The sequence below is a fragment of the Bacillus sp. REN3 genome (genome assembly GCF_017912555.1).
GTDB lineage: Bacteria > Bacillota > Bacilli > Bacillales > Cytobacillaceae > Mesobacillus.
This window is the reverse complement of the sequence record NZ_JAERSD010000003.1, coordinates 57672-115342: the sequence shown is the minus strand read 5'-3', so window position 1 is coordinate 115342 and position 57671 is coordinate 57672. Positions and strand designations below refer to the sequence as shown.

Below are 57671 nucleotides of genomic sequence, written 5' to 3'. Positions count from 1 at the left end.
TTTGAAAATATTCCGTAAGGATGGCGGCAGTTTGACGCCTGGCTTGACGGAAAAGCTTAAGCCATGCGCCTGTCCAGGTCCGTGATAGGGATCCTGCCCGAGAATGACGACTTTGACATCCTCATAATCCGTATAACGGAGCGCGTTAAAAATATCATCCTTTTCCGGATAAACGGTTGCTGCGGCATATTCTTCTTTCAGGAACTCGCGCAGCTCCCGGCAGTACGGTTTCCCGAATTCGTCTTCAAGTAGCAGCGACCAGCCATTTTCTAAAATTGCCATCATGACCAGACTCCTTTCCTTACCCCATTTTACCCGCTTTTTTCCGGGCGGCACCTTCTTTACACAGGCAAGGCCATGTTTAATCAAGTGGAGAACGGTTATATATACTTATAGAATACGGGAGGTTCATCCTTCCAGCTATCAATCTTAAGACCTAACAAGGAGGAAATGACTATGTTAAAAGTAGAAGTAGTTGAAAATGGCGTGCAAGCAACTGAAAAAATCAGCGCACTTGAAGCACAAGGATTCGCTAAGGAAAACATCTATATTTTCGCGCATGACGAAGATCGGAGCGAGCACTTGACTGATGCAACAGAAACAGGCGATATGGGCTTCAAGGAGCAAGGTTTCTTTGATTCCATCGGCAACATGTTCAAGTCACGGGGCGACGAGCTTCGTTCCAAGTTCGAATCACTTGGCCTTTCGAAGCAAGAGGCTGAGCAATATGAAGTCGAATTGGACAAAGGCCGACTGGTTCTTGTCGCTTCAGATGAAGCAAAATAAAAGTCCTTCATCCTATTAGCCAACCGGTCCATTCCGGATCGTTCATATAGAAACCCCCTGCCGGGCTTGGCAGGGGGTTTGCGCGTTCTTCAAGGCACCTGTTCTTCAGCCAAAGAAGCGCTGGTAGATGCTCCTTGCATGGGCCAGGTCCTTCGTGCCGTGGATCAATGCGCGGCCATCCTGGAAAATGACCATCCGATTTTCTTCCATTTCGGCAGAAACGAGATAGGGGTTCCCTTTCACCTGATAGCCAAGAGCCTGCAGCCGCTCAGCTGTCTCCTGCAAGTTCAGGCGCTGTTGGTGCGGCGGCCTGATTTGGACGGTATCCCTTCCGCACAGGACCGATGTCTTCGTCATATTCTCGACATCCAAATACGGATAGGTCCGATTTTCGCCGCACGACAGGCAGCCTGGATCCTTCGCTTTCGACATTTTCATGCTTGTATACTGGTTCCGCCATACATCGAAACTGACAAATGAGGTCCTGACGGCATCCCAATCCTCTACAAGGATTTTCAGCGCCTCTGCTCCCTGATGGGCAATGACCATCTGCGCTGCGGGACCGATGATGCCGCCAGTATCGCAGGTCATCCCCTGGAGAGGGAGTTTTTTTAGCAGACAGTTCAAGCAGGGTGTCTTTCCTGGAATGATGGAAAAACTCATCCCGAAGCTCCCGACACATCCACCATAAATCCATGGAATCCTGTACTTTTGCGAAATGTCGTTGATGGCCATCCTTGTTTCGAAATTATCGGTCGCATCAATGATCAAATCGACACCCTCCGCAAGCTCTTCCAGTTTTTCAGGAGTGGCATCGGCAATGAAGGCCTGGATTTCGACCTCCGAGTTGATTGCCCTCAGCCGCTTTTCTGCTGCTGCGGCCTTCGGGAGTTTGGCTGCGACATCTTCTTCTGTATATAACTGCTGGCGCTGCAGATTGCTCGCTTCAACATAATCACGATCGACAATCGTCAGGCGGCCTACGCCGGCCCTGACCAATATATCGGCATTTCCCGAACCGAGAGCACCTGCCCCGATCATGAGTACATGCTTGCTGCGGATTTTTTCCTGGCCTGCCTTGCCAATCGGAGGAAACAGCGTCTGGCGTGAATATCTTTCTGACATGTTCATACCTCCAAAAATTCCTTCTGCAAAAATACCCAGCGCCCCTTCCTCATGGAAGCGCGCTTGCATGCACGCTCTCCTGCCAAGAGGAAGAAGGCGCTGGGAATGCCGTTTGGATCAGCCGCCGCTCACCGGCGGAATGAAGGCGATTGTATCTCCTTCTTTGATCACTTCTTCATTTGATGCGAATTCTTCATTGATGGCCGTCATTGCTGTATCAAGTTTTTGGAGACCATATTGATCAGCGACGATTTTCTTCAGTTCAGCGACTGTTTTTCCTGCTGCTTCGATTTCGACTGATTCATGGCCTGCTTCATCACGCAAATTAGCAAAGAATAAAATGTTATTCATTAAGATCCCTCTCCTCCGGTTTTCCTGTCGGATATGAGACAGTTTCTAACTGGTTTCCAATCCATTCCTGGCCATCTTCCCAATGTTCTTTTTTCCATATCGGCACAATTTCCTTGATCCGTTCGATTGCATACCTGTTCGCTTCATAAGAATCGTTTCGATGAGGTGTCGAAACGGCAATCACCACTGCAATATCGGTGATGTCAAGCTTGCCGATCCGGTGGGTGATGGCGACCCGGGAGCCCTTCCAGCGCTCCTGGATTTCCGTCCCGATCTGTTCAAGCTTCTTGATTGCCATCGGCTCATACGCTTCATAAATCAGGTAGAGCGTCTTCTTGCCCTTTGTCATCTCGCGGACGGTCCCAATGAAGGTCGTAATGGCCCCGGCATCACGCTGGACCACCTTATCAATGACGGACTGAACGTTGATTGGTTCTTTTGCTATTTCATAATTCATCCTTTTTCACCTCAAAAAAATTGATCCGCCAGAACAAAAAGCGTAAGCACCTTGGTCAGCCCCGACAGGCGCCGGCCGGCCAGGATCGCCACCTCCTGTGGCAACGCCGGCACCAGGACGACCGTGTCCTTTGAAGGACTTGTTAGTGTAGCCATCCTTTGACACCGTTGGCAAGGCCAAACGTCTTGATGGGCTAGGGGGTGGACATTTCCTGGACTTATTTTATTGAAAGGCTGGGTTCATATCGATTGTTGACTTTCCGTATTCAGGCATTTGGCTTTCCGCTGGCGTGCCGAGGATCCCCTTTGCCCATACTCCCTGCCGGAGTCTTCGCGCCTTCCGCTCCAAACCATCAAGGAATCAAAAAATCAACATGTCCTTTTACATAGCGATTAAAAAAGAATGGGTTCCGGGTTTTCGACGACCGCATAACCGCCGATTTTGGCGACTTCTGCCTTGAAGGCTTCTGACTGGATCACCGACCTTAACCAAATACCCTTTTCACTGTCAAAGAATGCCCTTGTCATCAGCAAATCGTAATTCTCATCGGCAACCGGGATGAAATCAAGTCCCATCGCCCTGGCCGCTGGATGGATCCCGAGACCGGCTGCCTTTTCATTTCCTTTCACTTCTGCCGCAACGCTCAGATGCGAGAACATTTCACGGTCATAACCATTGATCTGGTCGGCTGAGACGCCTGCTTCCCTTAACAGCAGATCAAACAGGATCCTTGTACCGGCGCCTTTCTGCCTGTTGGCGAAATCCGCGCCCTTCGCCGCAAGGTCATTGACATTTTCTATTCCAAGCGGATTCCCTTTTGGGATCATCCACCCTTGCGTTCTTTTTAAAAATGGATAGAGGACTGCGTCTTGCCCGCCAAGCATTTTTTTCACATAGGAAATATTATATTCCTTTGTATCCGGGTCAAGCAAATGAATGCCCGCTACATGGGCCTCCCCTTTTCTGATTGCCATCAAACCGGCCATGCTGCCTACATGGGAAGAAACAATTTTCATATCCGTGCGCTGCTTTTTCAGCTGCGATGACAGCAAATCGATGGTCAGGTCATGGCTGCCGCTGAAGACAATCGCATTCTTGATTTCTTCGACTGGTCTTAACAGCTCGATCTCGACCTCATCGCCTTGCTCATAGCCAAGCTGGTCTGGCGGCACGACAAGTATCCCATCCGCCCTGACAAGCGACATGGTGACACCTGCTGCGCGAGTCAGCGGATTTGCGACAAATTGTCCATTCACATAGCCGATATTCATTCTGACAAAGTCCTCTGCTCCCATGGTGGAGACTACCCTGCGGCCGAGCTTCACTTTCAGTGCCGGCCTCTTGGGTTCTGGTGTGCCCAGATACTTGCAGACAAGCGGCCTCACGAACCATTCAAGCGCGAGATAAGCGGAGACAGGATATCCTGGCACTCCCACGACTACTCTATCCTTGATTTTGCCAAGGATGACTGGTTTCCCCGGCCTTGTCGCGACACCATGGGTGAAAACGGCGCCCAGTTCTTCGAGAATATGGACGGTATAGTCCTTCGAGCCTGCTGATGACCCGGCGTTGATGACGACGATATCTGACGTCTCGACGGCGTTCAGCAGCGCCTCGCGGATTTTTTCCGGTTCATCCTTCACGATCGGATGAAGATATGGCTGCCCTCCCCATTCCTCGACATAGGCGCTGAACACGGTGCCATTGAATTCGATGATGCTGCCGGAGGATAAGGAAGATTCGGCACTGATAAGTTCGTTCCCAGTCGGGATGATGGTCACGAGCGGCTTCTTCACGACGCTGATTTCTGTAACCTGGGCCGCAAGGAGCGCGCCAAGGTCCGCGGGACGAAGCTTGTGTCCCTGCGTGAACAGCATTTCCTCCTGGACAATGTCCTCCCCAATCGGGCGGATATGCTGCCATGGCGTTGCTGGTTCAATGATCTCGATTGTTTCCTCATCGATCACATGGATGTCCTCGACCATGATGACCGCGTTGAATTGAGCTGGTATCGCATTCCCGGTATCAACGTAGACGAACTGGCTGCCTGTTTTCAGCTGGAGCGGCCGCTGTTCGTGGGCTTCATATGTTTCTTCAGCATTCACGGCGATCCCATCCATTGCTGACGCATGGTAAAAGGGCATCGATACATTCGCGAATACAGGCTCCGCCGTAATTCGGCCCAGCGCGCGGGCGGCCGGAATCCGTTCTTTTTCCCGAGGCAAGTCAAAGGCGGCCAGTATTTCGTTCCTGGCTTCTTCCCGCGGCTTGTCCTCAAGGTAGATTTTTCGGTTGTATCGTATTCGGTCCATTTTGCGGCTCCCCCTATCGCGTCAGAATCACTGGAACGTATTCTCCCTGGGAAATTCCCTCTTTTTCGGAAACAATCTCAACGATCCCATCACTTTTCACCAATGTCGTAATCAGGCCGGATTTGCCGATGATCGGCTCGGCCCACCATTCTCCATCCTTCTCAAGCAGCCGGACCCTGATATAATCGGATCGGCCTGGAGAGGAAGGGATATTTTTCATGATCCTGGCAAAGATCCGTTCAGGCTTGCGCTCGATGTTTTCGCCTTTCAGCCTTTTGAAGACCTGTTCGCCAAACAGCTTGAAGATGATCATTGCCGAAGCGGGATGGCCCGGAAGTCCGATGACCGGCTTCCCATCCGCTACCGCAAGGATCGTCGGCTTGCCTGGCTTTATCGAGATGCCATGCACAAATACCCCTGGATCTCCAAGCGACTGGATGACCTCGGTCGTATAATCCTTCGCTCCGACCGAGCTTCCTCCGGATAGAATCAGGCAGTCTGCCTGTTCATACAATTCACGGGCCCTGGCGGAAAACTCATCGTAATCGTCACGGGTGATCCCGCCGTATATGACATCGATTCCCCACTCATTGGCAAGGCCCTTGACGGTTGGATAGTTGATATCACGGATTTGCCCTGTTTCAAGTTCCTTCGTTTCATAAGGGACGATTTCATCCCCTGAAGAAAGGTAAGCAGCTTTCAGCCTACGGTAGACTTTCACCTGGGAAATGCCAAGTGCCGCCAGGGCTCCAAGCTCCTGAGGCCGCAATTTCGTTCCTTCGGTAAGCAGCACTTCCCCAGCCCTGATATCTTCTCCGGCGCGGATGACATTCTCTCCTGGCGCTACCTGCTTATATGTGTTCAGCAGTCCGCCGATTTCCTCGCAATGTTCGATCATCAGTACGCTGTCGCTCCCGGGTGGCAGCATGCCTCCAGTCGGAACATAAATCGCTTCCCCTCTTCCCACTGGCTTCGACGCTTCTTCGCCCATATGGACTTCACCGGCGACATTCAGGAAGCCTGGCATCGATTCGGACGAACCGAACGTATCCCTTGCGATGACCGCATAGCCATCGACGGTCGAGCGGTCGAAAGCGGGAACATTCTCTGTTGCGGTCACATCCTCAGCAAGGATATAATGGAGCGCTTCATCGAGCGGTCGGACTTCCACTTCCCGGATTTTGCCGATTTTTTCATCGATTAATGCGAAGGTCTCCTCAACTGTTTTCACTTTGAAAAATTGCATGCTGCCTTACTTCCTTTCTGGCACCTGAAAACCTATCTTTCTTTTTCAGCCCATTCTTTCGCATGTTCATATTCTTCAGGATGGTTCATATTGAAGAATACAAGGTCAAGGCTACGCTCGCAATAAAGCTGCAAATCTTCTTCATCAAGGTACCTGACATCCAGCCCGCCAAGCATCTGCCTGATGCGCAGGTCTCCTTTTTCAATGCTCTCCTTTGCTGCCGAAGCGACCCTTTTTTGGTAAGCCGCGAACAGAGGATGCTGCCTTCCCTCCACAACTGGTATGACCGCATCATGGTGCTTAAGCGCTTTGACAAGGCTTTCAGCCAGCTCCGCGGACACAAAAGGCATGTCACAGGCCACGATGAAATTCTCCTCATAATCGGATGCTTCAAGACCGGCATGGATTCCAGCCAGCGGCCCTTCCCCGGGAAAATCATCCGTGACTGTCTTTATATTCAAAAACTGATAGATTTCAGGATCATTCGTTACTAGGATTATATCATCGAACACAAGTTTTAGCTCATCCTTGATTCTCTCAACATTCGTTTTTTCCGCAAATTTCAATAGAGCCTTATTCGTTCCCATCCTGCTGGATTTTCCGCCTGATAAGATGATTGCTCCAGCTTTCATCCCACAGCACCTTCTTTTCGTTTATCTGTTCACTTCGCATGATGGCCGATTGTCTTTTTACCTGATTCGCAACTTCTGCAGTGCGACTGTCATTCTTTTGTATCCTATTCTGCCCGCTAACACCCATTAGTTTGCCGGCTTCGTTTCTCCTGCAGCATGATAGCCATTTTCCTGGGCAACAAAGTCCAGGTGGATCGTATTCAAGTCAAGCATCGCAGGTGTCGGTTTCACGATATACTGTCTTGTATCGATGATTTTAGTATACCCTTTGCATTCTTCACAAACCTGGATTTGGGAAGCAGCATCTCCCTCGATCGTCAGGAACTGGATGGATTCATGGTCCTCGTTGCCGCAGTGCGCACATGTGATGCGTTTATCATGCCAGTGGGCAAGGCAGCGCGGGCAGTGGAGAACCTTTTTCCCGTTTTCTTCAAGCTGGGCAAGCCGGACTGGTTCCCCGCATACCGGGCAGCCTGTACCATGAACAGCGTAATGGATTTCCGGCTGGACTTTCTCTGCTGTCAGCTGCAGGTAAGGCCGCAGCACCGTTTCCGCGATGAATTGCGGAAGCCAGGGATCGATACCCTTTTCTTCTGCGAAACTCGCAAAATAAACATGGTTGAAAGCGAACGCCTCATCGATCCACCTTTTTGTCGTTTCCTCACTCAGGGATTGCCTGATCAAATCCAGCTGGTTTTCCAGCTCTGGTTGATACTTCGATAATAACCCGCCGATATCCTCTATCCACTGTAAAAATAGTGAAATATCAAAATCGATGGCCGCTAAAGCAATGACTGGCACCCCAGCCTCTATCGCTGCTTTGTCAAGCTTTGGCTGGACTCTTTCCGGATCCAGGTCTTGTTTCCATTGCTCCTGCAACCTGATAATATCCTTCTGCAATTTTTGGTACTCTTTTGAGACAACAGACTTTTTCATCCTGCCGCACCTCTTTCCTATAATTGTCCAAATCCAGCAATCCAAATTTTTGGCTATGATCAATTTGACTGTTGATTTTCGTTCCAGGCACTTCGCTTTGCTGGCAGTCCCTGAGCTCCTCGGCGCCTTTGGCGCCTGCGGGGTCTCCCGTTGACTTACTAGTCCCGCAGGAGTCTTCGCGCCTTCCACTACAATCAATAGTGTTCTCCAACATAGCCAATTTTTTAAGGGAATGGCTGCCCTGTTACAGACCGCCATTCCCTCTTAATGACTCTTTAAGCGCCTTTTTTCTTGTTTGTCTTATCAAGGTCAGGGAAATTCCCTTTCTTGACTTCCTCATCATACCAGTCTGCATAGTGGCTCTTCGCCCACCACGCAGGTACCTTTCCGGTAAGCACTCCGGTATAGCCCGGTCTTGAGTGCTTATGGATGACGCTCAGGTAGATGTGGCCGACAACAACGGCAATCGCCAATCCGAAGCCGACATTGTGCCCTACGTATGCCCACTGGACCAAACCCTTAGGGAATAAGTGAGGGAACCACATCGGGAAGCCGGAACCAATGATCAGGATAGCTGTGAAAATCTGGATGATCGAGTTGATTTTTTCACCGGCATTGAAGAACGTCTGCCTTACATGCTTGAACTTGAAGCCAAACAGTTCTTTGACGAATTCAGTGAAGAATTCAAGATCCCTCTTCTTCCATGTCACAAGCTCCTTGCCCCAGTTCAGCAGGCCTTTCGGATCCATGATCAGCCAGATGAAGGTCGGAGTGAGGAACGCGACAGCGAAGATCCTGTGGAGCAGGCGCGCTCCCTCAGGTCCGCCTAGAACCGGATACAGCCAGTCGAACCATTCTGTATACATCGGAAGTGCGGTGATGTAAAGCGCAAAGAATGAAATGGCGTTTACGGCATGTGCCCAGACAAAGCCTTTTGAGAACCGCTTAACCATAATTTCAGATTTTTGCTGTTTACTCATGGCTGCCACCTCCATCCTCATTGTGTTCCTTGTCCTCTTTTGAGAACAGTTTGCTGGAAACGAATGCTCCAACTAGCGCCATGCTTGTCGCTCCAAGCATCATCTTGCCGATTGGCTGCGCGTAATCCTTCCAGATTACTGCTGATGTTGGAACCTTCGGCTTTTCAGGCATACCATAGACGGATGGTTTCTCAGCAAGGACGTAGATGGTGTGTGTGCCGCCGACTCCCGGAGGGTTATAAATATTCGCGTTAGGGAATTTGTCCTTGATTTCAGCCAGGCGCTTTTCTGCTTTCTTGAGCATGGCATCCTTATCGCCGAATTCCATCGCTCCTGTATGGCAGGTAGTGACACATGCAGGCTGCATGCCTTCTTCAAGACGATCGACGCACATCGTGCATTTCTGTGCTTTCTTGTACTCTTTGCCATTCTTGTCTTTGTAAGTTGCCAGCTGGACAACATCGAATGGGCAGTTCTGGACACAGTAGCCGCAGCCGACACATTTATCGGCATCGACATCGACTGTCCCGAAATCCGTATAGTGCATCGCATCTTCCGGACATACCTTTACGCAGGCAGCCTCAGAGCAATGGTAGCAGGATGAATGGCGGAACAAGTATTCAAGGTTTCCTTTCCCATTTTCATGCTCTATGAAAGACAAAACGTTCCATGTATTGGCAGTCACGTTTGCATGGGATTGGACGCTTCCCTGGAAATCCTCAGGCTCAGCCGGAAGGTCGTTCCAGTTTTTGCAGGCGACCATACATGCACGGCAGCCATCGCATTTAGTGACATCGACAAATTTTACATATTCCGCCATCTTAAGCCCTCCTTACATCGCAGAGGAATGCCTTATATTCAGGAATCATCGTGTTTGCATCCCCGATATGAGGTGTTAAGCGGTTGGCTGTATCCCCTGTTGCATATCCTTTATAACCAAAGTGCCAAGGCATGCCGATCTGGTGGACTTTCTTGCCATTGACCGTATGCGGCTTGAAGCGCTTTGTGACCATCGCATGACACTTGACCTCGCCGCGGGCAGAAGTGACGATGACCTGATCCTTGTTCTTGATGCCTTTTTCCTTCGCGAGCTCTTCAGAAATTTCAATGTACATATGGCCGGCCAATTCAGACAGCCACTGCTGGTTGCGCGTCATCGAACCTGACTGCCAGTGCTCACTCACCCGGTACGTTGTCGCAACGATCGGGAACTGCTTCTTCGTGCCCTTCAAGTTGAAGTCACCATCCCAAACCTTGATGGTAGGGTTGAACTCCTGGCTTGAGAATGCATTCGGAACAGGGCTTTCGAATGGTTCGTAATGTTCAGGGAACGGGCCGTCGTTCAGCGTTGGCGCAAACATGCCCCCCACTCCATCCTTCATCATGATGAATGGCTTCGTGCCGCCTTCTTCTGTTGGCGCGACGACTGCCTTGAAGTCGGGAACGTCGTTTCCGGTCCATTTTTTCGCTGCTGCATCCCACCAGATTACGGCTTTATCCTTGTTCCATGGCTTGCCGCTTGGATCGGCGGAGGCGCGATTGTAAATGATGCGTCGGTTCATCGGCCAGGCGTAGGACCAGTTCAGGAAGTTGCCCATTCCTGTGTCTTTGTTGTCACGGCGTTTCGACAGGTTGCCTTCTTCAGGGTAGAAGCCTGAATAGATCCAGTTTCCGGAGCAGGTTGATCCATCGTCGGCAAGGCTGCCGAAGTTTTCAACCTGTTTGCCAGTTTTAATGTAATAGCCATTGATTTCCCTGGCAACAACGTCGAATTCCGGATGGTCATGCTCTCCGTAGTTCCAGTACAAAGCGTTGATCGCTTTCGCTGCTGGCGAACTTTCGTTTTTGTACAAAGCCTTCAGGCGGAGCATCAGCATATGGATGATTTCCATGTCTGCCTTTGACTCTCCTTTAGGCTCGATTGCCTGCCAGCGATACTGCATCCAGCGTCCGCTGTTTGAAACGGTTCCTTCTTTTTCATAGGAAGATGCTGCCGGAAGCAAGAATACTTCTGTATCGATCTTGGATGGATTGCTGCCCGCCTCTTTTTGCCAGAATGCGGATGTCTCTGTCTCCCAAAGGTCGATTGCCACAAGCCATTTTAAGTTGCTGAGCGCTTCTTTCTCCTTGCCGGCATTCGGTCCGCCGACGACAGGGTTCGTTCCGAACAGGAATGCCCCATCAAGCTCACCCTTATACATTGCGTTGAACAGGGCGATATGGGAATAGTTCTTGTTGCCTTTTGGAATGTATTGATAGCAGAACTCATTATCTTTTGTCGCGTTCGGGCCGTACCATGCCTTCAACAGACTGACGACGAACTTAGGCTTATTGCTCCAGTAGCCTGTCTTAGGTGTTTCTTTTTCCAGGTAGGCTGCCAGTGTGGCGTGCTCAGGAAGCTCTTTTGGCGCGCCAAGATACCCAGGTAGATCCTGGAACAGTAAACCGAAGTCAGTTGATCCCTGTACGTTCGACTCGCCGCGAAGGGCATTGACGCCGCCGCCAGGCATCCCGATGTTGCCAAGCAAGAGCTGGAGCATAGCGTATGAGCGGACGTTCTGCGTTCCAACCGTGTGCTGTGTTGTGCCCATCGCATATAAAATCGTTCCTGTTTTGCCAGGCTTTCCTGTCGTACAGAAAGCATCCGCTACCTTAAGGTAGTCTTCCTTCGGCGTACCTGTCACCGTTGCGACTGTGTCGACATCATAACGGGAATAGTGCTTTTTCATCAGCTGGAATACGGATCTTGGATGGGACAGTGTCTCATCTATTACCGGCTTTCCATCTTCTGTTGTTTCAAATGACCAGCTCGCCTTGTCGTAGGATCGTGTTGCTTCGTCATAGCCGCTGAACAAGCCGTCTTTGAAATCGAAGCCTTCCTTTACGATGAAGGAGGCATTTGTATATTTAGCAACATACTCTTTGTGGTAAAGATTGTTTTCAATTGCATAGTTAATCAAACCGCCAATGAATGGAATGTCTGTACCGGACCGAAGCGGCGCATAGATGTCTGCCTGTGATGAGGTTCTTGTGAAACGCGGGTCGACCGATACGATCTTTCCTCCGTTCTCCCTTGCCTTCAAGAGCCACCTGAAGCTGATTGGATGGTTCTCGGCAGGGTTTGCTCCGATGATCAACGCACAATCAGTATGCTGCAGATCATTCCAATGGTTAGTCATTGCTCCACGACCAAATGTAGGTGCCAGACCGGCAACCGTTGAACTATGTCATATTCGTGCCTGGTGCTCCAGGTAGGTGACACCAAGCCCTCTCATCATTTTCGCGAGCAAATACGTTTCTTCATTATCCAGAGCGGCACCGCCAAGGCTGGCGATTGCTTCTGTTTTATTGACGAACATTCCGTTTGCTTTTTCAACGAATGTCTTGTCCCGTGTTTCTTTCACGCGCTTGGCGATGGTATCAAGCATCCATCCCCAGTCTTTCTCTTCCCACTTATCGCTGCCTGGCGCGCGGTAACGCGGCTTCAGGACGCGTTTTTCTGAAGTGAACAATTGCCTGATTGTTGTCCCTTTGCTGCAGAGCGTACCTTCATTGATGGGATGATCCGGATCCCCTTCCGTATATATCACATCATTGTTTTTGGTATGGACCAAAATTCCGCAGCCCACAGCGCAGTATGGACAAATGGTTGGTGTTACAGTAGCTTTGGCAATCTTGAATTCTTTTGTTTTTGCATGGACTTCTTTTTCATTGAAGCCAAGCTCTACAACTGCCAGGGTTGCCGCGGTGGCACCTGACAGCTTCAAGAACTGCCGGCGATTCAGGTTGATTTCAACCATCTCTCTCTCTCCTTCCCAATAGTTGCTAGAACATCCCTAATCCCACAGGTGGCTTTTAATTCAATACTTGCTGGGCCTCCCCCCTTTCAAGTAGTTCCTCGGCGGCAGCAGGCGGATTGAGGTCATCATTGATCCTTCCAGCCGATGTATAGACAGTCGCCATTTTCCCCCGTAAATAGCCGACGACTTCAATGTTCAGAAATCTGGCTAGTTGGATCGCCTGCTTTGTTGCGGCTGTCCGGGAGCCTATGATGGCAAAACCGAATCTGGCTGCCTTTGAGAGCATTTCATATGAAACCCTTCCGGTTGTCAGCAGGACAAGCCGTTCAGGATGCAAACGCTTTCTAAGTGCGTGGCCGATGACTTTATCCACGGCATTGTGCCTCCCGATGTCTTCCCTTACCTCGATGCTTCCATCCTCAAGGATGATGCAGGCACCGTGCATTCCCCCTGTTTCCAGATATAACGGGGAATTCTGGGCGAACTCTGCCCGTTTTTTCAGCAAGTAAGTCAAGGAATACGTGTCATCGGAATGCACTTTGTTGAAATTCTTGACATCCGTCATCGAAAAGAAGGTCACCCCGCGGCCGCAGCCGGCAGTATAGTGTTTCTTTTTCGAAAACATCTGTTCAGGATCGAAGTTATTGCAAAGCGAAACCTCTAGGGTCCCTGTCTTCTCCTTGAATTCGACAGTGACAACATCATCCGCTCTATCAATCAAGCCTTCCGAATAAAGGTAGCCAAACGCCCAATCTTCCAGGTCCTGGTTTGTCAGCTGGAAAACAGCTATTTCATACCCATTCACCTTCAAGCTGATCGGGTATTCTTCGGGACAGCCTTTCCTGGTCATTTTCTTCACCCCTTAACTGGTTACGCATAAGCCGGAATACGGTGCCGCATCCTGGCTCTTCCCATCCATTATTAAAATCAGCAGCGGCTTAAAACTGTTAAAATCATCACAATCTCTAAATTAGTTGGAAACCATATTTATAAATTTCACTATGGAAAAAGTGTAAATACCCCTATAACATTAATTTACTGGAAAACTCCTTGTTTTAGGTGCTTCAATTGTGACAATACTGTAGATGAAAGTTGTCTATTGTCTTACAAACTGTGACTTTTCCCACAGAAAACACCTATTTTGAGCCATAGGTATATTTTCACATACCCCATCCTAATCCATATCATTTTTTCTTACAGTAACTTTCATCACGTCAAAGTCTTAATGCCACAAAATTGACATATGTTAATTAATGCCACTCAGGATTCCAAATCTTTGTCTAAAGCCCGGAAATTGATATAATCATAGGAAAAGCACAAAAAGACCTCAGCTGCCGGACCTGTTGGAATCGCGTGATAGAATGCGGCAGCTACACTGCTTCCCGGCCGCTCCTTGATCCTTCAAAGGGTTTCCGCAGGGGGCAAGGTCCCCCCATCGGTTTCATGCATGAACTTGAGAATGGGCCTGGGGCTTTTTATACTTCTAGAATGGAGGCAATAGTATGACAATGAAGAAGGCTTTGACGATTGCGGGCTCCGATACAAGCGGAGGCGCTGGCATACAGGCAGACCTGAAGACATTCCAGGAGCTTGGTGTCTATGGGATGAATGCTTTGACGACAATCGTGACAATGGATCCGAAGAATTACTGGCATCACGAGGTGTTCCCTCAGCCGGTTGGATTGGTTGAAAAGCAGCTGGAAACGATTCTATCCACTGGTATCGATGCAATGAAGACGGGGATGCTTGGCAGTGTGGACATCATTGAACTGTCAGCGCGCATGATCGACGAACACGGTCTTGCTAAAGTCGTCATCGATCCAGTCATGGTATGTAAGGGGGAAGACGAGGTACTCCAGCCGGAGAATACTGAAGCATTGAGGGATTTGCTTGTCCCGCGTGCAACAGTCGTCACCCCGAATCTTTTCGAGGCAAGGCAGCTCGCCAGGACCGGCCCAATCCGCACAATCGATGACATGAAGCAGGCCGCAGCAAAGATCAGCGAGCTTGGCGCCAAATATGTCATGATCAAAGGCGGAAATAAGCTGGACCACGAAAAAGCAGTCGACCTGCTTTACGATGGAAAAGACTTCACACTCTTCGAATCGGAGAAAATCAATACGACCTTCACCCATGGGGCAGGCTGCACGTTTGCCGCAGCGATCACCGCACAGCTGGCAAAAGGCCATACAGTCCATGAGGCATTGAACGTAGCGAAGGACTTTGTCACCGAAGCCATCAGCCACGGATTCCGCCTGAATCAATACGTCGGACCAGTCATGCACGGGGCTTACAACAGATTTGGCGCAGGCAGCAAGCTGGACCAATAATCGCCATGATATTTAAGAGGAAGCCTGCCGGGCTTCCTCTTTTGCTTTCCATCTCTTCCCCATGAAACCTTATGGCCTGAGGAGTAAGGCGCAGGATCCGGAAAGTTCTTGAAGCCAATTTTCATGCTTTCCATCTAAAAAAAGGATGGCTGCTGCCACCCTTTTATATCTTCCGATTGATATACAAGACATCGTTCGCCATATAGCTGTGGAAAAACCACTCCCCGCCGGCAATCAGGAATGCGGTGAATAAAGCCCCAGCCATCAGGTTATCGGTCTGGCCGAACAGCATGAGGCCCATTCCCCAAACAACCAGGAATGACAGGACAAAATCGGACAGCGTCGCAGTCCTATTGCTGGTTCTCGGAAGGATGAACAAATCACCGGCCAGGTAGGATACCGCTCCAAGTACGAGAGTAATAAGCAGCAGGTCTCCTGCGCCCGCATCATATTCAAGTCCTAATACAAGAAAGAGGATCGCCAATGTCATGATGCCTTTTATCAACAAAGCTTTTACGTGTTCCATTGCTTCCCTCCTTTCCGTTCGTTCATCACTTATTCCACTTCATATCCAGTTTAAACACTTTCTGTAAAAACGATCTAAGCGTAGATTTCGCATTCCGGGATATTTTTTAGTAAGATAGAAATATCTTTTTTACTTAGTTTGGCTGAAGCTTTCAGCTAATATACATGTGCTGGGTTGACTGGAAGGAGGATTTATTGAATGGATCCGGTTATTTTGCATGAAGTCCAGAATGCTCTGGACAATTTTGAAGATAAAGAAGTGTTTATCCACCTCGAGACGACGAACGGGGCGTATGCATCCCATAACAATGAGTCGTTTTTTTCAGCAGGCGCCTATATCCGCAACGCAAAGGTGACGTATGAACGCGCGAAAATCACCGGTGAAGGACCATACCGGGCCGCTTTGAAAATTCCGCTGGGCTGGGTATACGCGGAAGGCATCACCCATTACGAACTGGATGATAAAGGAAGGCTTCTGCTGGCAGGGCACGATTTCAACGGTAAGCTTGCGGTCGCCCTGCAAATAAGCTCAACGCCTTTCGAGTAAAGCATGGGCCGCGCCGCAGGCTGAAAGGAGAAAATTTACCATGGAAAAAGAAAGACATGTACTCGTTGTATTTCCCCACCCGGATGATGAAGCATTCGGTGTTTCCGGAACGATTGCATCCCATATAAACATGGGCACGCCAGTTACTTACGCATGCCTGACACTTGGCCAGATGGGCCGCAACATGGGCAACCCTCCGTTTGCCAACAGGGAAACCCTTCCGGAAATCCGCAGGCAGGAATTGAAGGAAGCGGCCAGGGTGCTTGGCATTGCCGATTTACGGATGCTCGGATTCCGCGATAAAACGATTGAGTTCGAGGATGAAGACAAACTGACAGACCTGATGTCTTCCTTGATCAGCGAACTGAACCCGTCGCTGGTGATTTCCTTCTATCCAGGCTATTCCGTCCATCCGGACCATGAGGCAACAGGGGCTGCGGTCGTCCGCGCTGTTGGAAAAATGCCGGAAGCCGAAAGGCCAAAGCTTCAGCTGGTCGCATTCTCGCGCAATTGCACGGAGGAATTGGGACAACCTGACATTGTCAACGATATCAGTGCGCTGGCAGATGTTAAGCTCGAGGCAATCAAAGCCCACCGCTCCCAAACTGAGCTGATGGTAGCCGAAATGGCCGAAAAGCTGAAGGCAAACGACCAGGCGACGATCGCCTGGCTGAACCTTGAACGCTTCTGGACTTATAAGTTTTAAATCCGCCGTCTCCGGCGGATTTTTTTGTTACGCTTGGGGAACTTGCCGAAACCAAAAGAAAGTCATCGTGTCAGCGATCGAGTCTGTCACCGGAAAGGGATTTCCCGCCACCTCGACCAGTGAAATTGCCAATAAAGCCGCGATCGCGGAAGGAACGATTTTCCGGCATTCTACTCTTGTTTTTTCCAGTTTGTGATATTTCGACCTTTTTTGAGCGATTCCGACAAAAAATCGCTGAATCACCCTTCTTCTTGCGTGATTTCGACGAAAATTCGCGGAATCGCCGCCGCTCCCCACCCATATACCGCAAAAAAGAACAGCCGCACTGGCTGTTCTCCCATTCATCAGCTATAACAAGCATCCCAATAGCAATCTCTTTTGCTTTTATTGCTCCAAATCCGCCAATTTGATGCGGAAAAGTTTGTCATCACCGGCAGCTGGCGTACCTCGGCCATCCGTATTGTTGCTGATAAAGTACAAATAATCCCCTTCAATGAAGACATCGCGTATGCGGCCGACTCCCGTGACAACTTCCTTTGATGATTTCGCTCCAACATCGAACGCGCGCACCGCGGTTCCTCTTAAACTGGCGACGTACAGCTTGCCGTTGTGCACTGCCATGCCAGAAGGTGCCCAGGTGTCATCCCCCGACTGGAATAGAGGGGTTTCCATTCCTTCCTTTTTTTCAGTGCCGGTGATTTCCGGCCATCCATAATTGTTCCCAGGCTTGATGAGATTGATTTCATCATGGGCGGAAGGGCCGTGCTCGCTGGCATACATCATACCACCTTTGTCCCACGCCAGTCCCTGCGGATTGCGGTGGCCGTAGCTGTACACATAAGAATCTTTAAAAGGATTGTCGTCCGGGGCTGACCCATCCAGGTTCAGCCTCAGAATCTTGCCGCCCAGTGAATCAAGGTCCTGGGCAATCTCCGGCCGCGTGGCAGCGTCCCCGGCTGTGGCGTACAGCTTGCCATCAGGCCCCAGTTTCAGCCGGCCGCCGTGATGAAATCGGCCGCTCGGGATTTTATCGAGCAGGAGCTGGCCTTCCTTCCACTCACCATCTTCCAATGTCAATTCAACAATCCGGTTGAACTGGCCGCTGCCGTTTTTGTATGTGTAATAGGCGAACGCTTTTTGCGACTGGTTGAACCCAGGTGCAAGCACAAATCCTAGCAAACCCGCCTCAGATGCCTGTGAGAGTCCTTTTTTTAGCGCAACAGGCTGCCGCGACGTTTTGCCGCCTTCCACCTTCACAATCGTCCCGCCGCGCTCGCTGAGGTAAAACGTCTCTCCCAGCTTATTGATCGACCAGGGAACATCGAGGTTTTCAGCGATTATTTCAAGATCCCCTGCCTGCGCAGCCGCTTCTTGTTCCTGCAGATCCTGCTTCTGTCCTTGTTTCAGCTGCCCCTGGTTCTGCCTGCCTTCACTGCCATCAGGATTCGCATCTTCTCCTGCCCCCGAACAGGCACTGAACACAAAAAGCATCGCAAACCATACATACCAATGTTTATTCATGACATCAAACCTTTCTCTAAAATAAGGTTTATGCCTGGTCCTGGAAGTAAATTAATCTTCTAAAACAGCCATGATCGCCTTGCCCACGCCGCTTTCTTCATTTGTAACCGTCACTTCTCCGCAAAGGGCTTTAATTTCCTCAGCCGCATTGCCCATCGCGACAGGCTTGCCGACTCTTTCGAGCATCGAGACATCATTGAAATTGTCCCCAATCGCCATCGTTTCCTGCAGGCTGATACCTCTAGACTCGACAAATTTTTCGAGTGCTATTCCTTTCTGGGCATCGATGCTGGTGATTTCGATATTTTCACTGCCCGATGAACTGATGGCGAGGCCGCTAATATCCTGCATGGCCCCGCTTGCAGCCGCGAGCTTCTCAGGATCGAGCGAAAAAGCAAGGATTTTATAGATTTTGTACTGGTCCTCCTTGAAAAGCTGATCATATCCATCAATCTTCTTGACGAGCCCTTTATGGAACCTTTCCTCGGCTGCCTCGGCAATCTCCTCGATCGGCACCTCCGGATTGGCTGTGGAAAAAATATCGACAATGACGGAGATGGCTTTATCTTCATCTTCCGTATATGTTCCCTCATTTGTATAAACCTCGAAATACACACCATTCTCAACAAGGCGTAATGCGGCCTGCCTGGCTGCCTCTTTGTTCAACGGGCTTGAAGAGACAATCTCTCCGTCTGCTGAGCGCACCTCTGCCCCGTTGACACAGATCACCGGGCATTTGATGCCTGCTCCTTCAAGTACAAAGATGGCTTCCTGGTAAGAACGCCCGGTCGCAACGACGACTTCCACTCCCTGTTCCTGAGCCTTCAAAACGGCCTCCCGATTCTCCGCAGTGACCTGCTGGGTTGCCGTAAGCAGTGTCCCATCCATATCAGTCGCAATACATTTAATCATGATTTCACCTTCTGTAACGAATTTGGTCTTGCTACCATGATAGTCGTTCGCGGTTCCTTGTTCAAATATTACGTGTATATACTAGTTGCAATCAATAGGACATGGAAATGATTGATGAAGTTTCAGATTGTCAGAAAAAAAATCCTATGCTATGATGGAGCCAAGGCTTTGCAATCGTTTGCATATAAAAATCCACAGCAGGATTTCCCCTTAAGAAATTCAGTAATATTAACTGTTCTTCTTAATTTTCACTTTTTATATGCAAGCGTTTTAAGGCGTTGTGCAAGCGCTTGACTTTAAATTTAAACACAAAATTATGCAAACGCTTTCGGAACGCAATGATTGCGCGCCAAAACCATTTTTCAGGGGGTTAGTCAAAAAATGAAAGCAAAAAAGCTAGTTCCAGCATTTCTTTCCTTTGGCCTTTTGATCGGCGGCGGTCTCGCTGGATGCTCATCGAATGATGATAAGGCATCCGGAGGCAAAGGGAAAGACGGAGAAGTCACAGTAGATATTTTCCAATTCAAAGTAGAATTCAAGGACCAATTCGAGGACCTTGCAGCAGCGTATGAGGAAGCTCATGATGGTGTTAACATCAACATCACGACCGTGGGCGGCGGCGAAGATTATGGCGCAGCGCTTAAATCGAAATTTGCATCAGGCAATGAACCTGCTATTTATAATGTCGGCGGGCCGCAGGACGTTGAAGACTGGCTGGATAAGCTTGCTGACCTTTCTGACACAAAGGCTGCCAAAGCTGCTCTGAATGGAACGCTTGAAGGCGTTACAAAAGATGACAAAGTGCTTGGGCTTCCATACAACCAGGAAGGCTACGGCTTCATCTACAATAAGAATGTTTTTGAAAAAGCAGGCATCGACCCTGCCTCGATTACCAGCTTCAAAGCTTTAGAAGATGCGGTCAAGACTCTTGACAGTAAGAAGAAGGAATTAGGCCTTACCTCCGTTTTTGCTCTTCCTGCAAAAGAAACATGGGTAACCGGCCTCCATCTTTCCAACGTATTCCTTGCGCCTGAATTCGACCAGAATGTCATCAACGCTTTCGAATCCAAGGAAGTTACATTTAAGCATGGAGATGCCTTCAAAAAGGTTCTTGACCTTCAGAATAAATACTCTGACCAGCCAACTGTCAGCCTTGATTATGCCAAACAGGTCGAAGAGCTGTTCTCTACTGGCAAAGCAGCCATCATCCAGCAAGGCAACTGGGTATCTGGTTCCATCGCTGGAATCGATGAAGAGCTGGCTAGCAGCGGCGTCGGCATCCTTCCTATCCCAGTCGAAGGCTACAAAGAAGATTCAATCCCAGTTGGCGTACCGATGTACTGGGCTGTAAACAGCAATAAGGACGAAAAAGAAGTAGCAGCAGCGAAAGAATTCTTAGACTGGCTATACACTTCTGAAGAAGGCAAAACAGCTGTTATCGAAGATTTCAAATTCATTCCTGCATATGATGGATATGACGCTGGCAAAATCAGCGATCCACTTGCGAAGGAAATTTACCAATACTCCCAGGATGGCAAGACATTGGCCTGGACATTCATGGGCTATCCAACAGGATGGGGACAAGAAAAACTTGGCGTTAACATCCAGAAGTACGTGAGTGGCGAAATGAGCTGGGATGAGCTTGTCAAAGAATCATCAAAAGCTTGGGCAGACGCACGTAAATAATCATGGGGAAATCGGGAAACAGAGCGGCTCCGGCTGTTTTGTTTCCTGTCTTTTTTCATCGGCAAATGTGTTTTTCGACATGATTTGGATCGGAGGGATTTACAGATGCGAAACCGGAATCTCTGGTACTGGCTTTTCCTGGCTCCAGCATTGTTCGCACTTGCAGTAGTTGTGATTCTACCGCTGGCGTATGGTGTATATTACTCGTTCACAGACTGGAACGGAATCAAGACCCCGTCATTTGTCGGCCTTGAACACTACAAGGCCCTGTTCAACGAAGAAGAATTTAAAGATTCACTATGGTTCACTACAAAATTCACGGTCGTCTCCGTCTTTTTAATCAACTTTTTCGGTCTTTCTTTGGCGTTACTCGTTACGCAAAAATTCAGGACAAACAATATTTTGAGGACGATCTTCTTCATGCCAAACCTGATTGGCGGACTCATCCTCGGCTTCATTTGGCAGTTCATTTTCACCAAGGTTTTCGCTAGCATCGGTGAAATATTCGGGATTGAAGGGCTTCAGGGTTGGCTGTCCACTACAGAGACAGGCTTCTGGGGACTGGCCATCCTGATGAGCTGGCAGATGGCCGGATATATCATGGTCATTTATATCAGTTTTCTTGAAGGTGTTCCGCAGGAGCTGCTAGAAGCTGCCGAGATTGATGGAGCGAACAGCTTCCAACGTTTTTACCATGTCACATTCCCGCTTGTGATGCCGGCATTCACCGTCAGCTTGTTCTTGACGCTGTCGAATTCGTTCAAGCTTTACGACCAGAACCTTTCCTTGACGGGCGGCGGACCGTTCAATTCCACGCAGATGGTCGCGATGGAAATCTTCAAGACAGCATTCGTTGAAAACAAAATGGCCTTCGCACAGGCAAAAGCAGTCATTTTCTTCCTGATTGTCGCGGCGATTTCGCTGACACAGGTGTACATCAATAAAAAACGGGAGGTCGAAATGTAATGAAGAGAAAAAAGCAAAATAGAGTCATCCTCGAAATTCTCGGCATTCTGCTAGCGCTGCTCTGGCTCTCCCCTTTTTATTTGATGGTCGTCAACTCTTTCAAGACAAAAAGGGAAATGTTCACGGATACCCTGAAACTCCCAGATGTTTTTACATTTGACAACTATGTCGAGGCATTCGAACGTCTTGACTTCATCAAGACTTTCTTTAACTCTTTGCTGATCACCGTGCTTGCCGTTTCAGTCATCATCATCTTTTCTTCGATGGCTGCCTATGCGCTTTCCCGCAGGGGCGGGAAAATCAGCGGCGTCATCTTCATGCTGTTCGTTGCGGCGATGCTGATTCCTTTCCAATCAGTCATGATTCCGTTGATTTCGATTTTCGGCAAGCTAGAAATGCTGAACAGGGGTGGGTTGGTCTTCATGTATCTCGGTTTTGGCGCCAGCCTGTCAATCTTCCTCTACCATGGAACTTTGAGCGGGATCCCAAAATCACTTGATGAAGCCGCTACGATAGACGGAGCAAATAAGTTCCAGATTTTCTGGCATATCATTTTCCCGATGCTGAAACCGGTCACAGTTACAGTCGCGATTCTCAATATCATCTGGATCTGGAATGACTACCTGCTTCCATCGCTTGTCATCAACCAGCAAGGCATGGAAACAATCCCGCTCAAGATGTTTTTCTTCTTTGGGGAATATACGAAGCAATGGCATTTGGCGCTGGCTGGCTTGACAATCGCGATCATTCCGGTCATCATTGTCTACTTCTTCCTGCAGAAGCAAATCATTAAAGGCGTATCAGAAGGCTCTGTAAAATAGTTAAAAAGCTTTTCATCCAAGGAACGATTCCAGTAACATAAGATCATTAATTATAGGGAGAGACGGCCAATGGCAGTCACAATTAAAGATGTAGCAAAAGCAGCCGCGGTATCACCCTCGACCGTTTCAAGGGTGATCGCTGATCATCCGCATATCAGCGAGGAGACGAAAAAGCGGGTCCGCAAAGAAATGGAAAGGCTCGGATATCATCCGAATTTCCAGGCTCGGAGCCTCGTAGTCCGCAGCACCGAAACGATCGGGATCGTTATGCCAAACTCGGCTACCCAATCGCTGCAGAACCCGTTTTTTCCCGAGGTGCTCCGCGGCATCAGTACAATTGCCCATGAAAATCATTTCGGCATTTATTTGACAACAGGTGTGAAGGATGAGGAAGTTTTTCAGCAGGTTGTTTCAATGGTCCAGGGCCGCCGGGTGGATGGCATCATCCTCCTTTATTCCCGTACAGATGATAAAATCATGAACTATTTGCTTGACCAGCAATTCCCTTTTACAGTCATCGGCAGGCCGTTCAAGAATGCCGAGCGAATCACTTACGTAGATAATGACAATATCTTTATCACCAGGCAAGTAACTGAATATTTGATCCGCCTTGGGCACAGGAAAATAGCTTTTGTCGGAGTCAATCTCGATTATGTTTTTACAATCGACCGTCTGGAAGGCTATAAGCAGGCTCTTACAGAAGCTGGCATTGAATACGATGAAAAATATGTCATCCATGAAAAATGTTTAAAAACAGAAGGAAAAGCAGGCATCGAGCACTTCCTTTCCTCTTATGAACCGCCAACCGCACTTGTCGTGGCAGATGATTTCACTGCAATCGAGCTTTTAAGTCATGCAGAGGAGCTGAATATCAACGTGCCTGAGGAGATATCGATTGTCGGCTTCAATGACATCCCGCTGGCAAAGCACATCAAGCCACAATTGACGTCTGTGAATATTGAAATCTTCCAGTTAGGCTTGGAATCAGCCAACTGTTTAATAGAAATCATTAAAAACCCCAAGACGCTGCCAAAGAGGATTACCATCCCGGCGAGGATGATTGAACGGAGTTCCTGCTATGCGATCAGCCAGCATGAAGATACAAAATAATTGTGCTTAAAAAGGAATGAGGACACATATGAAACATATATGGTGGAAAGAAGCTGTCGCCTATCAGGTCTATCCCCGAAGCTTCAAGGATTCGAATGGCGACGGAATCGGCGATTTACAAGGAATGATTTCAAAGCTTGATTATTTAAAGGATTTAGGCATCGATGTCATCTGGATTTGTCCGATGTATAAATCCCCGAATGACGATAACGGCTATGATATCAGTGATTACCAGGGAATCATGGACGAATTTGGCACGATGGAGGACTTCGACCAGCTTCTTGAGGAAACGCATAAGCGCGGGATGAAGCTGATCATCGACCTTGTCATCAACCATACAAGCGATGAACACGCCTGGTTCATTGAATCGCGCTCATCGAAAGATAATCCGAAGCGGGACTGGTACATTTGGCGGGACGGCAAGAATGGCGCCGAGCCGAATAACTGGGAAAGCATCTTCGGCGGCTCTGCCTGGGAATTCGATGAAAATACGGATCAGTATTTCCTGCATATATTCTCGCGAAAGCAGCCCGATTTGAATTGGGAAAACAAGGAAGTCCGCTATGCCCTGTATGGGATGATCAACTGGTGGCTCGATAAAGGCATTGACGGATTCCGTGTTGACGCGATCAGCCATATCAAGAAGGAAGAAGGCCTAAAGGACATGCCGAACCCTGAAGGACTTCAGTATGTCTCTTCATTCGACAAACATATGAACGTGGACGGGATCCAGGAATACCTTGAGGAGCTTAAGCAGGAAACATTCTCGAAATATGACATCATGACCGTCGGCGAGGCGAATGGCGTCAGCATCGAGGAAGCAGAGCTCTGGGTTGGCGAGGAAAAAGGAAAATTCAACATGGTCTTTCAGTTCGAGCACCTCGACCTCTGGGATTCCGAGAAAAAATCGCTTGATATCGGCAAGCTCAAGAAAGTTTTCACCCGCTGGCAGAAAGGGCTGGAAGGAAAGGGCTGGAATGCGTTATTCATTGAAAACCATGATAAAGCCAGGATTGTCTCGACATGGGGCAATGACAGCGAATACTGGAAGGAAAGCGCGACAGCACTCGCCGCGATGTACTTCCTGATGCAGGGAACCCCTTTCATCTATCAAGGGCAGGAAATCGGGATGACAAACGTCCAGTTCCCTTCTATTGAGGACTATGATGATGTCGCGGTCAGGAACATGTATGAAATCAGGAGGCAAAATGGTGTCCCGCATGACGAGATCATGGATTTCATCTGGGCGACGAGCCGCGATAATTCGCGCACCCCGATGCAATGGTCCGATGCACCTAATGCCGGATTCACAACCGGGAAGCCATGGCTGGGCATCAACCCCAATTATGCAGAAATCAATGTCGAGCAGCAACTGCACGACCCTGGCTCCATCCTTCATTTTTACAAAAAAATGATCAGGATCAAGAAAGACCATGACGTCTTCACGTATGGAACTTACGATTTGATCCTCGAGGATGACGAGCAGATTTTCGCCTATACCCGGACCCTCGGAGATCAGCAGGCGATCATCCTTTCGAACCTTTCTTGCATGCCGGCGGAGTATTCATACGATAGGCTGCCAATTGATTCAGACGGGCTGCTGCTTCACAATTACGAAGTCGAACAGCATCGGCCAGTTACTGGCTTTACATTAAAACCTTATGAAACAAGAGTTTATCTCAAATGAATTTTTCAGGATGCCCCGGTTGGCATCCTTTTTTTATTGCCAGCTGGTTTAAGCGTTTTCATTTAGGAGAATATTACCTATGTGCCCAAAAGGGTTGGCAAACGGGATAATTTGCATTAAAATGTTTTGTGACTTATAAATATGTATTCTTAAGGGGCAATCATTTTGGGAAAACCACTTCAAAAATCAAGATCCGCTGGTGATCTATTCGCATTTATCATTCCATCATTCCTGGGGATCTTCTTCTTCATGATCCCCATCTCCTACAAAGGAGAAATCACGATTCCAATCGCCGTCCTGTCCGGTTTCATCCAGGAGTTGCTCGCGGACTGGCTTCCGGCTATCATGACCGCCATCATTGTCCTTACCTTGATCGGTACATTGGTCATCAAGACGGTTCGCCCGCACATCCTGAATCGCAGCCCTTTCCTGAAGTCGCTGCTCGATGTGCCCGTCATCTGGCTGATTGCCAGGACCCTTGGCGCGGCTTTTGCAATCATGACGCTATTCAAGCTTGGGCCTGAAGCGATATGGTCGGAAAACACCGGGGGTTTGTTGTTGAACGACCTGCTGCCGATCCTGTTTTCTGTCTTCCTGTTTGCCGGCTTGTTTTTGCCGCTGCTTTTGGATTTCGGCCTGCTTGAGCTTTTCGGCACCCTGCTGACAAAGGTGATGCGCCCGATATTCAAGCTGCCGGGACGATCATCGATTGACTGCCTTGCTTCATGGCTCGGTGACGGGACAATTGGTGTCCTTTTGACAAGCAAACAGTATGAAGAAGGATATTACACAAGAAGAGAGGCTGTGGTCATAGGCACAACTTTCTCCGTGGTATCGATCACCTTCAGCCTTGTTGTCATTTCACAGGTCGGTTTGCCGAGCATGTTTGTGCCTTTTTATCTGACCGTGACAGGCGCCGGCGTAATCGCGGCGATCATCGTCCCGCGCATTCCGCCGCTTTCCAGGAAACCTGATACCTACTACGTGGAAAAATCGGATGATTATTCCGAAGAGAAGATTCCCCAAGGCTACACGCCATTCTCATGGGGAATGGCGCAGGCTGTGGAAAAAGCTAGAGGCAATCGCAGCTTGAAGGATTTCTTTCTTTCCGGCGTAAAAAACATCCTTGATATGTGGATGGGTGTTGCCCCGATTGTCATGGCGCTTGGAACCCTCGCCTTGATCGTTGCCGAATATACACCTGTCTTCCAATGGCTCGGCATGCCGTTCATCCCGGTGCTTGAATGGATGCAGGTGCCTGAAGCAAAAGCTGCTTCCGAGACACTGATCGTCGGCTTTGCCGATATGTTCCTTCCATCCGTCATTGGGGCCGACATCGCGAGCCCGATGACAAGGTTCATCATTGCGGCTGTCTCAGTTACCCAATTGATTTATATGTCCGAGGTCGGCGGCCTGCTGCTCGGGTCAAAAATCCCAGTCAGCTTTTGGGAATTGTTCATCATTTTCCTTCAGCGGACAATCGTGACGCTGCCTGTTATCGTCCTTGTTGCCCACCTCATATTTTAATCAATCGTTAAAGAGAGCCCCTGCTTGCAGGGGCTCTCTTTTCATGTTTCCTGCGGTTGGCTTCATCCCGCCCGCACCTATCTTTTTTGCCCAGAAATGTCTTAGGCCTGCCGAAGCTTTCCGATCATGGCAAAGTCAATGATCACTTCAGGCAGCGATCAAAAACACTGGAATGAACGGATCATCCTGAGGTCGATTCCAAAATAGACCCAGCCATAGCGGCGGCGCCAGCGATATCCCGTCACAGAGTTGCGTCCGACGAAGATAGGGTAGAACCAGAAGCTGCGGCCATTGACTAGCCAGACGTAGGTGAAGCGGTACAAGCACCTTCGGATTCCGCCCGGGTCGACGGCAAACGTAGCTGCCTGTGTTTCCTGGGGGATGAACGCCGGCGGCGGGGATGTTGGCGCTCCGCCCCCCTGCTGTCCTCCTGGGAACCCGCCTGGCACTCCTCCGCCCTGCCCAGGGAAACCTCCGCCTGGATATCCACCACCCTGGCCAGGAAAGATCCTGCCATCGGCATGAATATCATGATACTGGTCTTCTAATTGCTGATATGGGTCATTCGGATAGAAGCTGTTGTAATTCAAACTCATATCCCCTCTCTTTTGTTTTTCCATCTACTTTATGCACTGCGCCCAATTTTGTGCCTAGTGGACAATCAGGCTCTTGATCTCTTCGTGGATTTTTTTCGTGATTTCCTCGATCTTTGTAAAATCCATTGCCTGGATATAAATTTTCTCAAGCTCATCATGAAGTTCTTTTGCCACAGCCAGCGACGCCATCGCCTCGCCCATTTTTGCTTTATACCTGGCTGAGACATCGGCGATTTCCCCGGCATATTTTTCATCCGTCCCTGGTGCGATCAATTCGCTATACATGTCGATGATCTCGTCTGTTTCCCGTTCCGGAAAATATTCGTGCGGGGCTGTGCTGTCAAAGATCGCGAAGCCCAGCTCGCGGACAATGACCATATCAAGGCTGTGGGGATCGAACCCGCAGTGGTACACCTCGACATCAAAGCCACGTGAATGAGCCTCGGCGGCCAGTTTTTTCAGCATCGTTGATTTCCCCGATCCGGGGCGCCCTTTAATGAAATAGCGCTTTTCAACCGTTTCTGTGAGATTTGGGACATAATCGACAGCGCCAATCGGCGTCGCAGCCCCAAGGAAACGGTCATGTACCCTTCCCTTTCCGGTTCCTTGCCGTTCTCCGAAAAGTTTTTCGATCCATTCCCGGGTGAATTGGTTCGCCTTTTGGAAATCCATGTTTTCAATATAAAATTCCTCCCACTCATCATGGATCCTCAAAGCTTCGGCAAATAGGCTGTAGGCCATATTGAAAGCCCCGCTGATCTGCCCGGTGAGCTGGACGATTTCTTTTTTGTGGGCCTGGAGCTTTCCTGAATCCCATGCGTCCCCGAGGTTCACATATTCCTCGACCGCCCCCGGAGCTTTCGGCTCGATCACATGCGGAGCTGTCCCGTCGACAATGCCTGCCTTCAATTTCGGGATGATGACGCCATCAATCGATTGACTGTCCGATGAGCAATGTAGGAATTCAATATCAAAGCCCTTCTCCAGCCAGTCATGGCCGATTTTTTTCATGAGTGATGATTTCCCTGTCCCCGGCCCTCCCTTCAGGATGAACAGGCGATTGAGACCTTGCAGATTGGAATCATATAAACTGTGGAATCCCCGCGCCGTATTTCCGCCAGCGAAATAATTCAGTATCCTTCCTGCCATTAAGCCGCACTCCCTCCAGCCGTTTACACAGCATTTTGTCGCTTCTTGATTACTATATGCGCCTTTTCCCGCCTGGGTGAATGCCCACCTTAATTATTTCCCGGGCAACAAATACACCCACCCCTTGCAACGTGACATGCCTCACACTATTTCAAAGCGTTTTCACAAATCATTCACAATAAAAACATAAATGTGTGCAGTTCATCACTTAGTCACTTCAATCGAAAAGTTAGGATTTACATGTAAACCATTCTAGGGGGGGAAGAACGTGAAGAAACCGATCATCCATTTCATCATCAGTGCTCTTATTGGACTAGGGCTAGGATACGTCGTATTCGATGTCATTGGCGGGGATAAAAGCGAGGAGCAACCTTCTGTTGCTACCGAGCAAACAAAGCCTGATGAGGCTAAGACGGAGGAAAAAACCGAGCCTGCAGCAGAGCAAACTGCTTCTGGCGGCGAAGAGAACATCCTGCAGACAAAAGGATGCCTTGGATGCCACTCAGTGGAGTCCTTGAACCTCAAAGGCGGCGCCACCGGGCCAGACCTTTCACAAGCATTCAACAATGTGGAAGGAAAGCATGGCAAACCTGTAGCCGAATTCCTGAAAGAACCAACTTCTGCTGTCATGTCGGGCGTAATCGGCGGCAACCCGCTGACCGACGAAGAAATTTCCAGTGTCGTCAAAGTCCTTGAAGAAGCTTCTAAAGCAAAATGACCAAAACAAAAGGTGGTGCAGTATTCATGAAGAAATGGGTTCCCGCAGCTTCGGGGCTGCTTGCCGGATTCATGGCGGCAACCGTATTTTTCGCCGATTTTTCAACAGGGCCTAAAGGAGAAGCAAGCAAAGACACCGCAAATAAGTCGAATGCCGAAAAGGTGTATATCCCATACGGAGAGCATGATGAATATTATATGCTTTCTTCAGGAGGCCACTCAGGACAGCTGTTCGTCTACGGCCTTCCGTCGATGAGGAAAATACGGACGGTGCCTGTCTTCACTCCGGACCCGGCAACCGGCTACGGTTTCGATAAAAAATCGAAAGAAATGCTTGGCAAATACACCTGGGGCGATTTCCACCATCCGGCGATTTCCGAAACGAATGCCGAATATGACGGAAAGTTCTTGTTCGCGAATGACGTTGCCAATAACAGGATCGCTGCTGTTGACCTGAGTACTTTCCATACCGCGGATATCATGGAAATGCCGAACATGGGCGGTCCGCATGCGGGCACATTCGTCACGCAAAATACGGAATACATTGTCATGCCTACGCGCTTCTCCGTCCCGCTCGGCAAGGAATACGCCTCTCTCGATGACTTCGAGGAAAAATATAAGGGCGTCGTTTCAATGGTCAAATTCGACCAGAAGAAAAAGGATTTCGATTTAGCTTACCAAATCATGCTTCCGCCTTGGTCCTATGACCTATCCGATGCCGGGAAGAAAATATCCGGCGACTGGATCGTGATGACGACTTACAACACAGAGTTTGCGACAACGAACAATGAAATCAATGCATCCCAGAACGACCGCGACTACATCGTCCTGATCAACTGGAAAGAACTCGAAAAGAAAATTGCCGATGGAGAATATGAGGAAGTCAACGGTGCAAAGATGATCGATCCCCGCAAGCATAAAGGATCCATCTATGCAGTCCCTGTGGCAAAGTCGCCGCATGGTGTTGATGTAACCCCGGACGGCACACGCTTCATCGCATCAGGAAAGCTTGCGCCGCTGATGACCGTGTTCTCCTTTGAGAAAGCGTTCGAACTGATCAAGAACAACACCTTTGAAGATGAAAAATTCGGGATTCCCGTCCTGCCATATGACAAGGTTGTTGAACGTGAAGTTGACCCTCCTGGAGCACTTGGGCCTCTTCACACCCAATTCGATGATAAAGGCCATGCCTACAACACAATGTTCATTTCTTCTGAAATCGTTAAGTGGAAAATCGACACCGGCGAAGTCGTCGACCGGATTCCAGTACACTATTCACCAGGCCACTCTACTGCTGCTGAAGGCGATACTGCCTCACCAGACGGAAAATGGATCGTTTCCCTTAATAAAATCGCGAAGGACAATTTCCTTTCCGTAGGGCCTTCCCACCCGGAATCAATGGAATTGATCGACATTTCCGGCAATAAGATGTCGATGGTGTACACAAGTCCTGTTGACCCTGAGCCGCACTATGCTCAGACAATCCACCGCGACAAGATCAAGGCAATCCCGATTTACCCGAAAGACGAGAAACGTGAAAATTCAGTCTGGAAGCAGGAAGACACGCGGATTGAACGCAAAGGCAATGAAGTCCACGTATACGGTGTCGCAATGCGGTCCAAGTTCGTCTTTGACGCAAAAGCAAAACGCCCTGACGAAATCAAGGTCAAACAGGGAGAAAAAGTCTTCATCCACTTGACGAATATCGACCTTGACCAGGATATCACCCACGGCTTCGGCATCATGGACCATGACCTGAACTATGAAGTCCAGCCAGGCCAGACGAGCACGATAGAATTCACCGCAGATAAAGCGGGCACGTTCCCGATCTACTGCACAAACTTCTGTTCAGCTCTCCACCAGGAAATGAGCGGTTACCTATTGGTCGAACCTAAATAAGATCGCGGCTGGACATAGAAAAGGGTATGGCGGAAATCCGGTACCCTTTTCTCTCTTTTAAAACTGGCAGTTGCGCCAATCCTTTGCCACGGAAAAATCAGGCGCTACCGCTTGCAAATAGGAGATGGTTAAAGTGGCTAAAAAAATATCCGTCGGTTCGATGCTGAGCCTGATCGGAGCTGCGGCTCTGCTATTCGCCTCCATGAAATTCCCTTGGTGGGGAATGAAATTCTTTGCGCCCCAATACCCTGAAGGGCTTGATATTGTCGTCTATCCCAGCAAGCTTGAGGGAGACATCGAAATCGTCAATGGCTTGAACCATTATATCGGCATGGCTCCTTTCAGCAACGAGAGCTTTCCCGAGCTGAAATACCTTCCGGGATTGATCATTGGCCTTGCTGTCATTTTCGTCATCATCGCTTTGGCAAGAAGGAAAGCCCTTCTGTACATTCCCGCTGGTTTGCTAGCCATCGGCGGCGCGCTTGGCATTTACGACATGAAGAGGTGGCTGTCCAAATTCGGCACCGAGCTTGACCCGAAGGCACCAATCGAGCTGGATCCTTTTGTACCGCCGATTATTGGAGAGAACACGCTGGCAAACTTTGTGACAAACAGTTATTTCACTACAGGCTCCTTCATCCTTGGAGCAGCTTTCATCCTTACCATCCTGCCTTTTTGGCTGGAGAGAAGAAAATGAACAAACTACTCATCTTATTTGTTGGGATAGGCGTCTGGATTTTTTCCACCCTGCCTGTCTCGGCAGATGCCGGCCTGCAGCAGTTGATTGATCGGACTCCAATAAACGGCGAACTGGAGCTCGAGGGACGGATGTATGAAGGCAATATCACCATAACCAAACCAATCAGGATCATCGGGAAGAAAGGAACGACCATCCGTGGTGACGGCACGGGGAATGTCATCCTCATCAAGGCTTCGGATGTCACGCTGAAGAACCTCAATATTGAACACGGCAGCCTGGACCGAAGCTCGGATGAAGAATATTCCGGTGTCCGTTCAATGGGAGACAACAACCAATTTATTAAACTAGTTATTCACGATGTTTACCATGGACTCTATATAAATAGTTCGAAGCATAACCTTGTTGATCATGTCAAAGTCACTGGACAGGGCACCGGGAAGCTTGGAAGCCAGGGAAACGGCATCCAGCTGGTCAGGACAGCCAATAATGTTATAGAAAACTGCAACATCTCCAACACAAGGGACGGCATATATGTCGAGTATGCCGACAACAACAAAATCAGCAACAACCTAGTAAGCGAAACAAGATACGGACTGCATTATATGTACTCAAACAATAATGAATTTTACAGGAATCACTTCAACAAGAATACAGGCGGTGCAGCGATCATGCACTCGCAGGGCATCACACTGAAAGAAAACCAGTTTTCCTTCAACCAGGGCTCGCGTTCCTTCGGGCTGATCATCCAGACGAGCAGCAGCAACACTGTCCTTGACAATGAATTTTACTTGAACCAGCGTGGCATCTACTTGGAACAATCCACGCAAAACCGGATTGAGGGCAATAAATTCTTCCACAATGATATTGGCATCGAGCTATGGACCACCTCGACATCGCAGGTGTTCACAAAGAACCATTTCAAGAAGAATATTGCCAATGTACTGACAATCGGCCCTGAATCTTATAATCAATGGAACCAGAACGGGATGGGGAACTACTGGGGGACGGATCTTCCTGTCTTTGACCTTGACCAGGACCAGATCGGCGACTCACCTGTTGAATATAGATCCTCCCTCTATAAATTAGTCGAGGAAAATGAATTGGCCTACTTGTTCCTGAAAAGCCCTGCAATCAAAATCCATGAAAAAATCAACGAAGTGCTAAGCACCCAGAAAGTGATGGTCAAGGATGAATACCCTCTCGTCAGCGAGAAGGAACCTGCACAGATTCCCTGGCTTCCCCTGGCCGTCCTCGCCGCCGCATCCATGGCAGGCTGGATGCTGACCAAGAAAAGAAGGAGTCGTTTATCATGAACTACATTTGGAAGGAATGGCTTGAACAGGCACGCGGGAAAGGACTCTGGCTTGGGCTGGCCATGGTCATGCTCTCTTCTTTCTTTCTTTTGCAGGAAGCCCGGTCATATCCAGATGAGCTTGGGTTCGATGCCTTTCTTCTCTCGCTTTATGACCTGAATATCTTGCTGATCCCAATATTGGCGCTGTTCATTTCCTCCTTCTCGATTTTCCAGGAAAAAGAACTGAAAACATCGATGATCCTGCTGACGAAGAAGGAATCCAACCGGAGCCTGCTGCTGAAAAAAAGCATGGCCATCCAGAGTGTCGTGATCGGCATTTTCACAGCCTGGTACTTCATCCTAGCAATCGTGATGAAATGGTACCTTCAATTCCAGCTCACCAGCTTTCTTTATTTCCTTGCGACCGTCATTGCCCTGCTGCTGATTTTCAACCAGCTTGGCTTGTTCCTGGGAAATATCACGCAGACGAAAATGCAGCTGATCGGCGCGGTGATCTTCACCTGGTTCCTGTTCGTTTTCCTGGTCGATCTCGCGTTCATCCAGGCGATCCCATCGGTTTCCTACGAAAATGTCAGGCTATTCTCCTGGCTCTACTTCCTAGATCCGATGCATACACTTCGATTCTATCTTGAAACCTCGCTTGGATTGTTCTCGCTCAACCACATGTCAAGGCTAATGGAGAAGATGGTGTGGCTGGCACCCTGGAAGTTCCTGCTGATCGATCTGGCCGTCTGGCTGATTGTCATTTTCGAGCTTTCGATCCTGTTCCGCAGCAAGGGGGAAAAATCATGATTGAAATCAAAGGCCTGTCGCAGTCATACAAAAGCAAACAAGTCTTAAAGGATATTCATCTAACAATCGAAAAAAATGAATATTGTGCCCTCGTCGGCCGCAACGGTGCGGGAAAATCAACGCTGATCCGCTCGATCCTTGGCCTCCAGCCCGTCAAAAAAGGCACGATCACGCTTGGCGGCTACCCGAATAAAAAAAGCGACTGGAAAAAGATCGTTTCTTATCTTCCCGAGAAATTCCACCTTTACCCCCATCTCACCGGGGAAGAAAACATGCGGTTCTTCGCATCATTGGGGACGGATGGAATCGATGACAGGAAAATCGAGGAAAAATTGAAGCTCGTTTCATTGTGGGAGGACCGCCATCAACAGGTAAAGAGCTATTCCAAAGGCATGCTCCAGCGGCTTGGCCTTTGCGTGATGCTCTATTATGACACAGAGGTCCTCATCCTCGATGAACCGACGAGCGGACTCGATCCGCTTGGCCGCGAGGAAATTCTGCAGATCCTCAAGTCGCTGTCAGGAAAGACGATTTTCATGGCATCGCACCATATGGATGAAATCAAGCAAATTTGCACACATGTCGCATTTTTGGAGGATGGGAGAATGACAAAGTATACTGTCGATGGATTTATGGAGGAACACTTAAAAAGAGGGGTTGCGAAGTGAAGAAATCTATTGCGGTTTTCATGCTATTGCTGTTGTTGTTAACCGGATGCAGTTCCGGATCGGATTACGAATTCACATTGAAGGAAGCACCGAAATACCAGGCAGGCACAAGCTCCCCTATCGTCATCGAGGTGCAAAAGGATGGCAAGCCGGCAGCTGGGCTTGAGTTTACCGCCTACCTGGAAATGGCCAAAATGGACCATGGGTCGATCGAGGTTGATTTTACGGACAAAGGCAACGGCCTCTACGAATCAAGCACAGAGCTGCCGATGGCTGGAGAGTGGATTGCCAATATTGAAGGCGAAGCGGACGGAAGCAAATTTGAGCATGTGATGACATTCGAGGTTGAAAAGGAATGATGACACAATGAAGCGATTGAACAACCTTTTCCTTCTGCTGCTAGCAAGCCTGATCCTCATGGGCTGCCAGCAGGAAAAAGCAGACCCGGCGCCGAAACAGGAAAACAAGCCTTCTGCGGACAAGGAGGATACCAGCTTCAGTGCTGATGATAAAGTCGTGACGATTGACGGCAAAGTGCTGACATATGAAGATCTTCAATTCCACGAGCTGATGAACAAGGCAGAAATCGAGTTGAACCGCCAGCAGGACGAGCAAAAGCTTAAGGGCGCTGAATTGGAGGATAAACTTGCTTACTGGGATGAGCAGCTCCAGTACCATGACAATTTCAATGTCAATCTCTCAAAGATGATCGAGCAATACTCGATGTACCTGCTGGCAAAGGAAAAGGGACTTGATGTGACAGACGGCGAGGTCAAGAAAGCAATCGGAGAATTCGAGGAAAAAGTGCAGCAATACGGACCAGCATCGGAGCTTGTCAAAGCCTACCCTGAGGATGCCTACCAAAACCGGCTGAAACGTTATTTTACCGAAAAGCTGCTCACAGTGAAGATCTATGAAACACTTGAAACGGATGTCAAAAGGGAAAAACCAAATGCACCAGAGAAAGAGATTGCCTATGATACGACCAAGAAATATGAGGAATTATACCAATCGCAAATCGGAAGCCTCGATTTGAAGATCAACGCAGCAGGGAAATAAAAACACCTTATCGCAGTGTGAGTATGTACGGACAGTCATGATGAATGGATTGCAAGGACAAAGCGCAACCTGCGTTTGATGCGGCCAAATTAGCGATTATGGGAAGATTACTCCGGAGGGCCTTCCGGTTAGTGCCCAAACGGCCTTCCAGAATGGCGGAATGGGAACGATCTACAGCAAATACGGGCACGATTTATTGAAAAGGGAACTAACTGAATTAGTTAGTTCCCTTGAGGGTTAGCTATGTCTAATTTAACGTGTCCGTTTTTTAGTCTACCTTCATTCATCGCCAACCTGACACCACATCGTGGTGTCTTGTTTCTTACTTCGTTACTTCAGCAAGCTCCCCTTCCGTGGCTTCGAGGAGTTCTGAGGGAGCGAGTTCGATCTGGAAGCCGATTTTTCCGGCACTGACGATGATCGCATCCTTTTCCGCCGCACCTGCGTCCAAAAACGTCGGGTAATTCTTTTTCATGCCGATTGGCGAGCAACCGCCGCGTATATAGCCAGTGAATTTCTGGATGTCTTTGACTGGCAGCATTTCGATCTTCTTCTCGCCTGCTTCCTTCGCTGCTTTTTTCAAATCCAGCTCCGCCTCGACTGGTATGACGAAAACATATAAGCTTTTGCTCGCGCCAACCGCGACAAGCGTCTTGTAGACATATGCCGGGTCCTTGCCGATCTTCCCCGCCACCGTTATTCCATCGATTTTTCCATCGTGCACCTCATAGCTCAGGATTTCATACGGCACCTTTTGCCTATCGAGGATCCGCATCGCATTCGTTTTGACCTTGGCCATCCCGATTCCTCCTAAAGGAAGGTATTTTCGACCATTTTACCGTATTCAGGCATGCTGCGGCAATCAGCCTGGCTCCTAACAATCGAAAACGGCCGTCTAGATTGACAGCCGTTCCTGTGATCCATTAACCCAGATCGCCGCAGTCAGTTGCCGGATGGCCTTCCCTTACGGTCCCTGACAGTCAGCATTCAGGCAAACTGTTCCTTCTTGCGATACACCATGCCATCTGCAACGGCAATCATTTCGTCATACTGATTTCGGACGGTTAACCGGTAAAGCCCCAGCTTCGGATTCCCGGAAACTTCTTCTGCTGTCGCAGTCAGGGTATCTCCTTCCTTCGCTGCCAGCATATAATTCATGCTCACATTGATGCCGACTGAAGTTTGTCCATAGGAGTTGCTGGCAATCGCAAAAGCCACATCTGCCAGGGAAAAAATCAAGCCTCCGTTCGCGGCGCCATGAAAATTCAGAAGGTGGTCCTTAATCACGATGGATACCCTTGCTTCTCCTTCTCGCACTTCTTCGATGGCAATTCCCAAAAAACGGGCAAACGGATCCGATGACACCCTTTCCATGACCGTCTCTTTCATTTTTAGCACCTCCGTTTTTTTAAAAAGCTGTGTTAACTTTGATTGTTGACTTCCCTCGTGCCTGCCGGGGAGCTTCCTCTGCACTAGCAATACCGGGGGCTCCCCTGACCCTTAATCCCGCCCAAGTCTTCCCGCCTCCCGCTGCTAACCAACAAGCAATCAAAAGCAAAGACTGACAATAGCCAGCCTTTGCGAAATCCTGCCCTACTTTTTATATGTCCATGCTCCGTCCTTTATCTCCGCCATTACCATGCTATCCGCTTTCAGCCCGTTATGGTCTTCCGGACTGAAGGTGAAGATGCCGGTAGCACCGACATGGTCCTTTATTTTGTTTTCAAGGTAATCCCGGATGGCTTCATGGTCTTTCGCTCCGGACTTCAGTGCCTCGACCACCAGCATGACATTGTCATAGCCATACGACCCAAAGTTTGTTGGCTCTCCTCCATATTTTTCCTTATAGCTATCATAGAATTTTGTAATCACCTCTGATTGCGGATCATCCTTAGGGATTTGTGTCGGGAATAATAACTTGCCCGTTGGGATGATGACCCCTTCAGAAGCGTCACCTGCCAAGTCGATGAAAGATTGGTTGGCAATTCCATGGCTTCCGATATACGGGATGTCCATTCCAAGTTCTTTCATGTTTTTAGCTGCGATTGCCGGTGCCGGATTCGTGCCCCAGACAATGACTGCTTTGGCACCGGACCTTTCAATTTTCGTCAGCTGTGTTTTCATATCGGCATCGTCCGTATTATAGGACTCATTGGCGACTATCTTGATGCCATAATCGCCTTTCAGCGCTTCCAGCTGCTCAACCCCGCTTGCGCCAAATGCATTGGAATCGGCGAGAATGCCTATATCCGTCAAACCTTCCTCTTTCAGGTACATATAGATCCTTTCGACGGCATGGGCATCAGAATGCGGAGTTTTGAAAACCCATTTCGATTCTTCCGCAGGAGAAACGATTCCAACTGCCGCGCCGGCAGATATCAAGGGGATTTCGCTATCCATCGCGATGCCTTTCATTGCCAGGCTGGCGCCGCTTGTCGATGAACCCAATACGGCCAATACCTTTTCATCATTAATCAACCGGTTCATTTCTTCAGTTGCTTTTTCTGGTGTCGATTCGTCATCCGCCAGAATAATGTCAATTGGGACCCCATTGATTCCGCCTTCATCATTAATTTGCTTTTCCAGCAGCTCCGTCGCCTTCCACTCCGGTTCACCAAGCGGGCTGCCAGGCCCTGTTTTCGAATAGATTGCGCCAATCTTGTAAACTTTCTTTCCGCTTTCCCCTTCTGCCTCGGAGCTGCATCCAGCCATCCCGGCGACAATTACTATCAGCAATATGCCAACCAACCACTTTCTCACAACATTACCCCCTTCGTCTTCATGATTCATCAATTTGATTTTTTTAAAAAACATCATGATACTGCATGGCCCAGGAAGGCCTCTTTTATTTCTGGATCATTCAGCAGGTCACGGGATTTCCCGGACTTGACGACGCTGCCGTGTGACAGGACATAGCCGCGGTCGGCAATCTTCAAAGATGCGTTGACGTTTTGTTCGATGAGCAGCACCGTTACACCAAACTCATCGCGCAATTGTTTTACATAATCCAGGACTTCCTTGACGATTAACGGAGCTAATCCAAGTGAGGGCTCGTCAAGCAGGAGCAGGCCAGGCTTTGCCATGATCGCCCTTGCTATCGCCAGCATCTGCTGTTGGCCGCCAGAAAGCGTCCCCCCTAATTGCTCCTTTCGTTCCTCCAATATAGGGAAGAGCTCAAATACCTTTTTGACAGCGGAATCGATTTCGCTTTTCCCCGACTTCCTATGATGATGGAAGGCACCTAAATACAAATTGTCCAATACGGTCAGCGTGCTGAATATTTGCCGATGTTCAGGTACGAGAATCAAATGCCTTTTCACGATTTCCTCCGTTTCGAGCGGGGTAATGTCTTCACCCCGGTGGAAGATCCCGCCGCTTGAAGGCTTGAGAAGTCCCGAGATATTCTTCAGCATCGTTGTCTTTCCGGCTCCGTTGGCTCCAAGGAGCGCAACAATCTCCCCTTGATTCACTTCCAGACTGACCTTGTCCAGCGCTTTGATCGGCCCATAGCTAAAAGAAACATCCTTGATTTCCAGGATACTTGATGTCATACTGTCATCTCCTCCTCTTCACTCGCACCGAGGTAGGCTTCAATGACACGCTGGTTGCTTTGGACCGATTTCGGAGCTCCTTCGGCTATCTTCTCTCCCTGGTCGAGAACGATGATTTTGTCACAAATCCCCATAACTAAGTCCATATCGTGTTCCACTACAAAAATAGCAATGCCCTGCTCTCTGGTTTTTAAAATCAGCCTGCTCATTTCGAGTGTTTCCTGGTGGTTCAAGCCCGCGGCAACTTCGTCCAATAATAGCAGCTTAGGTCCTGTCGCGATGGCGCGCGCCAGTTCGAGCAGCCTCAGCTTTCCGAGAGGCAAATTGGCAGCAACCGTCCCGCAATCGTCCTCTAGCCCTGCAAAACGAAGGGCTTCAACCGCTTTTTCATACATCTCCGCCTCTTCTTTTTTCGAGCTTGGAAAGCTGAAGGCGGCGGCCAATATACCAGACGAAGTCCTGGTATGCAATCCGACCATGACATTCTCGATTACCGTCATTTTCTTGAACACCTGTAAATTCTGGAATGTCCGCGAGATTCCAAGCGGCGCAACTTTATAAGCCGGATAAGAATCAATCCTTTCATTCCGGAACCAGATTTCCCCTTCGGATGGCGGGAATACAGCAGAAACCATGTTGAAGAGCGTACTCTTGCCCGCTCCGTTAGGGCCAATCAATCCAGTAATCTTCTTTTCTTCTATCGTAAAAGAAACATTTCGATTCGCTACAACTCCGCCAAAACGTTTGGTTACATTCTTTACCTCTAGCAAATTAGACATTTTGATTCCCCTTTACCGATCTGACACCTCGGACGTTTGGCAGCCTCATCCTGTGGGCAAGTTTTTCCAGTAGCGGACGAATAGCAGGGATCAATCCCTGAGGAAGGAAAATGACAATCAGCATCATGATGAATCCATACAGGACCTGTTCGGAATCACTTGTGATAAAAGAGAAATGAGAGCCGGCCGTATGGACCAATATGCTGATGACTGATATCAGGATCGCCCCCCAGACCGCTCCCCACACGCTTGTTGCCCCACCCAGGACAACCATCGTCAAAAACAGGATCGACCCATTCAATCCGAAGGATCCCGGGGAAATGCTGTAGGACATATGGGCAAACAGCCATCCGGCCAGGCCTGCAAACATGGAGCTGATAATGAACACCTGCATCTTGTATTTACCTGTGTCGACACCCATCGCGCTTGCGGCGACTTCACTGTCATGGATCGATCTCAACGCACGCCCGATACGTGAGTGGATGATATTCAGCGCAATGACGATCACGAGCAAAGCGAAGAACCAGACTAAATAGTAATAGGGCAATCCCTGCCTGAAAGTAAAACCGAACAATTCGATCTTTGGGATTCCGAAAAAGCCGGAAGCCCCTTTGGTGACCGATTTCCACTCAGTTAAAAGCACGTGGATGACAATTCCGAAAGCAAGTGTCGCCATTGCCAGGTAATAGCCATGCAGTCTTGCCATCGTATGGCCCAGCAGATAGGCGATCAAAGCCGGGGCCAATAAGGAGATGAGGAAGGTCACCCAGGGGTTCAGTCCATATGTAGTCGTCAAGATCGCTGTCGTATACGCCCCAACCCCGTAGAAAGCAGCTTGCCCTAGTGAAATCTGGCCGGCAAACCCCATTAATAATCCGAGCCCAACCGCAACGATTGCATAGATTCCAGCAAACGTCGCTTTTGTAATGTAAAAGGAAGATGAAAAAACAAATGGAAGGACTACAATAAATACAGAAAAAGCTGAAATACCTTTCCAGCTGAATGACTGGACACCTTTACGCTTCACTTATAGCCCTCCCTTCCCCACATTCTTTTCTCCCAGCAATCCATAGGGCCTGATCAGCAACAGCATCAGCACCACGCCAAATGCAATCGCATCCTTCATCCCCGAACTTATATAACCTGCTCCCAGTGATTCGATGATCCCCAATAACAATCCGCCGATCACTGCACCAGGCGCACTTCCTAAGCCGCCTAAGATACTGGCGGAAAAGCCTTTGATCCCCAACATGATACCCATGTCGTAGGAAGGGAAAAGAATCGGGGCAATGACAAGTCCGGCCAATGCGCCGAGGGCAGCACTCATGGCAAATGAAATGGATGACATTTTCCATGGACTGATGGCCATCAGCCTTGCTGCTTCGGAATTGACTGAGCATGCCCGAAATGCTTTTCCTGCCATCGTTTTTTCAATCAAAAAGTAGAGAATTCCCACCGTCAGCACCATGAAGACCATCACCCATACACTTTGCGGCGTAACGGAGGCCCCGAAAACATTTATGGGCTGGTCACTGGAAAAAGGTGCTACTTTCACAGAATCTTTGCCCCATATCATGCCGGCAATACCCCGGATAAAAATCGCCGTCCCAATCGTTAAGATAATCAAGCTTAGCGGATCAGCACCCTTTGCTTTTCGGATGACCGCCCACTCAAGCAGCCAGCCAATGCCCATTACAACGGCAATCGTCAAAATGAAGGCAACAAGGTACGGAATCCCCATATTGACCAGTGAAAACATCACCATCCCGCCGAGCATCACAAATTCACCCTGCGCCAAATTGATTACTTTTGTCACGCTGTATATCGTGACAAAACCAAGGGCGACCATCGCATAAATGCTCCCTATCGTGATTCCGGAAATTAGAAATTGAATCGAATCGTTCATTAAACCACCCTTCTCACCCAAATCAGTATTATCACTCAAAAAACACGAATATCAAACTTCTAGTTATACTTTTCCTCAAATTCCCAAGCCATCTTCCAGGCAAGCTATTCCCATTCTGTCCAAGCCTTAAAACCAATTCCTCCTTTCGTTGTAAACGATTCCAAAAATCGCTATGATAACTATTCGATAAAAAGATGGGGTTTATTGGATAAAATAAATGTATGACGTAATATAGCCGATACATCATTTTTCCGTCTTATTATTTAACACTAAATTTAACGTGAATAAAATGAAAAGTCAATAATATTCAAAATATTATTTATATTCAATTTACTCCTCTATTCCAGCATAATAATTTTACGGATGATAGCAGTTGAATTTACCTGTCCAGCAACCTTTCTTCTCTATGGATTATTTTTTAAATATATTCAAGACATAAGATTTTTCAATCTGCAGCAAAGGGAAAGGCCGCCATCCTTTCCGGGATGGCGGCCTTCTCTTGAGATGAATTCACATATTTTAAAAATATTCCCCGTCAAAACTCCAGACGATCGATTTGGGCTTTCACCGATACTGCCTTTCTTCCGACTGAAACATACATCAAGCCTTCCCGTTCAGCCTCTTCCAGCCCATAGCAATTCCTGCCGTCGAAAATGAGCGGTGTCCGCATGAACAGCTTGAAGTTCTTTAGCTCGTAATGGACGATTTGCGGCCATTCCGTCATGATGAAGGCAAGATCCGCCCCTTTGATGGCTGAATCGATTCCTGAAGCGTAATATAGCCTATCGCCAAACCGTTCACGTGCGTTAACCGCTGCTGCAGGATCATACACAGAAACATCCGCCTGTTCAGCGAGGAGCTGCCCCACAAGCTCGATTCCCGGCGCTTCACGGATATCATCAGTATGTGGCTTGAAGGCTAATCCGAGCACGGCAGCCCGCTTTCCTTCCAGGCTCCCCAGCAAAGCTCTTGCTTTCGTCAGGAGCTGTTGCTTTTGCCTGCTGTTCACCTCGATCACTGACTGGAGAATCTTAAAGTCATAGCCGTAATTCCCGGCCTGCGTTGCCAATGCCTTTGTATCTTTCGGGAAACAAGAGCCGCCATAGCCAACCCCAGCCTTCAAGAACTGGCTGCCGATCCGCTGGTCCATCCCCATTCCGCGTGCGACATCCTCTATATTGGCTCCGGTAAGTTCACAAAGATTGGCAACCTCATTGATAAAGCTGATTTTCGTTGCCAGGAAGACATTCGAGGCATATTTGATCAATTCGGCGCTGCGGGCATCCGTCTGGAGCACTGGCACCTTGAAGGGCCCGTAAAGACGGGCGACCTCGCTGCCCGCCTCTTGGTCTGCGGCGCCAATCACGATGCGGTCTGCATGGAAGGTATCAAGAATTCCCGATCCCTCGCGGAGGAATTCCGGATTCGAAACGACCTTCACCTCCACTCCTTCAGATACTGTTTGCCCCAGCAATGCGGCCATCCTTTCGCTTGTACCGACAGGAACGGTGCTCTTGATGACAATAATGGCGTCATCACTTAGGTGACGCCCAGCTTCTTCGACTGCCTCCTCCAAAAAAGCCAGATTGGCAGATCCATCTGGATTTTCAGGTGTCCCGACCGCTATGAAAATAAACTCCGATTCCATATACGCTTCAGCAGGATCCCCGGTAAAAGAAATCCTGCCAGCCGACAGGTTTTTTTGAAGCATTTCCTCTAGCCCCGGCTCGTAGATCGGACATTTTCCTTTTGACAGCATGTTTATTTTATTTTCATCAAGATCATAACAGAACACATCATAACCGACTTCAGCAAAGGAAACTCCAGTGACAAGGCCAACATACCCAGTCCCAACAACTGTAATTTTCATTTAGGCCCTTCCTTTCTTTTCTCTCCCTATTTTATCACGGCTTTGTCCAATCCCGGTGAATAGGTGCATTTGGCAAAAACTTGTTAGTCCCAATCGAGGCAGGGTAAAAGAAAAACAGCTTCCATACATGTTTTTTCATTCCAGCGGAAAAATAGCAAGTATGAAGATGATTCAAGGAGGATTTGTCGATGAACGAATTTCATGCAAGAATGCCGCGTTTTCCTGAACCCTATTGGCGAAAGAGCACTGAACTCCCTTCTTTCCCGAAGCTGAAAGAGGACCTGGATGTCGATGTTGCCATCGTTGGCGGCGGAATCACTGGCTTGACATCAGCCTATTTACTCGCAAAAGCCGGTGCCAAGGCTGCCGTCATCGAAGCCGGCTCCATCCTGAATGGGACAACCGGACACACGACTGCAAAAGTCACTCCCCAGCATAGCTTGATTTATGATGAGCTTATCAGCCACTTTGGCAAGGAAAAAGCAAAGCTCTACTACCAGGCGAACTATGAAGCCATGCAATTCGTCAAGAAACTCGTCAAGGAACAGCAAATCGACTGTGACTTGACTGAGGAAGACGCCTACGTCTATACGAATTCGCAAAAGGAAATGGACAAACTTCTCAATGAATTCAAGGCTTACGAGAAACTCGGCGTGGCCGGAGGAGAATACGTATCCGAAATCCCAATTCCAATCGAGGCTAAGGCGGCTGTTGTCATGCGGAACCAGGCACAGTTCCATCCGCTGAAATTCCTCAAGCATCTGGTCGAGGCCTTTACGGAAATGGGCGGACAGATTTACGAGAACACGACAGCAGTCGATATGGAAGAAGGCAACAAGCCTGTTGTGACGACAAGGGACAATCACAGGGTCCACTGCAACCAGTTGATCATCAGCTCCCATTTTCCTTTTTATGATTTAAAAGGTTTTTATTTTTCGCGTATGCATGTCAAGCGTTCCTATGTGCTTGCGGTCAAAACGGAAAAAGAGTATCCTGGCGGCATGTTCATCAATGCTGAAACGCCAACCCGCTCACTCCGCTACACGGATTGGGACGGAGAGCGCCTCGTTCTTTTTGGCGGAGACAGCCACATAACGGGACATGACACGAATACGCATCAGTATTACGAAGCCCTGGAGGCTTTCGCGTCCCAAACATTCGGAATAAGGGAAATCCCGTTCCGCTGGTCAGCCCAGGATCCGACAACCCAGGATAAGATTCCTTTTGTAGGGAATTATTCCGCAAGTACGGACAATATCTATGTGGCCACCGGCTACAATAAATGGGGAATGACAAACAGCATCAATGCTGCGCTATTGATGACGGACCTTATCCTGAAAAAGGATAACCCTTACAAAGATCTATTTGATCCGCAGCGTTTCAATGCTGATCCACAATTGAAGAACTTCATTGTCGATAACGCGAATGTCGCCAAGGAACTGGTAAAAGGAAAATTCGAGCGTCCATCCGCCAATCCGGAAAGCCTCCGGAATGACGAAGGTGCGGCAGTTACAGTCAATGGCCAACGGGCGGGCGCCTACCGTGATGTGGACGGCCAGCTCCACGTCGTCGATACGACATGCACACATATGGGCTGCGAACTGAAATGGAATGACGGCGAGCGGACATGGGACTGTCCGTGCCACGGTTCCCGCTTCTCTTACAGAGGAGAGGTCGTCGAAGGACCAGCGGAACTGCCATTGGAAAAGATAGACATGGAGGATTGAAGCGGAGGTGCCTGGCTGCCAGCGAAAGATTGATGGCAGGCTGGCTCGATCCTTTGATCGGTGTCCTACGGCTCATCCGGCTTCGAAGGCTATCATGAAAGCCGCCACTTACATGAGTGGCGGCTTCCCCGTATATGTGTCAATTCTCGAGAGTGGCGGCTTTCCCGCATATGTGTCAATTCTCGAGCAAAGTCTTGTGGATCCAGATACTGGCCTGCATCCCGTCTCCCATCGCGATTGTCGTCTGTTCCGAATGGGCTACGACGTCACCGGCAGCCCAGACATGTTCGACATTCGTCATCTTTGTACGCGGGTCAACGAGCACATGCTTGTTTTTATGGAGTTCCACTCCCAGCTGTTCTGCGAGATGTGACTTCACTTCATTGCCGCCAAAGGCTATGAAACCGCGCTCAGCCGTCAGCGTCTCCCCGTTCGCCAGGGCGACCCCCCGGAAATCAGGTCCATCGGCGAGCACCTTTTCGATCGGCCCTTCGACGCAGCGGATCCCTTTTTCCTTGAGTGCAGCGAGTTTTTCCTCGCCCAGCTCAACCTGCTCATGATTAACATATGTGATCCTGTCGGTAAAATACCTTAAGGTCAGCGCCATGTTCGCTCCTGGCTTTCCTGACCCCATCACGATAATCGATTTGTCCTTGACTTCGTATCCGTCGCAATCAGGGCAGACATAGACACTCATCCCGAGTGTCGGCAGCAGTTCCGGAAACGGCGGAATCCGGTCCATGATCCCGGTAGCCAGCAAGAGCCGCTTCGCCCTGTATAATTCGCCGCTCTCAGACTGGACGGCAAAGCCTTCTTCTTTTTTTTCGGCACTTGCCGCCTTGCCGAAGACAAATTCGACACCGTACTTCTCTGCCTGCTTCCGCCCGGTATCCCTGAGCTCCGGTCCGCTGATACCTTCCGGAAAGCCGAGGATATTATGGTAGCTCCGGCAGATCGCCGACCGGCCATCCCCAGCATCCAGCACCAATACTTTATGGTCATACCGTCCGAGCTGGATCGCCGCCTGCAATCCGGCAATCCCGCCCCCTAAGATCAGGCAATCATACATCAAACAAAACACCATCCTGTAAAAAGAGTATAGTAGCATAGTTCCCTTTTTAAGGAAGTGTAATCCAGATAAAAGGGAAATGTACGGCGAGCAGAAGATAGCAGTTTGGTTATGAAGAATCACGAGGGTTGATCATCAAAACAATTTGATCATTTAAGAAGCAAATAACCCGGCCATATCCCGGCCGGGTCTTGTCAAAATGAAGGATTGCAGGCTTCCAATATTTTATCCAGTGACAGCTCTGCTGTACTCGCATAAACGAGGTCTGCATTCTTGAAGCTTTCCTTCGGTCCGATTGCGACAGCGAACATGCCTGCTGATTTGATTGCCTGTACGCCTGCTGCCGCGTCCTCGATCCCGATGCAGGATTTTGGCTCGACGCCAAGCATTTCCGCAGCCCGCAGGAATACTTCAGGGTGCGGCTTGCCATTCACTACAGTCCTCGCATCGACGATACAATCAAATTGTGATTTCATGCCAAGCGAGTCCATAACAGTGAAGGCATTCTTGCTCGCAGAAGCGAGCCCCAGTTTGAGGCCGTTTGCCTTGATATCGGCTATCAGCTCCTTGATGCCTGGCAAAAGGTCTGCAGGTGTGATGTCCTGGATCAGTTCCACGTAATGCCCATTCTTCCTGGCAGCAAGCTCATTTTTTTCCGCATCACTGAAGTCAGAAGCCCTCCCGCCAAGCAGGAGGATTTTTTCAAGCGAGTCCATCCTGGAAACGCCTTTCAGATCCTCGTTGTCCTCACGGGTAAAAACAATGCCCAACTCCTCCGCAAGTGCTTTCCAGGCTAAAAAGTGGTACTCCGCCGTATCCGTGATAACACCATCAAGGTCAAAAATGAATGCTTCAATTGATTTTGTCATGTTCGTTGCTCCTCTCAAGGAGACGTGAAAATCTCCAAAACATTTATTTCAATTTAACAGAAATGGTCCCATCAGCCGGAATGATGGCTTTCTCTCCGTACAGCTTCATGGCCAGCTCTGGCCCTTGCTGTGTGAGGATGACACTTTCCTGGTTCACTTCCACTTTCAGATAGTGATCACGGTAAATGATTTTGAAGCTGTACTGGCTCCATGCTTTCGGGATGAATGGTGCGAATGACAGGGATTCACCCGCTGTGCGCATCCCCGCAAAGCCCTGGACAATCGCCAGCCATGCTCCTGTCATGCTTGTGATGTGCAGCCCATCTTCCGTGTCATTGTTGTAATTATCAAGGTCAAGCCGCGCCGTGCGGTGGTACATTTCGTACGCTTTATCCTCCATGCCAAGCTCAGCTGCCAATACGGCGTGCACGCTCGGAGATAAGGAAGACTCATGTACAGTCATCGGCTCGTAAAATTCGAAGTTGCGGCGCTTCTCTTCTTCCGTGAATTCATGGTTGAAGAAGTACAGGCCCTGCAGGACATCCGCCTGCTTGATGAAGCAGCTGCGGAGGATTTTATCCCATGACCAATTCTGGTTGATCGGGCGGTCTTCAGCCGGCAGTTCATCAACCGGTTTCAACTCCTTATCAAGGAACGTATCATGCTGGACGAACACGCCTCTTTCCTCGTCGTACGGGAGATACATCTTCTCAATGATATCCTGCCATTTCGAAAGCTCTTCCCCGGTAAAATCAAGGGAGGCTACACGTTCTTGATGGCCATTCTGTTTCAGGAACTCGATTACCTCAAGCGTATAGCGGAGACTCCAGACCGCGATCCGGTTAGTATACCAGTTGTTGTTGACGTTATTTTCGTATTCATTCGGGCCGGTGACGCCATGGATCATGTATACGTTCTTATTTTTGCTGAAATGGACGCGGTCTGCCCAGAAACGGGAAATACCCGCAAGGACATCAATCCCGTATTCATGGAGATAGTCTTTATCACCTGTGTAATTCACGTAATTGTAGATGGCATAAGCGATCGCGCCGTTGCGGTGGATTTCTTCAAAGGTTATTTCCCACTCGTTATGGCACTCCACCCCTGTAAAAGTGACCATCGGATAAAGCGCGCCATTCAGCCCCTGCTGCTTTGCGTTGTGGTAAGCTCCGGCAAGCTGATTGTGGCGATAGATCAACAGGTTGCGGGCAACCTTGGGTTCTGCAGTGGAAAGGTATAGAGGTATCGCATACGCCTCTGTATCCCAGTAAGTCGCGCCGCCGTATTTTTCACCGGTGAAGCCTTTAGGGCCGATGTTGAGACGTGAATCTTCCCCATAATAGGTAGAGAACAGCTGGAATAGGTTGAAGCGGATTCCCTGCTGTGCTTCGTCATCCCCGGAAATTTCAACATCCGCGATTTCCCAGCGGCTTAGCCAGCCATTTTTATGCTCATCCAGCAGCTGTCCAAAGCCTTTTTCAACAGCCCGGCCGATGACTTCCTTGCCTTTTTCGGTTAACTCGCTGCTTTCATGATCACGGTCTGTCGTGACTGCGATATATTTGTACAGGGACACTGTTCTTCCCTGTTCCGCCTTTACCTGGATAACGTTTTCAACGTATTCTTCTTGATGGTTCGCCTCCACATTGGAAACTTCTCCGTCGACAACCGTTTGCATAGTTGCCGCTATCTGGAAAGTCGGCGCGCCGAATGGATTGTCTTTCGTTTTCATCACAAGGCTGCCGGCATATTCCGAAACATCCTTGCTTACTTCATACCAGAAGTCTTCCTCGTAGTTCGAGTCTTCATTGCGGACATCCCCATCGAGATAAGGAATGAAGGTAATGTTTCCATTATAGTTTTTCGCGGTCACGGAATAGCGGATCGCCGCAAGTTCCTTGTCAGCGACAGACAGGAAACGGGTCACTTCCACTCCAGTTTCCTTGCCATTTTGGACAATTGTGAACATCCTTGTCAGCACACCATGCTGCATATCAAGCTCACGGTAGTATTCCTTAACCTCTGACTTGTTAAGATCGAGTTCTTCCCCATCGATGAACACTCGTATGCCAATGAAATTAATGGAGTTGATGACCTTGCCAAAATACTGGGGATAGCCATTCTTCCACCAGCCAACACGCGTTTTATCCGGAAACCAGACCCCTGCAAGATAGGACCCCCGATGGAAGTCGCCAGTATATGATTCTTCAAAGTTGCCGCGCATCCCCATATGGCCGTTGCCAAGGCTCATGATGCTTTCCGCGAGACGGAAATCTTCTTTGTGCAATTCGGTTTCGATGATTTTCCAGCTATCAATCTCAAATAACCTTTTCATAGCTTTTGTCTCCCTTTAAGAAGTTGTACAAACGTTTGCACTATTATATCACGAATCAGTGGAAAAATGATCAAACCATTCATGTTATTTTTGTGGCAATTGGAAAGACTCTTCCATACGAAGTGCTGGCCGGCCAATAAATCGTGCTGATTTCGCCACAGAATGAAGGTGGCACCGCTGCCTTCAAGATATATAATATTTTTGAAATGACTCATAGCGGAGGAGAGAGAGCATGAGACGCCTCGGACAAATTGTGGTAGTAGGAATACTGTTATTGGCCGGATTCAATGTTTTTGCAGAGGAAACAGCCACCAAGGACTTTGATTTCGGCAGGCCTGACTTCCAGGCTGTCGTCAGCATGCTCTCAATGGAAGGGCATGGCACCCATGATGTCAGCAACTGCTCGGTCAAGAAACTTTACTATGATGAAATAGCGGAAATGATGCAAAAGGGCATGACGAAGGATGAAGTCATCGATTATTATGTCAAAAACCTCGGAGAACAGGCTCTCCAGGCCCCGCCCCAAAAAGGCTTCAACCTGACTCTCTGGATCACTCCATTTGTTTTATTGCTCGTTGCCGCAGTGTTCATTGTTTTCATCCTGAAAAAATGGCGGAACCGGAGTATCCCTGCCGGAGAAACATCTATCGCGCCGGAAGAAAGCGAAACGGAACAGGAAATCCTGTCTTCCATGATCGAAGCAGAACGGAAGAAGTATATGTAGCACACTGTTGCGATGAAAACGCATTAAAAAAGATAAAAAAAGTTCGCCAAATCAGTCACGATGGCGAACTTTTTTGTTGGTTGAATTGATTTAATTAGTGTTGGCACGGCTTTTGTCCCCTGTGGAGCGGCTTTATTGCTAGTTGAAGCAACTTTAATCCCAGTTGGACCTGTTTTATTGCTAGTTGGAGAAACTTTAATCCCAGTTGGACCTGTTTTATTGCTAGTTGAAGTAACTTTATTCCCAGTTGGACCCGTTTTATTGCTAGTTGAAGCGACTTAATCCCGGTTGGACCCGTTTTATTGCTAGTTGAAGTAACTTTATTCCCAGTTGGACCCGTTTTATTGCTAGTTGAGGCAACTTAATCCCAGTTGGACCCGTTTTATTGCTAGTTGAAGTAACTTAATCCCGGTTGGACCCGTTTTATTGCTAGTTGAAGCAACTTAATCCCGGTTGGACTCGTTTTATTGCTAGTTGAAGTAACTTTATTCCCAGTTGGACCCGTTTTATTGCTAGTTGAAGTAACTTTATTCCCAGTTGGACCTGTTTTAATGCTAGTTGAAGTAACTTTATTCCCAGTTGGACCCGTTTTATTGCTAGTTGAAGTAACTTTATTCCCAGTTGGACCCGTTTTATTGCTAGTTGAAGCGACTTTATTCCCAGTTGGACCCGTTTTATTGCTAGTTGAAGCGACTTTAATCCCAGTTGGACCCGTTTTATTGCTGGTTGAAGCAACTTAATCCCGGTTGGACTCGTTTTATTGCTAGTTGAAGCAATTTAATCCCAGTTGGACCCGTTTTATTGCTGGTTGAAGCGACTTTAATCCCGGTTGGACCCTTTTTATTGCTAGTTGAAGCAACTTAATCCCGGTTAGACCCTTTTTATTGCTTGTTGAAGTAACTTTATTCCCAGTTGGACCCGTTTTATTGCTGGTTGAAGCAACTTAATCCCAGTTGGACCCGTTTTATTGCTGGTTGAAGCGACTTTAATCCCAGTTGGACCCGTTTTATTGCTAGTTGAAGCAATTTTAATCCCAGTTGGACTAATTTTAATCCTCGTTGCACCGGTATCATCCCAATTTGGCCAGCCGGAAGCTTTCTTCCATGCTGGATTTTTTGCTCATCCGAGAGGACTGATTTCGGGCTGTTGCTTCAAATAGAGGTTCAGGCTAGCTCTGTTTGCTTCGTTTCCCTTCCCCAGAACAGGACGGCTGCGGCGCCGATCAGGATCGAGATACAAAAGACAGTGAATATCATATTGATCGATAATCCCTGGGCTGATAAATAAGGCACCATCAGCGGCCCGATGATTCCGCCAACACGGCCGAATGAAGCTGCCATCCCGGCACCGGACCCGCGGATTGTAGTTGGATACTGCTCAGGTGTGTACGCGTAGAGCGCGCCCCATGCCCCCAGGTTGAAGAAAGACAAAAGGATTCCAGCTGTGATCAACAGCCCCAATGAATCGGCCGTACCGAAGAAATAGGCACTGAGCGCCGTCCCTACCAGATAGGCTACAAGCACGAATTTCCTGCCCGCTCTTTCGATCAGCCATGCTGCGGTAAAATATCCAGGCAGCTGGGCAAGTGTCATAATCAAGACATACTGGAAGCTCTTGATGAGCGTAAAACCCTTCATGATCATCACGCTGGGCAGCCAGAGGAACATGCCGTAATAAGAAAACACGACGGTAAACCATAAAATCCAAAGCATCGCAGTCCTCTTTACATGTTCACGTGACCAAACTTCGGCAATGCTCTCCATGATGGTCAGCCTTTCCTGCTTCTTAACCGCTAGGAAGCGCGGCGAGTCCGGCAGGTTGATCCGCAGGTACAGTGCATAAAAGGCTGGTAGCGCGCTCAAGATCAAGGCCATTTGCCAGCCGAATTTTGGAATGACAAAGTAAGAAATCAGCGCGGCGATCAGCCAGCCTCCTGCCCAGAAGCTCTCAAGCAGTACGACGACACGGCCTCGTTTCTCGGCCGGCACACTTTCCGATACAAGTGTCGAAGCAACTGGCAGTTCTCCCCCAAGTCCCATCCCAATCAGGAATCTCAACAGCAAGAAGAATGATAATGTCGTCGCCATCGCAGAAATACCGCTGCCGACTGAAAAGAGCAATAATGTAATGATAAAGACATTTTTCCTGCCAATCCGGTCTGCCAGCAAGCCGAAAACAAGGGCGCCGACCGCCATTCCGATTGAATTCACGCTGCCAATCCAGCCCATTTGCTGGGCAGATAAACCCCAGTCCACCTTCAGGGCAGCGATAATAAAGGACAGGATGCCTACGTCCATCGCATCGAACATCCAGCCAAGTCCAGCAATCCCAAGCAGTTTTTTCTCTGAAATCTCCTGAGTTTTTCCCATATTGTCCTCCTGCTCATAGAAACGATACCATTAGTTTCCCGTTGTTCGCTGATTTTAACAGACTATATTGATTCAACTATCTAATATTACCACTTGTCTTGACATCTGTCATAATAATTGTTTACCTTTTTTGTACAAACTTCCCTTATCCCTACCCATTCCTTGCCTGCACCCACCGCTGGATAGCCGTGGACTTTCCTTACCTACACCACCATTTGCTGCACCGCAGTGGACTTTCCTTACCTACACCACCATTTGCTGCACCGCCGTGGACTTTCCTTACCTGCACCACCATTTGCTGCACCGCAGTGGACTTTCCTTACCTGCACCACCATTTGCCGCACCACCGTGGGCTTTCCTTGGCTGACCCACCATTTGCCGCACCTCCGCGGGCTTTCCTTGGCTGCACCACCATTTGCCGCACCGCCGTGGATTTCCCTTGGCTGACCCACCATTTGTCGCACCGCCGTGGACTTTCCTTACCTACACCACCATTTGCTGCACCGCCATGGACTTTCCTTACCTGCACCACCATTTGCTGCACCGCCGTGGGCATTCTTTGGCTGCACCACCATTTGCCGCACCACGTGGGCATTCCTTACCTGCACCACCATTTGCTGCACCGCCGTGGGCATTCCTTACCTGCACCACCATTTGCTGCACCGCCATGGACTTTCCTTGGCTGACCCACCATTTGCCGCACCGCCGTGGATTTCCCTTGGCTGACCCACCATTGCCGCACCGCCGTGGACTTTCCTTGGCTGACCCACCATTTGTCGCACCGCCGTGGGCTTTCCTTTGTTTAGTCCATCCGAATTCCTTCACCCATTCAAATGGCCGCTTGCCGCTTTTTTCAGGAACCCAGACTGTCCCCAATGCTGGTTACACTCAAAAAATCCCCTGCAGTTTCTGCAGGGGATGGGATTTATTCCATTTTTTCAAGCTTGACTGTCACTTTGAACAGGTCACCGTCTATTTCGATATCGAGCGAGCCATCGTGAAGATCGACGATGGACTTCGCAATCGCAAGGCCGAGGCCGGAACCTTCTGTATGGCGCGACTGGTCGCCGCGTTTGAAGCGTTCGAACAGTTCCTCGAGGTCTTCACCCAGCTCGTATTTTGTGACATTTTTAAAAACCAGTAACGCTTTGTCCTGCTCGGATTTAACAGAGATATAGACACGTGTTTGTTCAAGCGAGTACTTCAGGATGTTGCCGATCAGGTTATCGAAGACGCGCCAAATCTTCTGGCCATCGACAAACGCGTAGACAGGCTGTTCTGGCTGTGATACGCGGAGCTGGAGCGATGATTCGGCCAATGCTTCGTTGTATTCGGCCAGCGCTTGCTGCAGGAGCTGGTTCAAATCGACCTTCTCCTTATTGAGCTCAATGCTGCCGCTTGCCATCTTGCTTGCTTCGAATAAATCATCGATCAATACCTTCAGCCGCTTCGATTTGCGGTCAATGATCTCAACGTAGGCGTTGCGGTCCTCCACAGCCAAGTCCGGCGTTTTCAATAGCTCTGTATACGTAATGATCGAGGTGAGAGGCGTCCGCAGGTCATGGCTGACATTTGTGATCAGCTCCGTCTTCAAGCGTTCGCTCTTCGCTTGTTCACGGTACGAGGTCTTCACTGCGTGCCGCAATGTGTTGACATCGGCCGCATGCCTGGCGAGTATGGACCTGCCTTTCACCTTGAGGTCGGTCCCCATTTTCCCGGCCGCCAGCTCCTGTGCATTGTCGACAATCTGGTTGAAATAGCCTGCTTTCTTGAAAATAAGGTATAACACAGGCATGCCAAGAAGCAAGAACGCTGTCCCAAAAACAAGGATGAACATTGGTTCGATCAGCACACCAGCAGCCAAGCCGCCAAGGAAGAAAACGATCCCGAGCAGCAGCACAAGCTGTGTGCCAATGCTTGTGTTCAGAAAAGCCAGCTTTGCGGCATCGTACAATTTGTACGTTATGCTCTTTCGCCAGTCCGTTTGCAGCTTTAACCAATCATTGCGATAGTCCGCGAAAAATTTCACCTGGATCATGATCAAGGACAGCATCACAGCAGAAACAAATAAGGCGGATCCCAACTCAACAACGGTATTGATGATACTCTGATTAAAGTAGATGAATTGTTCACTAAGGAGCGTAAGAGCCAGCGCCAACACCAATCCGGACGCCAGCAGGATGGCTGCCCTGATGTCAATCGGGATCCTATCATAGCGTGATTGCCATTTTTCCAAGCCGGCAAATGCGATAACTGGTTTCCTCCTGGCCATTACATATCCTGCCAGCAGGGCTGCAACACTGGCAATCGTGTAAGCAATCAGGAGAATCCTCATTTTTTGATATTCCTTATATTCCTGCATCAAGGGATTCTTAAGCGGCGTGCTTTTCGCGACGCCGATCTCCCCGGTGAATTCCTTGTTTTGCTTGTTCAGAATTTGTTCGGCCACTTCATTGTAAAGCATGTATCCCTCGAAATTACCGGAAACAGATTGCTGCTGAAGATCTGAATAATCGTGGATATGGTACATTTCTTTTTGATTAAAAAAATCGGCCGGGGACTTGCCATCCATGTCCAGGTTCGTAAAGATCTTCCCATCCTCATCTTTCAAGTAAAATTTGAATGCTTTATCATGAATGGCGTAATCACGCCGATATTGCTGCAGATCCTGGAAAAACTCATCTACTTTCCTTTCCTTTTCCTTGATAATCTTTGCCCGCACGTGCTCATCGCTGTTAAAGTTCTCGGTAATATCCGCGATTTTCTTGTCCCTTTCATTTATCAACGCTTCTTTGACAGCATTGTTGCCTGAATCGATGGCATCCTGGATTTGTTGATCATACTGTAGCCCAATACTTGATATCTGGTCTCCAAGATTCCCGTAGCGTGTGCGATGCTCTTCTATTTCTTCGCTTGAAACAACAATTTCCTTTTTCATTTCTTCGGCGGTCAAATCATTTAATTCAAAGACATACAGCAGGGAGACAAATTGGTCGATCCTGTAGCCATATTCCTCCGATTTGAAATAATCCTGCTGCAAATAATTGCTGCCTCTAGTCAGGATGGCCATCATACCGCTCAAACCAAAGGCAATCAAAATCGTCCATATGATAAACCGGAGCCTACTTTTCGATTTTATAGCCAATGCCCCACACCACCTTTAAAAACCTTGGATTCTTTGGATCGATCTCTATTTTTTCACGGATCTTGCGGATATGGACAGCGACCGTGTTCTCGGCATTGTAGCTCGGCTCTTTCCATACACGTTCGTATATATCATTGATTGAAAATACTCTTCCGGCGTTCGTCATCAGCAGCTCAAGGATCCGATACTCGATTGGCGTCAGCTTGACAGGCTCGCCATGTGCCGTGACTTCTTTCGATGACTGGTCAAGCGTCAGCCCGTTCAGGTCGATCGCTTTGTTCTTCCCTTCGTAGGTGCCAAGAGTGATATAGCGTCTGAGCTGCGATTTCACCCTTGCGATCAATTCAAGCGGATTGAACGGCTTCGTCACATAATCATCGGCACCAACCTGGAGCCCGAGAATTTTGTCAGTATCTTCGCTTTTGGCGCTCAATATGATGATTGGTATATTCCTATCCTCACGAATCCGGAATGTCGTCGTAATGCCATCCTGGCGCGGCATCATCACATCGAGGAGGATCAGATGGACCGGCTGCTCATTGAGCCTTTCGATCGCTTCAATCCCGTCCGCCGCCTTGATGACTTTTATTCCTTCATTTTTTAAATAAATCTCGATCGCGTCGCGGATTTCTTTTTCATCATCAACGACCAGGACGTTGTATTGCTCCATCTCCATGCCCCCTCCCTGACAATGTCCATTGTAGACTGTGAACCTTAACATTCACTTAGGATAAATCTTAAGACTTTCTTAATATTGATCAAGTGGTGTGTGAATCTATTATATAGTGAAAAACCTTCTTATGGACGGGAATGATAGATGAAAGAATTTCGAAAAGTTGTATGGTGGTTTTCAGCGGCAATGCTGCTTTTTAAGCTGTGGCTGGTATCACTTCAGACTGCATGCTGTCTGCAGCTGTAAGCAAGCCATTTCGAGGGCAACACCGGCTGGGGAATGAGGCTGGAAAAAACCGTTCGATAGAAACTCCTGTTTGGTCAAGAAATACAAAAAAGCCTGCGGCGAATTGATCAACCACAAGCTAGGCAATTATTTCCCCAGAGCTTTTACTGATGAAGCTGAATAACAGATATCAGCCCCACGCTGTGTAGATGAGGCTGATCCTGCCGAAAAACAACTTCTTTTTTCACAGTTTGATAGATGTCCGTCACCGGTACGGTTATTTTCTTAAGCTAGCGATCAGCCGATTCGGTTTGAGGAGCAAGTCCAGGCCGTCATTGATGGTTTGCACAACAAGATCGCTTTTCATCAGCGTCACGGCCGCACAGCCTTCGTTTCCCATGACGGCAATCGCAAGATCGGACTGTTCGAACATCGCCGCGTCATTGGCACCGTTGCCGAAACAGACAACTCCTTTTAGCCGGCTGGCAAATTCGCTTTTCTCCTCCGTATGATCCGAAGACTCCAGGATCTTGACGGAGACAGGCAAGTCGCTGCATTGCTTCACGACGCT

55 protein-coding genes and 1 pseudogene (2 of these 56 cut by a window edge) are annotated in these 57671 nt (G+C 48.8%); 22 read left to right on the top strand and 34 right to left on the bottom strand.

What is annotated here, in order from left to right; translation table 11 throughout:
• Positions 1-285: the start of a uracil-DNA glycosylase gene (locus JJQ88_RS03510; RefSeq protein WP_210364355.1), read on the bottom strand. The gene continues 399 nt to the left of window position 1, outside the view; the window shows 285 of its 684 coding nt (coding positions 1-285); it begins with the start codon at positions 283-285; its stop codon lies beyond the left edge, outside the window.
• 171 nt (positions 286-456) lie between these two features.
• Between JJQ88_RS03510 and JJQ88_RS03505 the strand changes: the two genes are divergently transcribed.
• Positions 457-786 (top strand): YflT domain-containing protein, encoded by a 330-nt coding sequence (locus JJQ88_RS03505; RefSeq protein ID WP_210364354.1) that lies wholly within the window; start codon positions 457-459, stop codon positions 784-786.
• A gap of 105 nt (positions 787-891) precedes the next feature.
• Here JJQ88_RS03505 and JJQ88_RS03500 read toward each other — a convergent pair whose 3' ends face one another.
• The 12 genes from JJQ88_RS03500 to fdhD all read right to left on the bottom strand — a co-directional run bounded on the left by JJQ88_RS03500 (position 892) and on the right by fdhD (position 13475).
• Positions 892-1911 carry a MoeB/ThiF family adenylyltransferase gene (locus JJQ88_RS03500; protein WP_210364353.1) on the bottom strand — a complete coding sequence of 340 codons (1020 nt, stop codon included), beginning with the start codon at positions 1909-1911 and terminating at the stop codon, positions 892-894.
• A 117-nt stretch (positions 1912-2028) separates the two neighbouring features.
• Positions 2029-2262, bottom strand: a complete 234-nt coding sequence (gene moaD, locus JJQ88_RS03495; protein WP_210364352.1) for a molybdopterin converting factor subunit 1 — start codon at positions 2260-2262, stop codon at positions 2029-2031.
• Positions 2255-2719 carry a molybdenum cofactor biosynthesis protein MoaE gene (locus tag JJQ88_RS03490; RefSeq protein WP_210364351.1) on the bottom strand — a complete coding sequence of 155 codons (465 nt, stop codon included), beginning with the start codon at positions 2717-2719 and terminating at the stop codon, positions 2255-2257. The genes moaD and JJQ88_RS03490 overlap by 8 nt, the downstream gene beginning before the upstream one ends.
• Positions 2720-2730: 11 nt before the next feature.
• Positions 2731-2874: a hypothetical protein gene (locus JJQ88_RS03485; RefSeq protein ID WP_210364350.1), complete on the bottom strand. Its 144-nt coding sequence runs from the start codon at positions 2872-2874 to the stop codon at positions 2731-2733.
• A 237-nt stretch (positions 2875-3111) separates the two neighbouring features.
• Positions 3112-5031, bottom strand: coding sequence for a molybdopterin biosynthesis protein (locus tag JJQ88_RS03480; protein ID WP_210364349.1), 1920 nt, complete (start codon positions 5029-5031; stop codon positions 3112-3114).
• Between the two features lie 13 nt (positions 5032-5044).
• Positions 5045-6277 (bottom strand): molybdopterin molybdotransferase MoeA, encoded by a 1233-nt coding sequence (locus JJQ88_RS03475; RefSeq protein WP_210364348.1) that lies wholly within the window; start codon positions 6275-6277, stop codon positions 5045-5047.
• A 32-nt stretch (positions 6278-6309) separates the two neighbouring features.
• Positions 6310-6909, bottom strand: coding sequence for a molybdenum cofactor guanylyltransferase (gene mobA, locus JJQ88_RS03470; RefSeq protein WP_210364347.1), 600 nt, complete (start codon positions 6907-6909; stop codon positions 6310-6312).
• Positions 6910-7035: 126 nt separating this feature from the next.
• A complete protein-coding gene (locus tag JJQ88_RS03465) occupies positions 7036-7845 on the bottom strand; it encodes a formate dehydrogenase accessory protein FdhE (RefSeq protein WP_210364346.1) in 810 nt (269 codons plus the stop codon).
• Positions 7846-8120: 275 nt separating this feature from the next.
• Positions 8121-8825 carry a formate dehydrogenase subunit gamma gene (locus JJQ88_RS03460; RefSeq protein ID WP_210364345.1) on the bottom strand — a complete coding sequence of 235 codons (705 nt, stop codon included), beginning with the start codon at positions 8823-8825 and terminating at the stop codon, positions 8121-8123.
• Positions 8818-9645 carry a 4Fe-4S dicluster domain-containing protein gene (locus JJQ88_RS03455; protein ID WP_210364344.1) on the bottom strand — a complete coding sequence of 276 codons (828 nt, stop codon included), beginning with the start codon at positions 9643-9645 and terminating at the stop codon, positions 8818-8820. The genes JJQ88_RS03460 and JJQ88_RS03455 overlap by 8 nt, the downstream gene beginning before the upstream one ends.
• A gap of 1 nt (position 9646) precedes the next feature.
• Positions 9647-12625: a formate dehydrogenase-N subunit alpha gene (gene fdnG, locus JJQ88_RS03450; protein WP_282597655.1), complete on the bottom strand. Its 2979-nt coding sequence runs from the start codon at positions 12623-12625 to the stop codon at positions 9647-9649.
• 55 nt (positions 12626-12680) lie between these two features.
• Complete coding sequence (gene fdhD, locus JJQ88_RS03440) at positions 12681-13475, bottom strand: formate dehydrogenase accessory sulfurtransferase FdhD (RefSeq protein ID WP_210364342.1); 795 nt, start codon at positions 13473-13475, stop codon at positions 12681-12683.
• Positions 13476-14127: 652 nt separating this feature from the next.
• Here fdhD and pdxK point away from each other — a divergent pair.
• Positions 14128-14955 (top strand): pyridoxine/pyridoxal/pyridoxamine kinase, encoded by an 828-nt coding sequence (gene pdxK, locus JJQ88_RS03435; protein WP_210364341.1) that lies wholly within the window; start codon positions 14128-14130, stop codon positions 14953-14955.
• A 163-nt stretch (positions 14956-15118) separates the two neighbouring features.
• Here pdxK and JJQ88_RS03430 read toward each other — a convergent pair whose 3' ends face one another.
• Positions 15119-15481, bottom strand: a complete 363-nt coding sequence (locus JJQ88_RS03430) for a YndM family protein (protein WP_210364340.1) — start codon at positions 15479-15481, stop codon at positions 15119-15121.
• Positions 15482-15679: 198 nt separating this feature from the next.
• Between JJQ88_RS03430 and JJQ88_RS03425 the strand changes: the two genes are divergently transcribed.
• The 3 genes and pseudogenes from JJQ88_RS03425 to JJQ88_RS21175 form a co-directional block, all read left to right on the top strand.
• Positions 15680-16027, top strand: coding sequence for a YojF family protein (locus JJQ88_RS03425; RefSeq protein ID WP_210364339.1), 348 nt, complete (start codon positions 15680-15682; stop codon positions 16025-16027).
• Between the two features lie 40 nt (positions 16028-16067).
• Complete coding sequence (gene bshB2, locus JJQ88_RS03420) at positions 16068-16733, top strand: bacillithiol biosynthesis deacetylase BshB2 (protein WP_210364338.1); 666 nt, start codon at positions 16068-16070, stop codon at positions 16731-16733.
• Positions 16723-16902, top strand: a pseudogene (locus tag JJQ88_RS21175) (TetR/AcrR family transcriptional regulator); the annotation flags it as partial. The gene bshB2 and the pseudogene JJQ88_RS21175, both read left to right, overlap by 11 nt.
• 215 nt (positions 16903-17117) lie before the next feature.
• On the opposite strand, the gene JJQ88_RS03410 reads toward JJQ88_RS21175, so the two are convergent.
• Together JJQ88_RS03410 and JJQ88_RS03405 are read right to left on the bottom strand one after the other, a co-directional pair.
• The gene (locus tag JJQ88_RS03410) at positions 17118-18254 is read right to left on the bottom strand and encodes a PQQ-dependent sugar dehydrogenase (protein WP_246860915.1); all 1137 of its coding nucleotides are present in this window, start codon (positions 18252-18254) and stop codon (positions 17118-17120) included.
• Positions 18255-18305: 51 nt separating this feature from the next.
• A complete protein-coding gene (locus JJQ88_RS03405) occupies positions 18306-19166 on the bottom strand; it encodes a Cof-type HAD-IIB family hydrolase (protein WP_210364337.1) in 861 nt (286 codons plus the stop codon).
• Between the two features lie 381 nt (positions 19167-19547).
• Here JJQ88_RS03405 and JJQ88_RS03400 point away from each other — a divergent pair, with 381 nt between their 5' ends.
• The 6 genes from JJQ88_RS03400 (at position 19548) to JJQ88_RS03375 (ending at position 26963) form a co-directional block, all read left to right on the top strand.
• Complete coding sequence (locus JJQ88_RS03400; protein WP_210364336.1) at positions 19548-20852, top strand: ABC transporter substrate-binding protein; 1305 nt, start codon at positions 19548-19550, stop codon at positions 20850-20852.
• 105 nt (positions 20853-20957) lie between these two features.
• Positions 20958-21818, top strand: coding sequence for a carbohydrate ABC transporter permease (locus JJQ88_RS03395; RefSeq protein ID WP_210364335.1), 861 nt, complete (start codon positions 20958-20960; stop codon positions 21816-21818).
• Positions 21818-22639 (top strand): carbohydrate ABC transporter permease, encoded by an 822-nt coding sequence (locus JJQ88_RS03390; protein ID WP_210364334.1) that lies wholly within the window; start codon positions 21818-21820, stop codon positions 22637-22639. The genes JJQ88_RS03395 and JJQ88_RS03390 overlap by 1 nt, the downstream gene beginning before the upstream one ends.
• 69 nt (positions 22640-22708) lie before the next feature.
• A complete protein-coding gene (locus JJQ88_RS03385) occupies positions 22709-23749 on the top strand; it encodes a LacI family DNA-binding transcriptional regulator (RefSeq protein ID WP_210364333.1) in 1041 nt (346 codons plus the stop codon).
• A gap of 28 nt (positions 23750-23777) precedes the next feature.
• The gene (locus JJQ88_RS03380; RefSeq protein WP_210364332.1) at positions 23778-25436 is read left to right on the top strand and encodes a glycoside hydrolase family 13 protein; all 1659 of its coding nucleotides are present in this window, start codon (positions 23778-23780) and stop codon (positions 25434-25436) included.
• A 165-nt stretch (positions 25437-25601) separates the two neighbouring features.
• Positions 25602-26963: a YjiH family protein gene (locus tag JJQ88_RS03375; RefSeq protein ID WP_246860914.1), complete on the top strand. Its 1362-nt coding sequence runs from the start codon at positions 25602-25604 to the stop codon at positions 26961-26963.
• A 158-nt stretch (positions 26964-27121) separates the two neighbouring features.
• Here JJQ88_RS03375 and JJQ88_RS03370 read toward each other — a convergent pair whose 3' ends face one another.
• Together JJQ88_RS03370 and JJQ88_RS03365 are read right to left on the bottom strand one after the other, a co-directional pair.
• Complete coding sequence (locus JJQ88_RS03370) at positions 27122-27559, bottom strand: hypothetical protein (RefSeq protein ID WP_481748275.1); 438 nt, start codon at positions 27557-27559, stop codon at positions 27122-27124.
• 54 nt (positions 27560-27613) lie between these two features.
• Positions 27614-28708 (bottom strand): PRK06851 family protein, encoded by a 1095-nt coding sequence (locus JJQ88_RS03365; protein WP_210364331.1) that lies wholly within the window; start codon positions 28706-28708, stop codon positions 27614-27616.
• A 268-nt stretch (positions 28709-28976) separates the two neighbouring features.
• Here JJQ88_RS03365 and JJQ88_RS03360 point away from each other — a divergent pair, with 268 nt between their 5' ends.
• The 8 genes from JJQ88_RS03360 (at position 28977) to JJQ88_RS03325 (ending at position 35858) form a co-directional block, all read left to right on the top strand.
• Positions 28977-29426, top strand: a complete 450-nt coding sequence (locus JJQ88_RS03360; protein ID WP_210364330.1) for a cytochrome C — start codon at positions 28977-28979, stop codon at positions 29424-29426.
• 26 nt (positions 29427-29452) lie between these two features.
• Positions 29453-31324, top strand: coding sequence for a Sec-dependent nitrous-oxide reductase (gene nosZ, locus JJQ88_RS03355; RefSeq protein WP_210364329.1), 1872 nt, complete (start codon positions 29453-29455; stop codon positions 31322-31324).
• A gap of 124 nt (positions 31325-31448) precedes the next feature.
• Positions 31449-32021, top strand: coding sequence for a hypothetical protein (locus JJQ88_RS03350; RefSeq protein ID WP_210364328.1), 573 nt, complete (start codon positions 31449-31451; stop codon positions 32019-32021).
• On the top strand, positions 32018-33337 hold the full coding sequence (gene nosD / locus JJQ88_RS03345) for a nitrous oxide reductase family maturation protein NosD (RefSeq protein WP_210364327.1): 1320 nt from the start codon (positions 32018-32020) through the stop codon (positions 33335-33337). The genes JJQ88_RS03350 and nosD overlap by 4 nt, the downstream gene beginning before the upstream one ends.
• A complete protein-coding gene (locus JJQ88_RS03340) occupies positions 33334-34131 on the top strand; it encodes an ABC transporter permease (RefSeq protein WP_210364326.1) in 798 nt (265 codons plus the stop codon). The genes nosD and JJQ88_RS03340 overlap by 4 nt, the downstream gene beginning before the upstream one ends.
• On the top strand, positions 34128-34799 hold the full coding sequence (locus JJQ88_RS03335) for an ABC transporter ATP-binding protein (RefSeq protein WP_210364325.1): 672 nt from the start codon (positions 34128-34130) through the stop codon (positions 34797-34799). Before JJQ88_RS03340 ends, JJQ88_RS03335 begins: the two co-directional genes overlap by 4 nt.
• Positions 34796-35158, top strand: coding sequence for a FixH family protein (locus tag JJQ88_RS03330; RefSeq protein WP_210364324.1), 363 nt, complete (start codon positions 34796-34798; stop codon positions 35156-35158). The genes JJQ88_RS03335 and JJQ88_RS03330 overlap by 4 nt, the downstream gene beginning before the upstream one ends.
• 7 nt (positions 35159-35165) lie before the next feature.
• The gene (locus JJQ88_RS03325; RefSeq protein WP_210364323.1) at positions 35166-35858 is read left to right on the top strand and encodes a SurA N-terminal domain-containing protein; all 693 of its coding nucleotides are present in this window, start codon (positions 35166-35168) and stop codon (positions 35856-35858) included.
• Between the two features lie 322 nt (positions 35859-36180).
• Here the strand turns inward: JJQ88_RS03325 and ybaK are convergent, their stop codons facing one another.
• The 8 genes from ybaK to JJQ88_RS03285 form a co-directional block, all read right to left on the bottom strand.
• Positions 36181-36657, bottom strand: a complete 477-nt coding sequence (ybaK, locus tag JJQ88_RS03320; RefSeq protein WP_210364322.1) for a Cys-tRNA(Pro) deacylase — start codon at positions 36655-36657, stop codon at positions 36181-36183.
• A 188-nt stretch (positions 36658-36845) separates the two neighbouring features.
• Entirely contained in the window at positions 36846-37247 is a 402-nt protein-coding gene (locus JJQ88_RS03315) for a hotdog fold thioesterase (protein WP_210364321.1), read from the bottom strand.
• 204 nt (positions 37248-37451) lie between these two features.
• Complete coding sequence (locus tag JJQ88_RS03310; RefSeq protein WP_210364320.1) at positions 37452-38618, bottom strand: ABC transporter substrate-binding protein; 1167 nt, start codon at positions 38616-38618, stop codon at positions 37452-37454.
• 53 nt (positions 38619-38671) lie between these two features.
• A complete protein-coding gene (locus tag JJQ88_RS03305; protein ID WP_210364319.1) occupies positions 38672-39409 on the bottom strand; it encodes an ABC transporter ATP-binding protein in 738 nt (245 codons plus the stop codon).
• A complete protein-coding gene (locus JJQ88_RS03300) occupies positions 39406-40188 on the bottom strand; it encodes an ABC transporter ATP-binding protein (protein WP_210364318.1) in 783 nt (260 codons plus the stop codon). The genes JJQ88_RS03305 and JJQ88_RS03300 overlap by 4 nt, the downstream gene beginning before the upstream one ends.
• Complete coding sequence (locus tag JJQ88_RS03295; RefSeq protein WP_210364317.1) at positions 40181-41215, bottom strand: branched-chain amino acid ABC transporter permease; 1035 nt, start codon at positions 41213-41215, stop codon at positions 40181-40183. Before JJQ88_RS03295 ends, JJQ88_RS03300 begins: the two co-directional genes overlap by 8 nt.
• On the bottom strand, positions 41216-42094 hold the full coding sequence (locus tag JJQ88_RS03290) for a branched-chain amino acid ABC transporter permease (protein ID WP_210364316.1): 879 nt from the start codon (positions 42092-42094) through the stop codon (positions 41216-41218).
• Between the two features lie 535 nt (positions 42095-42629).
• Positions 42630-43964 (bottom strand): UDP-glucose dehydrogenase family protein, encoded by a 1335-nt coding sequence (locus tag JJQ88_RS03285; protein WP_210364315.1) that lies wholly within the window; start codon positions 43962-43964, stop codon positions 42630-42632.
• Positions 43965-44146: 182 nt separating this feature from the next.
• On the opposite strand from JJQ88_RS03285, the gene JJQ88_RS03280 reads away from it, so the two are divergent.
• Positions 44147-45691, top strand: coding sequence for an FAD-dependent oxidoreductase (locus JJQ88_RS03280; protein WP_481748274.1), 1545 nt, complete (start codon positions 44147-44149; stop codon positions 45689-45691).
• A gap of 175 nt (positions 45692-45866) precedes the next feature.
• On the opposite strand, the gene JJQ88_RS03275 is transcribed toward JJQ88_RS03280, so the two are convergent.
• From JJQ88_RS03275 to JJQ88_RS03265, 3 genes are all read right to left on the bottom strand, one after another.
• On the bottom strand, positions 45867-46763 hold the full coding sequence (locus JJQ88_RS03275; protein WP_210364314.1) for an NAD(P)/FAD-dependent oxidoreductase: 897 nt from the start codon (positions 46761-46763) through the stop codon (positions 45867-45869).
• Between the two features lie 191 nt (positions 46764-46954).
• Positions 46955-47629, bottom strand: a complete 675-nt coding sequence (gene pgmB, locus JJQ88_RS03270; RefSeq protein ID WP_210364313.1) for a beta-phosphoglucomutase — start codon at positions 47627-47629, stop codon at positions 46955-46957.
• Positions 47630-47672: 43 nt separating this feature from the next.
• A complete protein-coding gene (locus JJQ88_RS03265; RefSeq protein WP_210364312.1) occupies positions 47673-49964 on the bottom strand; it encodes a glycoside hydrolase family 65 protein in 2292 nt (763 codons plus the stop codon).
• Between the two features lie 232 nt (positions 49965-50196).
• Here JJQ88_RS03265 and JJQ88_RS03260 point away from each other — a divergent pair, with 232 nt between their 5' ends.
• Together JJQ88_RS03260 and JJQ88_RS03255 are read left to right on the top strand one after the other, a co-directional pair.
• Entirely contained in the window at positions 50197-50688 is a 492-nt protein-coding gene (locus tag JJQ88_RS03260; protein ID WP_210364311.1) for a cytochrome c-type biogenesis protein, read from the top strand.
• A gap of 467 nt (positions 50689-51155) precedes the next feature.
• Positions 51156-51428, top strand: a complete 273-nt coding sequence (locus JJQ88_RS03255; protein WP_210364310.1) for a hypothetical protein — start codon at positions 51156-51158, stop codon at positions 51426-51428.
• Positions 51429-51851: 423 nt separating this feature from the next.
• Here the strand turns inward: JJQ88_RS03255 and JJQ88_RS03250 are convergent, their stop codons facing one another.
• The 5 genes from JJQ88_RS03250 to JJQ88_RS03230 form a co-directional block, all read right to left on the bottom strand.
• The gene (locus JJQ88_RS03250) at positions 51852-53057 is read right to left on the bottom strand and encodes an MFS transporter (protein WP_210364309.1); all 1206 of its coding nucleotides are present in this window, start codon (positions 53055-53057) and stop codon (positions 51852-51854) included.
• 519 nt (positions 53058-53576) lie between these two features.
• Positions 53577-53933, bottom strand: coding sequence for a hypothetical protein (locus tag JJQ88_RS03245; protein WP_210364308.1), 357 nt, complete (start codon positions 53931-53933; stop codon positions 53577-53579).
• A 49-nt stretch (positions 53934-53982) separates the two neighbouring features.
• On the bottom strand, positions 53983-56202 hold the full coding sequence (locus JJQ88_RS03240) for a sensor histidine kinase (protein ID WP_210364307.1): 2220 nt from the start codon (positions 56200-56202) through the stop codon (positions 53983-53985).
• On the bottom strand, positions 56180-56872 hold the full coding sequence (locus tag JJQ88_RS03235; RefSeq protein ID WP_210364306.1) for a response regulator transcription factor: 693 nt from the start codon (positions 56870-56872) through the stop codon (positions 56180-56182). The genes JJQ88_RS03240 and JJQ88_RS03235 overlap by 23 nt, the downstream gene beginning before the upstream one ends.
• Before the next feature lie 505 nt (positions 56873-57377).
• On the bottom strand, positions 57378-57671 hold the 3' portion of the coding sequence (locus JJQ88_RS03230; RefSeq protein ID WP_210364305.1) for an HAD family hydrolase. It continues 171 nt past the right edge of the window; 294 of the gene's 465 nt are visible here — the last part of the coding sequence; the start codon falls outside the window, past its right edge; the stop codon is at positions 57378-57380.

Excerpts from the sequence above, each read along its gene's own strand:
- pdxK (WP_210364341.1), top strand. The coding sequence starts at position 14,128 with ATGACAATGAAGAAGGCTTTGACGATTGCGGGCTCCGATACAAGCGGA.
- JJQ88_RS03290 (WP_210364316.1), bottom strand. The coding sequence starts at position 42,094 with ATGAACGATTCGATTCAATTTCTAATTTCCGGAATCACGATAGGGAGC.
- JJQ88_RS03350 (WP_210364328.1), top strand. The coding sequence starts at position 31,449 with ATGGTTAAAGTGGCTAAAAAAATATCCGTCGGTTCGATGCTGAGCCTG.
- JJQ88_RS03455 (WP_210364344.1), bottom strand. The coding sequence starts at position 9,645 with ATGGCGGAATATGTAAAATTTGTCGATGTCACTAAATGCGATGGCTGC.
- JJQ88_RS03480 (WP_210364349.1), bottom strand. The coding sequence starts at position 5,031 with ATGGACCGAATACGATACAACCGAAAAATCTACCTTGAGGACAAGCCG.
- fdhD (WP_210364342.1), bottom strand. The coding sequence starts at position 13,475 with ATGACCAGGAAAGGCTGTCCCGAAGAATACCCGATCAGCTTGAAGGTG.
- JJQ88_RS03490 (WP_210364351.1), bottom strand. The coding sequence starts at position 2,719 with ATGAATTATGAAATAGCAAAAGAACCAATCAACGTTCAGTCCGTCATT.
- JJQ88_RS03485 (WP_210364350.1), bottom strand. The coding sequence starts at position 2,874 with ATGGCTACACTAACAAGTCCTTCAAAGGACACGGTCGTCCTGGTGCCG.
- JJQ88_RS03425 (WP_210364339.1), top strand. The coding sequence starts at position 15,680 with ATGGATCCGGTTATTTTGCATGAAGTCCAGAATGCTCTGGACAATTTT.
- JJQ88_RS03410 (WP_246860915.1), bottom strand. The coding sequence starts at position 18,254 with ATGAATAAACATTGGTATGTATGGTTTGCGATGCTTTTTGTGTTCAGT.
- JJQ88_RS03325 (WP_210364323.1), top strand. The coding sequence starts at position 35,166 with ATGAAGCGATTGAACAACCTTTTCCTTCTGCTGCTAGCAAGCCTGATC.
- JJQ88_RS03260 (WP_210364311.1), top strand. The coding sequence starts at position 50,197 with ATGAGACGCCTCGGACAAATTGTGGTAGTAGGAATACTGTTATTGGCC.
- JJQ88_RS03395 (WP_210364335.1), top strand. The coding sequence starts at position 20,958 with ATGCGAAACCGGAATCTCTGGTACTGGCTTTTCCTGGCTCCAGCATTG.
- JJQ88_RS03465 (WP_210364346.1), bottom strand. The coding sequence starts at position 7,845 with ATGAAAAAGTCTGTTGTCTCAAAAGAGTACCAAAAATTGCAGAAGGAT.
- JJQ88_RS03285 (WP_210364315.1), bottom strand. The coding sequence starts at position 43,964 with ATGAAAATTACAGTTGTTGGGACTGGGTATGTTGGCCTTGTCACTGGA.
- JJQ88_RS03505 (WP_210364354.1), top strand. The coding sequence starts at position 457 with ATGTTAAAAGTAGAAGTAGTTGAAAATGGCGTGCAAGCAACTGAAAAA.
- JJQ88_RS03390 (WP_210364334.1), top strand. The coding sequence starts at position 21,818 with ATGAAGAGAAAAAAGCAAAATAGAGTCATCCTCGAAATTCTCGGCATT.
- JJQ88_RS03335 (WP_210364325.1), top strand. The coding sequence starts at position 34,128 with ATGATTGAAATCAAAGGCCTGTCGCAGTCATACAAAAGCAAACAAGTC.
- JJQ88_RS03235 (WP_210364306.1), bottom strand. The coding sequence starts at position 56,872 with ATGGAGCAATACAACGTCCTGGTCGTTGATGATGAAAAAGAAATCCGC.
- JJQ88_RS03500 (WP_210364353.1), bottom strand. The coding sequence starts at position 1,911 with ATGTCAGAAAGATATTCACGCCAGACGCTGTTTCCTCCGATTGGCAAG.
- JJQ88_RS03365 (WP_210364331.1), bottom strand. The coding sequence starts at position 28,708 with ATGGCAGGAAGGATACTGAATTATTTCGCTGGCGGAAATACGGCGCGG.
- JJQ88_RS03305 (WP_210364319.1), bottom strand. The coding sequence starts at position 39,409 with ATGACATCAAGTATCCTGGAAATCAAGGATGTTTCTTTTAGCTATGGG.
- nosZ (WP_210364329.1), top strand. The coding sequence starts at position 29,453 with ATGAAGAAATGGGTTCCCGCAGCTTCGGGGCTGCTTGCCGGATTCATG.
- JJQ88_RS03265 (WP_210364312.1), bottom strand. The coding sequence starts at position 49,964 with ATGAAAAGGTTATTTGAGATTGATAGCTGGAAAATCATCGAAACCGAA.
- JJQ88_RS03430 (WP_210364340.1), bottom strand. The coding sequence starts at position 15,481 with ATGGAACACGTAAAAGCTTTGTTGATAAAAGGCATCATGACATTGGCG.
- JJQ88_RS03370 (WP_481748275.1), bottom strand. The coding sequence starts at position 27,559 with ATGAGTTTGAATTACAACAGCTTCTATCCGAATGACCCATATCAGCAA.
- pgmB (WP_210364313.1), bottom strand. The coding sequence starts at position 47,629 with ATGACAAAATCAATTGAAGCATTCATTTTTGACCTTGATGGTGTTATC.
- JJQ88_RS03405 (WP_210364337.1), bottom strand. The coding sequence starts at position 19,166 with ATGATTAAATGTATTGCGACTGATATGGATGGGACACTGCTTACGGCA.
- JJQ88_RS03315 (WP_210364321.1), bottom strand. The coding sequence starts at position 37,247 with ATGAAAGAGACGGTCATGGAAAGGGTGTCATCGGATCCGTTTGCCCGT.
- JJQ88_RS03300 (WP_210364318.1), bottom strand. The coding sequence starts at position 40,188 with ATGTCTAATTTGCTAGAGGTAAAGAATGTAACCAAACGTTTTGGCGGA.
- JJQ88_RS03250 (WP_210364309.1), bottom strand. The coding sequence starts at position 53,057 with ATGGGAAAAACTCAGGAGATTTCAGAGAAAAAACTGCTTGGGATTGCT.
- JJQ88_RS03400 (WP_210364336.1), top strand. The coding sequence starts at position 19,548 with ATGAAAGCAAAAAAGCTAGTTCCAGCATTTCTTTCCTTTGGCCTTTTG.
- JJQ88_RS03380 (WP_210364332.1), top strand. The coding sequence starts at position 23,778 with ATGAAACATATATGGTGGAAAGAAGCTGTCGCCTATCAGGTCTATCCC.
- moaD (WP_210364352.1), bottom strand. The coding sequence starts at position 2,262 with ATGAATAACATTTTATTCTTTGCTAATTTGCGTGATGAAGCAGGCCAT.
- bshB2 (WP_210364338.1), top strand. The coding sequence starts at position 16,068 with ATGGAAAAAGAAAGACATGTACTCGTTGTATTTCCCCACCCGGATGAT.
- JJQ88_RS03460 (WP_210364345.1), bottom strand. The coding sequence starts at position 8,825 with ATGAGTAAACAGCAAAAATCTGAAATTATGGTTAAGCGGTTCTCAAAA.
- ybaK (WP_210364322.1), bottom strand. The coding sequence starts at position 36,657 with ATGGCCAAGGTCAAAACGAATGCGATGCGGATCCTCGATAGGCAAAAG.
- nosD (WP_210364327.1), top strand. The coding sequence starts at position 32,018 with ATGAACAAACTACTCATCTTATTTGTTGGGATAGGCGTCTGGATTTTT.
- mobA (WP_210364347.1), bottom strand. The coding sequence starts at position 6,909 with ATGAAAGCTGGAGCAATCATCTTATCAGGCGGAAAATCCAGCAGGATG.
- JJQ88_RS03475 (WP_210364348.1), bottom strand. The coding sequence starts at position 6,277 with ATGCAATTTTTCAAAGTGAAAACAGTTGAGGAGACCTTCGCATTAATC.
- JJQ88_RS03385 (WP_210364333.1), top strand. The coding sequence starts at position 22,709 with ATGGCAGTCACAATTAAAGATGTAGCAAAAGCAGCCGCGGTATCACCC.
- JJQ88_RS03340 (WP_210364326.1), top strand. The coding sequence starts at position 33,334 with ATGAACTACATTTGGAAGGAATGGCTTGAACAGGCACGCGGGAAAGGA.